Origin of the sequence: Nocardioides sp. zg-1308, assembly GCF_013155375.1 — a bacterium.
In the GTDB taxonomy this organism is placed as follows: Bacteria; Actinomycetota; Actinomycetes; order Propionibacteriales; family Nocardioidaceae; genus Nocardioides; species Nocardioides renjunii.
This window is the reverse complement of sequence record NZ_JABJQY010000002.1, coordinates 505424-563094: the sequence shown is the minus strand read 5'-3', so window position 1 is coordinate 563094 and position 57671 is coordinate 505424. Positions and strand designations below refer to the sequence as shown.

53 protein-coding genes (2 of these 53 running past the window's edge) are annotated in these 57671 nt (G+C 72.6%); 24 read left to right on the top strand and 29 right to left on the bottom strand.

The features are described from left to right. A protein-coding gene (locus HN031_RS04470; RefSeq protein WP_172266902.1) for a dihydropteroate synthase crosses the window boundary here: on the bottom strand, nt 1-534 show its 5' portion. It extends 369 nt beyond the left edge of the window; only the first 534 of its 903 coding nucleotides appear in the window; its start codon is at nt 532-534; its stop codon lies beyond the left edge, outside the window. 17 nt (nt 535-551) lie between these two features. Here HN031_RS04470 and HN031_RS04465 point away from each other — a divergent pair, with 17 nt between their 5' ends. After that, the gene (locus HN031_RS04465; RefSeq protein ID WP_172266899.1) at nt 552-1238 is read left to right on the top strand and encodes a dihydrofolate reductase family protein; all 687 of its coding nucleotides are present in this window, start codon (nt 552-554) and stop codon (nt 1236-1238) included. A gap of 7 nt (nt 1239-1245) precedes the next feature. On the opposite strand, the gene HN031_RS04460 is transcribed toward HN031_RS04465, so the two are convergent. After that, entirely contained in the window at nt 1246-1770 is a 525-nt protein-coding gene (locus HN031_RS04460) for a type 1 glutamine amidotransferase domain-containing protein (RefSeq protein WP_172266896.1), read from the bottom strand. A 116-nt stretch (nt 1771-1886) separates the two neighbouring features. Between HN031_RS04460 and npdG the strand changes: the two genes are divergently transcribed. After that, a complete protein-coding gene (gene npdG, locus HN031_RS04455; RefSeq protein WP_172266893.1) occupies nt 1887-2552 on the top strand; it encodes an NADPH-dependent F420 reductase in 666 nt (221 codons plus the stop codon). A 126-nt stretch (nt 2553-2678) separates the two neighbouring features. Here the strand turns inward: npdG and HN031_RS04450 are convergent, their stop codons facing one another. Next, complete coding sequence (locus tag HN031_RS04450) at nt 2679-3854, bottom strand: acyl-CoA dehydrogenase family protein (RefSeq protein WP_172266890.1); 1176 nt, start codon at nt 3852-3854, stop codon at nt 2679-2681. Nucleotides 3855-3873: 19 nt separating this feature from the next. Then, a complete protein-coding gene (locus HN031_RS04445; protein WP_172266887.1) occupies nt 3874-4932 on the bottom strand; it encodes a hypothetical protein in 1059 nt (352 codons plus the stop codon). Nucleotides 4933-4954: 22 nt separating this feature from the next. Between HN031_RS04445 and HN031_RS22175 the strand changes: the two genes are divergently transcribed. Continuing rightward, the gene (locus tag HN031_RS22175) at nt 4955-5404 is read left to right on the top strand and encodes a VanZ family protein (protein WP_172266884.1); all 450 of its coding nucleotides are present in this window, start codon (nt 4955-4957) and stop codon (nt 5402-5404) included. Here HN031_RS22175 and HN031_RS04435 read toward each other — a convergent pair. After that, the gene (locus HN031_RS04435; RefSeq protein WP_172266881.1) at nt 5340-5627 is read right to left on the bottom strand and encodes a PqqD family peptide modification chaperone; all 288 of its coding nucleotides are present in this window, start codon (nt 5625-5627) and stop codon (nt 5340-5342) included. The genes HN031_RS22175 and HN031_RS04435 overlap by 65 nt on opposite strands. After that, entirely contained in the window at nt 5624-6481 is an 858-nt protein-coding gene (locus HN031_RS04430; protein ID WP_172266878.1) for a nucleotidyltransferase family protein, read from the bottom strand. The genes HN031_RS04435 and HN031_RS04430 overlap by 4 nt, the downstream gene beginning before the upstream one ends. An 82-nt stretch (nt 6482-6563) precedes the next feature. Here HN031_RS04430 and HN031_RS04425 point away from each other — a divergent pair, with 82 nt between their 5' ends. After that, nucleotides 6564-8015, top strand: a complete 1452-nt coding sequence (locus tag HN031_RS04425) for a polysaccharide biosynthesis tyrosine autokinase (protein WP_172266875.1) — start codon at nt 6564-6566, stop codon at nt 8013-8015. A gap of 24 nt (nt 8016-8039) precedes the next feature. Here the strand turns inward: HN031_RS04425 and HN031_RS04420 are convergent, their stop codons facing one another. From HN031_RS04420 to HN031_RS21850, 12 genes are all read right to left on the bottom strand, one after another. Continuing rightward, nucleotides 8040-9452 (bottom strand): sugar transferase, encoded by a 1413-nt coding sequence (locus HN031_RS04420; protein ID WP_216652048.1) that lies wholly within the window; start codon nt 9450-9452, stop codon nt 8040-8042. A 1-nt stretch (nt 9453) separates the two neighbouring features. Continuing rightward, nucleotides 9454-10566 (bottom strand): glycosyltransferase, encoded by a 1113-nt coding sequence (locus tag HN031_RS04415; RefSeq protein WP_172266872.1) that lies wholly within the window; start codon nt 10564-10566, stop codon nt 9454-9456. Next, nucleotides 10563-11588: a glycosyltransferase family 4 protein gene (locus tag HN031_RS04410; RefSeq protein ID WP_172266869.1), complete on the bottom strand. Its 1026-nt coding sequence runs from the start codon at nt 11586-11588 to the stop codon at nt 10563-10565. The genes HN031_RS04415 and HN031_RS04410 overlap by 4 nt, the downstream gene beginning before the upstream one ends. After that, nucleotides 11581-12732, bottom strand: a complete 1152-nt coding sequence (locus tag HN031_RS04405; protein ID WP_172266866.1) for a hypothetical protein — start codon at nt 12730-12732, stop codon at nt 11581-11583. The genes HN031_RS04410 and HN031_RS04405 overlap by 8 nt, the downstream gene beginning before the upstream one ends. Then, the gene (locus HN031_RS04400; protein ID WP_322423221.1) at nt 12732-13754 is read right to left on the bottom strand and encodes a glycosyltransferase family 4 protein; all 1023 of its coding nucleotides are present in this window, start codon (nt 13752-13754) and stop codon (nt 12732-12734) included. Before HN031_RS04400 ends, HN031_RS04405 begins: the two co-directional genes overlap by 1 nt. Before the next feature lie 29 nt (nt 13755-13783). Continuing rightward, nucleotides 13784-16057, bottom strand: coding sequence for an N-acetylneuraminate synthase family protein (locus tag HN031_RS04395; protein WP_172266863.1), 2274 nt, complete (start codon nt 16055-16057; stop codon nt 13784-13786). A 72-nt stretch (nt 16058-16129) separates the two neighbouring features. Further along, nucleotides 16130-16801: an acylneuraminate cytidylyltransferase family protein gene (locus HN031_RS04390; protein WP_322423220.1), complete on the bottom strand. Its 672-nt coding sequence runs from the start codon at nt 16799-16801 to the stop codon at nt 16130-16132. Continuing rightward, nucleotides 16798-17841: an RNA-binding protein gene (locus tag HN031_RS04385; RefSeq protein WP_172266860.1), complete on the bottom strand. Its 1044-nt coding sequence runs from the start codon at nt 17839-17841 to the stop codon at nt 16798-16800. Before HN031_RS04385 ends, HN031_RS04390 begins: the two co-directional genes overlap by 4 nt. Then, on the bottom strand, nt 17826-18830 hold the full coding sequence (locus HN031_RS04380; RefSeq protein ID WP_172266857.1) for a glycosyltransferase: 1005 nt from the start codon (nt 18828-18830) through the stop codon (nt 17826-17828). The genes HN031_RS04385 and HN031_RS04380 overlap by 16 nt, the downstream gene beginning before the upstream one ends. Further along, entirely contained in the window at nt 18831-19376 is a 546-nt protein-coding gene (locus tag HN031_RS04375; RefSeq protein WP_172266854.1) for an acyltransferase, read from the bottom strand. A 28-nt stretch (nt 19377-19404) separates the two neighbouring features. Further along, nucleotides 19405-20268, bottom strand: coding sequence for a glycosyltransferase (locus HN031_RS04370; protein ID WP_172266851.1), 864 nt, complete (start codon nt 20266-20268; stop codon nt 19405-19407). A gap of 2 nt (nt 20269-20270) precedes the next feature. Beyond that, nucleotides 20271-21062 (bottom strand): class I SAM-dependent methyltransferase, encoded by a 792-nt coding sequence (locus tag HN031_RS21850; RefSeq protein ID WP_172266848.1) that lies wholly within the window; start codon nt 21060-21062, stop codon nt 20271-20273. A 51-nt stretch (nt 21063-21113) separates the two neighbouring features. Here HN031_RS21850 and HN031_RS04360 point away from each other — a divergent pair, with 51 nt between their 5' ends. Next, nucleotides 21114-22121: a glycosyltransferase family 2 protein gene (locus tag HN031_RS04360; RefSeq protein ID WP_172266845.1), complete on the top strand. Its 1008-nt coding sequence runs from the start codon at nt 21114-21116 to the stop codon at nt 22119-22121. Between the two features lie 53 nt (nt 22122-22174). Further along, the gene (locus HN031_RS04355; RefSeq protein ID WP_172266842.1) at nt 22175-22975 is read left to right on the top strand and encodes a hypothetical protein; all 801 of its coding nucleotides are present in this window, start codon (nt 22175-22177) and stop codon (nt 22973-22975) included. Here HN031_RS04355 and HN031_RS04350 read toward each other — a convergent pair. Further along, the gene (locus HN031_RS04350; RefSeq protein WP_172266839.1) at nt 22953-24830 is read right to left on the bottom strand and encodes an ABC transporter ATP-binding protein; all 1878 of its coding nucleotides are present in this window, start codon (nt 24828-24830) and stop codon (nt 22953-22955) included. The two genes, HN031_RS04355 and HN031_RS04350, sit on opposite strands and share 23 nt — an antisense overlap. Nucleotides 24831-24885: 55 nt before the next feature. On the opposite strand from HN031_RS04350, the gene HN031_RS04345 reads away from it, so the two are divergent. From HN031_RS04345 to HN031_RS04335, 3 genes are read left to right on the top strand one after another with little or no spacing between them, the layout of a single operon-like run. Next, nucleotides 24886-25971: a glycosyltransferase gene (locus HN031_RS04345; RefSeq protein ID WP_172266836.1), complete on the top strand. Its 1086-nt coding sequence runs from the start codon at nt 24886-24888 to the stop codon at nt 25969-25971. Beyond that, nucleotides 25968-26891 carry an alpha-1,2-fucosyltransferase gene (locus HN031_RS04340; protein ID WP_172266833.1) on the top strand — a complete coding sequence of 308 codons (924 nt, stop codon included), beginning with the start codon at nt 25968-25970 and terminating at the stop codon, nt 26889-26891. The genes HN031_RS04345 and HN031_RS04340 overlap by 4 nt, the downstream gene beginning before the upstream one ends. 5 nt (nt 26892-26896) lie before the next feature. Beyond that, the gene (locus tag HN031_RS04335; protein ID WP_172266830.1) at nt 26897-27757 is read left to right on the top strand and encodes an alpha-1,2-fucosyltransferase; all 861 of its coding nucleotides are present in this window, start codon (nt 26897-26899) and stop codon (nt 27755-27757) included. Nucleotides 27758-27760: 3 nt separating this feature from the next. Here HN031_RS04335 and HN031_RS04330 read toward each other — a convergent pair whose 3' ends face one another. Together HN031_RS04330 and HN031_RS04325 are read right to left on the bottom strand one after the other, a co-directional pair. Further along, the gene (locus HN031_RS04330) at nt 27761-28408 is read right to left on the bottom strand and encodes a WbqC family protein (protein ID WP_172266827.1); all 648 of its coding nucleotides are present in this window, start codon (nt 28406-28408) and stop codon (nt 27761-27763) included. Continuing rightward, nucleotides 28405-29025, bottom strand: coding sequence for a PIG-L deacetylase family protein (locus tag HN031_RS04325; protein WP_172266824.1), 621 nt, complete (start codon nt 29023-29025; stop codon nt 28405-28407). Before HN031_RS04325 ends, HN031_RS04330 begins: the two co-directional genes overlap by 4 nt. Before the next feature lie 63 nt (nt 29026-29088). Here HN031_RS04325 and HN031_RS22170 point away from each other — a divergent pair, with 63 nt between their 5' ends. Then, nucleotides 29089-30315, top strand: coding sequence for a glycosyltransferase (locus HN031_RS22170; protein WP_172266821.1), 1227 nt, complete (start codon nt 29089-29091; stop codon nt 30313-30315). Here HN031_RS22170 and HN031_RS04315 read toward each other — a convergent pair. From HN031_RS04315 to HN031_RS04305, 3 genes are read right to left on the bottom strand one after another with little or no spacing between them, the layout of a single operon-like run. After that, nucleotides 30290-31354, bottom strand: coding sequence for a glycosyltransferase (locus HN031_RS04315; RefSeq protein ID WP_172266818.1), 1065 nt, complete (start codon nt 31352-31354; stop codon nt 30290-30292). The genes HN031_RS22170 and HN031_RS04315 overlap by 26 nt on opposite strands. After that, the gene (locus HN031_RS22165) at nt 31351-33195 is read right to left on the bottom strand and encodes a glycosyltransferase (protein WP_216652047.1); all 1845 of its coding nucleotides are present in this window, start codon (nt 33193-33195) and stop codon (nt 31351-31353) included. Before HN031_RS22165 ends, HN031_RS04315 begins: the two co-directional genes overlap by 4 nt. Before the next feature lie 26 nt (nt 33196-33221). Next, nucleotides 33222-34208: a DoxX family protein gene (locus HN031_RS04305; protein ID WP_172266815.1), complete on the bottom strand. Its 987-nt coding sequence runs from the start codon at nt 34206-34208 to the stop codon at nt 33222-33224. A gap of 39 nt (nt 34209-34247) precedes the next feature. Between HN031_RS04305 and HN031_RS04300 the strand changes: the two genes are divergently transcribed. Continuing rightward, nucleotides 34248-35294, top strand: coding sequence for an acyltransferase (locus HN031_RS04300; protein WP_172266812.1), 1047 nt, complete (start codon nt 34248-34250; stop codon nt 35292-35294). Nucleotides 35295-35297: 3 nt separating this feature from the next. On the opposite strand, the gene HN031_RS04295 is transcribed toward HN031_RS04300, so the two are convergent. Beyond that, the gene (locus HN031_RS04295) at nt 35298-35777 is read right to left on the bottom strand and encodes a DUF1707 domain-containing protein (RefSeq protein WP_172266809.1); all 480 of its coding nucleotides are present in this window, start codon (nt 35775-35777) and stop codon (nt 35298-35300) included. A gap of 236 nt (nt 35778-36013) precedes the next feature. Here HN031_RS04295 and HN031_RS04290 point away from each other — a divergent pair, with 236 nt between their 5' ends. From HN031_RS04290 to HN031_RS04270, 5 genes are all read left to right on the top strand, one after another. Continuing rightward, nucleotides 36014-36841 (top strand): hypothetical protein, encoded by an 828-nt coding sequence (locus HN031_RS04290; protein ID WP_172266806.1) that lies wholly within the window; start codon nt 36014-36016, stop codon nt 36839-36841. A gap of 394 nt (nt 36842-37235) precedes the next feature. Next, a complete protein-coding gene (locus HN031_RS04285) occupies nt 37236-37784 on the top strand; it encodes a hypothetical protein (protein WP_172266803.1) in 549 nt (182 codons plus the stop codon). Between the two features lie 57 nt (nt 37785-37841). Then, entirely contained in the window at nt 37842-39200 is a 1359-nt protein-coding gene (locus HN031_RS04280; protein WP_172266800.1) for an MFS transporter, read from the top strand. A 131-nt stretch (nt 39201-39331) separates the two neighbouring features. After that, nucleotides 39332-42847 carry a M12 family metallo-peptidase gene (locus HN031_RS21835; protein WP_216652046.1) on the top strand — a complete coding sequence of 1172 codons (3516 nt, stop codon included), beginning with the start codon at nt 39332-39334 and terminating at the stop codon, nt 42845-42847. 130 nt (nt 42848-42977) lie between these two features. Continuing rightward, nucleotides 42978-46172 carry a reprolysin-like metallopeptidase gene (locus tag HN031_RS04270; RefSeq protein WP_172266797.1) on the top strand — a complete coding sequence of 1065 codons (3195 nt, stop codon included), beginning with the start codon at nt 42978-42980 and terminating at the stop codon, nt 46170-46172. A gap of 54 nt (nt 46173-46226) precedes the next feature. Here HN031_RS04270 and HN031_RS04265 read toward each other — a convergent pair whose 3' ends face one another. Beyond that, nucleotides 46227-46895: a hypothetical protein gene (locus HN031_RS04265; RefSeq protein WP_172266794.1), complete on the bottom strand. Its 669-nt coding sequence runs from the start codon at nt 46893-46895 to the stop codon at nt 46227-46229. Between the two features lie 10 nt (nt 46896-46905). Continuing rightward, nucleotides 46906-48798: a translational GTPase TypA gene (typA, locus tag HN031_RS04260; RefSeq protein ID WP_172266791.1), complete on the bottom strand. Its 1893-nt coding sequence runs from the start codon at nt 48796-48798 to the stop codon at nt 46906-46908. Nucleotides 48799-48990: 192 nt separating this feature from the next. Between typA and HN031_RS04255 the strand changes: the two genes are divergently transcribed. The 3 genes from HN031_RS04255 to HN031_RS04245 all read left to right on the top strand — a co-directional run bounded on the left by HN031_RS04255 (nt 48991) and on the right by HN031_RS04245 (nt 52780). Further along, nucleotides 48991-50346, top strand: coding sequence for a protealysin inhibitor emfourin (locus HN031_RS04255; protein ID WP_172266788.1), 1356 nt, complete (start codon nt 48991-48993; stop codon nt 50344-50346). 218 nt (nt 50347-50564) lie between these two features. Beyond that, nucleotides 50565-51614 (top strand): hypothetical protein, encoded by a 1050-nt coding sequence (locus HN031_RS21000; protein ID WP_216652045.1) that lies wholly within the window; start codon nt 50565-50567, stop codon nt 51612-51614. Between the two features lie 170 nt (nt 51615-51784). Beyond that, complete coding sequence (locus tag HN031_RS04245; RefSeq protein ID WP_172266785.1) at nt 51785-52780, top strand: DNA topoisomerase IB; 996 nt, start codon at nt 51785-51787, stop codon at nt 52778-52780. 17 nt (nt 52781-52797) lie between these two features. Here HN031_RS04245 and serC read toward each other — a convergent pair whose 3' ends face one another. Then, complete coding sequence (serC, locus tag HN031_RS04240) at nt 52798-53919, bottom strand: phosphoserine transaminase (RefSeq protein ID WP_172266782.1); 1122 nt, start codon at nt 53917-53919, stop codon at nt 52798-52800. 100 nt (nt 53920-54019) lie between these two features. Between serC and HN031_RS04235 the strand changes: the two genes are divergently transcribed. The 3 genes from HN031_RS04235 (at nt 54020) to HN031_RS04225 (ending at nt 55651) form a co-directional block, all read left to right on the top strand. After that, nucleotides 54020-54532: a GNAT family N-acetyltransferase gene (locus HN031_RS04235; protein ID WP_172266779.1), complete on the top strand. Its 513-nt coding sequence runs from the start codon at nt 54020-54022 to the stop codon at nt 54530-54532. Nucleotides 54533-54599: 67 nt separating this feature from the next. Next, nucleotides 54600-55235 (top strand): hypothetical protein, encoded by a 636-nt coding sequence (locus tag HN031_RS04230; protein ID WP_172266776.1) that lies wholly within the window; start codon nt 54600-54602, stop codon nt 55233-55235. 35 nt (nt 55236-55270) lie between these two features. Continuing rightward, a complete protein-coding gene (locus tag HN031_RS04225; protein WP_172266773.1) occupies nt 55271-55651 on the top strand; it encodes a thiol-disulfide oxidoreductase DCC family protein in 381 nt (126 codons plus the stop codon). A 37-nt stretch (nt 55652-55688) separates the two neighbouring features. Here HN031_RS04225 and HN031_RS04220 read toward each other — a convergent pair whose 3' ends face one another. Beyond that, the gene (locus HN031_RS04220) at nt 55689-56795 is read right to left on the bottom strand and encodes a citrate synthase 2 (RefSeq protein WP_172266770.1); all 1107 of its coding nucleotides are present in this window, start codon (nt 56793-56795) and stop codon (nt 55689-55691) included. Nucleotides 56796-56893: 98 nt separating this feature from the next. On the opposite strand from HN031_RS04220, the gene pdxH reads away from it, so the two are divergent. After that, a complete protein-coding gene (pdxH, locus tag HN031_RS04215) occupies nt 56894-57541 on the top strand; it encodes a pyridoxamine 5'-phosphate oxidase (RefSeq protein ID WP_172266767.1) in 648 nt (215 codons plus the stop codon). A gap of 61 nt (nt 57542-57602) precedes the next feature. Then, nucleotides 57603-57671, top strand: partial view of a TetR/AcrR family transcriptional regulator gene (locus HN031_RS04210; protein WP_172266764.1) — the beginning only. It continues 507 nt past the right edge of the window; 69 of the gene's 576 nt are visible here — the first part of the coding sequence; it begins with the start codon at nt 57603-57605; its stop codon lies off the right edge, out of view.

Sequence of the window (57671 nt, the reverse complement as noted above, 5' to 3'; positions counted from 1 at the left end):
GGGAGGGACGTCGGCGATCTCGCGCACGTTGGCCGTCTCGCCGAAGCACATCACGACCGCGGCGTCGTACTCCGCGGCCAGGGCGAGCATCGCCTCCTCGTGCTGGCGGCCGGTCATGTTGAGCACCCGGGCCCCCGCGTCGAGGCAGGCCCGGACCACGTCGGGCTCGTAGGTCTCCACCGAGACGACGACCTCCTGCGCGAGCTCCTTCACCGCAGGCACGAGGGTGGCGACCTGGTCGGCCGCGGACACGCGAGCGGCGCGCGCGTTGCTCGACTCGGCCCCGAGGTCGATCACCTCGGCGCCCTGGGCGGCCTGGACGCGGCCCATCCGCACGGCGTCGGCGGGGCTCGTGGCGACGCTCTCGCGGTAGGTCGAGTCGCGGGAGAGGTTGACGCAACCCATCAGCGTCACCGCCCCGTCGCCGATCGTGACGGGGCCGCGCGGGCCGTCCAGGATCACCGGTGCCACCGCGGCGTCCCACGCGTCGCCGTGCGCGTGGTGCAGGTCGGCGAGGTCGGCCAGTGTGATCACGGTGCAACAGTAGGCACGTGACCGAACACCTCGAGCTCGAGCGCCTCTCCGACCTGTCCGACGACCAGCTGGCGGAGGCGTACGCCCCGCCGGGCGGACCGTGGCTGCGGGTGAACTTCGTCAGCACGGTCGACGGCGCCGCCCAGGGGTCGGACGGGGTCAGCAAGAGCATCAACGACGACGCCGACAAGCGGGTCTTCGACGCCCTCCGCAGCCGAGCCGACTGCCTGGTCGTGGGCGCCGGCACGCTGCGCGCCGAGGGGTACGACGTCCCGCGGATCCCGCTGGTCGTCGTGAGCCGCTCCGCGGACGTGCCGCCGACGCTCGCCGACGCACCGCCCGGCCGGGTGCTGATGGCGACCGTGGCGAGCTCCGACGGCCTGGCGGCGGCGCGCGAGGCGCTGGGGGAGGACAACGTCATGGTGCTCGGCGAGGACCAGATCGACCTCGCCGCGCTCAAGGCCGGACTGGCGGCGCGGGGCTGGTCCGAGCAGCTGTGCGAGGGCGGGCCGTCGCTGTTCGCCGACCTGCTGGCCGCCGACGTCGTCGACGAGCTGTGCTGGACCGTCGTGCCGCGGCTCACCGGCGGCGACGCCGTACGGATGGCCACGGGTGCCGAGGTGGACACAGCGCTGCGTCCCGTCCTGCTGCTCGAGCAGGACGGGACGCTGCTGGGACGCTGGCTGGTGGAGCGGGACGCCTAGGCGGACCTCAGCCCAGGGCGTCGAGGAGCGTCTTGGAGAACGCGGGGATGTCGTCGGGGTTGCGGCTGGTGATGAGGTTGCCGTCGACGACGACCTCCTCGTCGACCCACTCGCCGCCGCTGTTGCGGATGTCGGTCTGCAGGCTCGGCCAGCTCGCGAGCCGCTTGCCCTGCACGCGGTCGGCCTCGATGAGGGTCCACGGTGCGTGGCAGATCGCGGCGACGGTCTTGCCGGAGTCGACGAAGTCGCGGATGAAGGCGACGGCCTCCTCGTCCATCCGCAGGGCGTCGGGGTTGGCGACGCCGCCGGGCAGGACGAGGGCGTCGTAGTCGGCCACCGCGACGTCGCTGACGCGGCGGTCGACGCGCTGCGTGCTCGACTTGTCGAGGTGCTGGAAGAGCTGCACCTCGCCCTCGTCGAGCGAGAGCAGCTCGGCGGTGTGGCCGGCGTCGACGACGGCCTGCCACGGCTTGGTGAGCTCGACCTCCTCGACACCCTCGGGAGCGGTCAGGAATGCGATGCGCTTGGACATGTCCTCCACCGTCGCTCGCCCACAGGGTCGGGGCAACACACAGAAGGGTGAGCCGGGCGCCGTCCGCCCGACGGGCGGCTGCGGGACGCGGTGCGGCGTTCGCTAGCGTCCGGGGGATGAGCGACCACGACGTCACCTCGCTGACCATCGCCGTGCTCGGCGGCACGGGACCGCAGGGTCGCGGGCTCGCGCGGCGCTTCGCCGCGGCCGGCCTCGAGGTCGTGCTCGGCTCGCGGGACGCGTCGCGGGCCGCAGACGCCGCCACGGCGCTGGCCGAGGTGGGTCGCGTCCGCGGGGCCAGCAACGCCGAGGCCGCCGCGGCCGGGGACGTCGTGCTGGTCGTGGTGCCCTGGGACGGTCACGAGGAGCTGCTGCGGTCACTCACCGAGGAGCTCGCGGGCAAGATCGTCGTCGACTGCGTCAACCCGCTCGGCTTCGACAAGCAGGGCGCGTACGCGCTCCCGGTCGAGGAGGGCTCGGCGACCCAGCAGGCCGCGGCGATCCTCACCGGCTCGACCGTCGTGGGTGCCTTCCACAACGTCAGCGCCGTGCTGCTCGAGGACCCGACGGTCGAGCGGGTCGACACCGACGTGCTCGTGCTCGGCGACGACCGCGAGGCCACCGACCTGGTGCAGGCGCTGGCGGACGTCGTACCCGGCATGCGGGGGATGTACGGCGGCCGGTTGCGCAACGCGCACCAGGTCGAGGCGCTGACCGCCAACCTGATCTCGATCAACCGGCGCTACAAGGCGCACGCCGGGGTGCGGGTCACCGACGTCTGACGCCGGACTGTGCACCCGAGTTGCGTGCTTGTCGGTCGAGATCTCCACCTGTAAGCACGGTGGTCACCGGATATCCGGGGACTCCAGACCCGGCGACGCAGCCAGGACCGGCGACCGCCCCGAGCCTCAGCCGATCCCGCCCGCGTTGTCCTTCGCGAGCGAGCGGGAGATCACCATCCGCTGGATCTGGTTGGTGCCCTCGAAGATCTGCATCACCTTGGCCTCGCGCATGTAGCGCTCGACCGGGAAGTCGCGGGTGTAGCCGTAGCCGCCGAGGACCTGGACGGCGTCCGTGGTGACCTTCATGGCGTTGTCGGTGGCGACCAGCTTGGCGATCGACGCTTCGCGGGAGAACGGCAGGCCGGCGTCCTTGAGGCGGGCGGCGTGCAGCATCGTCGCGCGGGCCGACACGACGGCCGCCTCCATGTCGGCGAGGACGAAGGCGAGGCCCTGGTGGTCGATGATCCGGGTGCCGAAGGTCTCCCGCTCACGTGCGTAGGCCACGGCCGCGTCGAGGGCGCCCTGGGCGAGACCGGTCGCGACCGCCGCGATGCCGAGCCGGCCTGAGTCGAGGCCCGCGAGGGCGATGCGCAGCCCCTCGCCCTCCGCGCCGAGCCGGCGCGAGGCGTCGACCCGGACGTCGTCGAACCGCATCGTCGCCGTGGCGGAGCCGGTCAGTCCCATCTTGCGCTCCGGCGGGTCGGCGGTGAGGCCCTCGGCCGAGGCCGGCACCAGGAAGCAGGAGATGCCTGCCCCCCGAGAAGCACCAGCGTCGTCGGAGGTGCGTGCCATCACCTTGTAGAAGTCGGCGTGCCCGCCGTGGGTGGTCCACGCCTTCGCGCCGTTGATGATGTAGGTGTCGCCGTCGCGGCGCGCGGTCGTCCGCATCGCGGCGGGGTCGGAGCCCGCGTGCGGCTCGGAGAGGCAGTACGCCCCCAGCAGCTCGCCGCCGAGCATGTCGGGGAGCCACTCGGCGCGCTGCTCGTCGGTGCCGAAGGACTCCAGGCCGAAGCAGGACAGCGCGTGGACCGACACGCCGACGCCGACGGACGCCCAGACCGCGCTGATCTCCTCCAGCACCTGCAGGTAGACCTCGTAGGGCTGGTCACCGCCGCCGTGCTCCTCGGGGTAGGGCAGCGAGAGCAGCCCGGCCCGGCCGAGCATCCGGAAGACGTCGCGGGGGAAGGTCTCGGTCGCCTCGGCCTCCGTCGAGCGCGACGCCAGCTCCTTGGTCGCGATCTCGCGGGTCAGGGCGAGCAGGTCGCGGGCCTCGTCGGTGGGCAGCTGGCGGCGAGCGGTCATGGCTCGCACGTTACTGCGATCACCCAGGCGGCCGGAGCAGGCCCTCGCCCGCCAGCACCTCGAGCGCGCCGGCAACCAGCCCGGCGGCCTCGGGGTGGGGGCCCCACAGCGCCTCCGCCTCCTGCACGAGCTCGTCGAGCGTGCGCGGCGTCTCGAGCGAGAGCCACGCCACGACGCCGAGGCCGGCCAGCACGTGGACCCGGTCCTCGACCATCAGCACCAGCTCGTCGTCGTACTCCACGGCGTCACGCCACGGGACGCGCGACCAGGCGCCGTCGGCGGGACCTGCGTCCGGGGTCCCCGGGTGGTGCAGGCGCGGCGGCGGCGGCTGGCCCTCGGCGTCGAGGAGGTCGACGAGGTCGTCGAGCCAGTCGGCGAGCTCGCGGTAGTGCAGCCCCCACACCCCGCCGCACGCGTCGATGGTGTCGGCGAGCCGCAGGACGGGGTGGTCGAGGAGGGTCAGCGAGGAGGTCTGCGCGACGATCTCGGCGATCGCGTGGGCGGGCGAGAGCGGCACGAGCCCGGCGTCGTCGTCGCCGCGGTGCAGCAGCACGATGCGGTGGAGGTACGACGCGACCGGTGGGCGCAGCAGGTCGAGGTCGTCGGGCGAGAGGGAGTGCTTGGCCAGCGGCACGTCGCGGTCGGTGATGACGGACAGCGGCTTGGGGTGGGGGTGGACGGTGAGCGTCTCGTCGACGGAGGTGGTCTCGTCGGAGAGGTAGCCCAGGCGCTGGGCGAGCAGCCGGACGGCGGTGGTCTTCCCGGCTCCGGACGGCCCGATCACGGCGAGCGTTCGGCCCTCCTCGTCGGCCACTGCTCCCGCGTGCAGGTTGATCCGGCGTCCCGCGGTGGCGTCGAGCGCGGCCAGCGTGACGCGCGAGGTGACCGCGTAGTCGTGGGCGACGTCGTCGTCGGTGTCGAGGTCCTCGAGGCCGACGACCGTCGCAGGCTCACGGGCGCTGAGGGCGCGGCTCCACTGGTGGCGCAGCCGGTCGACCGCCGCCCCGGTGACGGGGATGCCGACGGGCACGCCCATCGCCTCGACGACCACGTCGGGCACACGCGGCTCGGAGGTCACCGGTCCACTCTAGGGTGGGCGCGTGGGTGGGTGGCGCGACCGGCGCGTGCTGGTGGCACTCGGGTCGGCCTACCTCCTCGCCCTGGTCGTGCTCGTGGGCGGCCCGTGGGGGTGGCAGCTCAACCGGCTGACCGTCCGGCTCTACGCCTTCTTCCGCTACGAGTGGCCGGTCGCGCCGGACTGGGCGCAACCACACCACTACGGCGTGCTGCTCAACGTCGTCCTGTTCGTGCCGCTCGGCGTCGTCGCCGTGCTCGTGGCCCGCTGGCCGTGGTGGTGGGTGACGCTGGGGGCGGCGCTCGGGTCGGCGGCGATCGAGGTCGTGCAGTGGCTGTTCCTCGCCCGCGTCGGCGAGGTCGTCGACGTCGTCGCCAACACGGCCGGCGCGTTCGTGGGCGCGGTGGCGGTCACTCTTCTCGGACGACACCGATCACGACGAGCTGGTCGACGAGGTCCGCCACGTCCGCGCTGATGTCCTCCGCCCCGGCGCCCGACATCGCCGCCGCCGCGGCGGTCACCTCCTCCAGCGTGCCGCCCTCGGCGAGTGCCAGCCACACGACGCAGCCCGAGCCCTCGAGCAGGATCGGCATGCCCTTCGGCACGCGGGCGAGATAGGCCGTGGGGGCGTCGCCGCCGTCGAGGTCCTCCTGGCTGACCCACGCGACGTCGTCGGCGATCCGGTAGCGGTAGGTCACGCGCGCCTCACCCGCCTCGACACCTCGTCGACGGCCTTGCGGACGCGCACGCGCTGCCGGGCCCGGACCTCCTCGCGGGTCGGCGGCCGGCCGAGCTCCATGCGCAGGTGGTCGCGGTTGACCCGCATCGCGGCGGTCACGAGCGCCGCCTTGGCGCGGACGGTGGGAGCGGCGGCGAGCCGGGCGCGCCACTCGTCGAGCCTGCTGCCGCCGTGGAGGAAGTGGTGCCAGAGCGCGTACGTCGGGGCGCCGCGGTGCAGCTCGAGCTCGCCGATCCCGGCCGCGAGGGCGACCTCCGCGCCCAGTCGCGCGGCCAGGCGCCGTACGTCGTCCTGCTCACCGGGCGTCGCGGCCCCCCATGCGTGGTCGACGTCGCTGGTCCCACCCGATCGCGCGGAGTGCAGCACCAGCACCAGCCGCTGGGCCGTCGGGTCGGGGACCGCACAGGGCCAGTGGGCGATCGCGTGCGGCTGCGAGTCGCGGGCCAGCACGTCGAAGGCCTCCTCCGCGTCGAGCGTCACCCCCGGCCAGCTGACGTGCACGTCGACCCAGCCCCAGTCGTCGTGCCACCAGTTGGCCGCGTGGGCGAACACCGAGCCGGTGGAGAAGTCGGTGCGCTGCTCGAACCCGACGGACTCCAGCGCGGTCACCAGCCGGTCCAGGTGGCTGGGCCGGACCAGCACGTCCACGTCGCTGGACTTGCGGCCCTCGGCGCGCAGGCCGGGGAGGACGGCCGGGCCCTTGAGGTGGAGCAGGTCGACCCGGTGGTCGTCAGCGAGCTTCTGGACGACGGCGTGGGCGAGGTGGACGCGGGCCGCGATGGGCGCGTGGCGGCCCTCTGCGTCCTCGCTCATGGACCCCATGGTGCCAGCCGACCCCGGCGCCGTCTCGGCGAATCGGGTCGGCCCGGGCGGCACACGGCCTAGACTCGCGGCCATGACGTTCGGGGACTTCGTACGGCTGAGCCGCGCCTACGTGTGGGTGCTGATCGGCTGCACGATCCTCGGAGCGCTCCTGATGATCGCCAAGACGACCCGCGAGCCGGTGCTCTACTCGGCCACCTCGTCGGGCCTGGTCCGCGTCGGCGAGGCGACCACCGCCGGCGAGGAGCAGGGCAACTCGCAGCTCGCCGAGGACAAGGCCACCCTCTACGCGTTCCTCGTCTCCACGATGCCCGTGGCGGAGCAGGTCGTCGAGGACCTGGGCCTCGACGTGCCCCCGGAGGCGATCGCGGGTCGCTTCTCCGCCTCGGTCGACGCCACCGTGAACGCCCTGACGGTGAGCGCCATCGGCAGCACGCCGGAGGAGGCGCGCGACCTGGCCAACGCGGTCGTCGACGCCGTGGTCGTCGTCGCGCAGGAGATCGAGACCGGGGAGGCCAACCCGAAGGAGGCGCCCCTCACGCGGATCGTGCCGCTCCAGCCCGCGCAGCTGCCCGGCGCGCCGTTCACCCCCGACTACCGCAACGCGGCGATGAAGGGCGCGATCGGCGGCCTCGGGCTGGCCTACGCGGTGCTCATCGGGCGGCGCCTGATCGACCGTCGGATCCGCTCGGCCAAGCACGTGGAGGAGGCCACCGGCGCCGCCGTGCTCGGGATCATCCCCCAGGAGGAGTCGCTCGGTCGCGCCCACCGCGGCGTCCGTGGCGACCTGGGGCGTGCGGCCGAGTCGTTCCGCCAGCTGCGCACCAACCTGCGCTTCGTCGACGTCGACAACGAGCCGCGCCGCATCGTGGTGACCTCCGCGCTCGCCGGTGAGGGCAAGTCCACCGTCGCGGCCAACGTGGCCCGGCTCGTGGCGCAGGCGGGCACTCCCGTCCTGCTCGTCGACGCCGACCTGCGCCGGCCCACGCTGGCGACGACGTTCGAGATCGACGGGGCCGTGGGCCTCACCCAGGCGCTGGCCGGCGACGTCGATGTGCGGGACGTGATCGTCGACTCGGGCATGGCCAACCTCAGCCTGCTCGCCGCCGGCCGGATCCCGCCCAACCCCAGCGAGCTGCTCGGCTCGCTGCGGATGAAGCAGTTCATCGACGACCTGTCCCACGACTACCTCGTCATCCTCGACGCGCCGCCGCTCCTGCCCGTCACGGACGCCGGCCTGCTGTCGGCGTTCTGCGACGGTGCCCTTCTCGTGCAGGCGGCCGGCAAGACCCAGATCGAGCAGAGCCAGCAGTGCCGCCGCATCCTCGACCAGGTCGGCAGCCGCCTCCTCGGCGTGGTGCTCAACAAGGCGCCGGTCAAGGGTGCGGCCGCGATCGCCTACGGCGGCGGCTACGGCAGCTACGGGGGCTACGGCGGCTACAAGGCCGAGCAGGCCTCGCGCGAGGCGTACTCGACCGCGGGCAAGGGCCGGCGCCGCAAGCCGCTCAAGGTCGGCAGGTCCTGAGCGCTCGCGGTCGTCGGTGTCGGCTCAGTACGCGCCGCGGCTGGCCAGCACGGCGGTGACCGTGCGGGCGAGGATCAGCAGGTCCTGCACCATCGACCAGTTGTCGACGTAGTAGAGGTCCAGCCGCACCGTGTCCTCCCACGAGAGGTCGGAACGGCCGGAGACCTGCCAGAGCCCGGTCATCCCCGGGAGCACGTTGAGCCGGCGCAGCATGTCGTCCTCGTACTGCTCGACCTCGGACGGCAGCGGCGGTCGTGGGCCGACGAGGCTCATCTCGCCGCGGACGACGTTCCACAGCTGGGGGAGCTCGTCGAGCGAGAACCGGCGGATGAACCGGCCCGGCCGGGTCACGCGCGGGTCCTCGGCACTCTTGAACAGGACGTGGTCGCGGGCCTCGAGCTCGGCGAGGCGCTCCTCGGCGTCGACGGACATCGAGCGCAGCTTGAGGCAGGTGAACTCCGCCCCGTCGCGGCCGACGCGGGTCTGGCGGAAGAGGGCCGGGCCGCCGTCGTGCCGCTTCACCCAGATCATGAGGAACGCCAGGACCGGCCAGGTCAGGGCGAGGATCGAGAGTGCTCCCACCACGTCGAAGGCCCGCTTGGCGTCGTTGGTGGCCAGCTGCGAGCGCGAGCGGCCCAGGTGCATGAGCGGCAGGCCGGCGACCGGTCGGATGCGGACCCGCTCGCTGGAGACGTCGGTGACGTTGGGCGCGACGATGATCTGCACGTGGGCGTGGTCCTCGAGGTCCCACGCCAGCCGCCGCAGCTGGGTCGAGGAGCTCACCGCCCCCGCGGTGAAGAAGACGATGTCGGGGGAGACCTCGTCGACGACCGCGCGGACCTCCTCGCTCAGCCCGAGCACGGGGATGCCGGCGGAGGTCATCTGCAGCCCGGCGTAGTCGCTCGGGACGAGGCAGCCCATCACCTGGTAGCCCAACCAGGACTCGCGCTCGAGCACGGTCGAGATCTCGCCGATGTAGCCGGGGGTGCCCACCAGCAGCACCCGCTCGTTGAAGTGGCCGGCCCGGCGCAGGCGCTGGATGGTGCGCCGGGAGAACAGCCGTCCGACGAGCAGGAGGAGCACGCCGATCGGGAAGTAGAGGACGAAGAAGCCGCGGGACAGCGGGTACTGCATGAGGAACGCCATCGTGGCGACGAGGGCCGCGGTGAAGAAGGACGCGTTGACGACGAGCTTGAACTCCTCGGTGCCGGCGCCGAAGACGTGCCGCTCGTAGGTGCCGAAGAAGGCGAGCATCACCAGCCACGTGGCGATGAAGAAGACGCTGGCGAGCGCCGTGTTCTGCAGGACGTCTCCCGCGGTGTCGAAGACGGACAGAGTCAGCCGGAAGCGGATGGCGAGGATCGTCGCCGCGGTGATCATCAGCAGGTCCACCGCGCCGATCAGCCAGGGGAGCAGGCGGATGCCGTCGGGACGCACGTCAGGTCGTTCCTTCCCCGAGAGCGATCGATCGGATCCTGTCGATGAACCGGGCCTCGCCGAACTCCTCGGCCCGCGCCCGCAGTCTGTCAGCGTCCCAGCCGTGCGCGTCGGACGTCGTGAGGGCAGCGGCGATCTCCTCGGGCTCGGGCCGGTCGAAGAACAGCCCGGTCTCACCCTCGAGGACGGTCTCGAGGAACCCGCCGCCGCGCAGCGCGACCGCCGGCACCCCGAAGGCGGCGGCCTCGAGCGGGGCGAGGCCGAAGTCCTCGTGGCTCGCCGCGACCAGCACGCCGGCGCCGCCGTACACCGCGCGCAGCTGCGCATCGCTGAGCCCGCCGAACAGCCGCACGTTGTCGGGCATGGTCGCCCGCAGCCGGGCCTCCTCGGGTCCGCGGCCGACGACGACGAGGCGTCGTCCGGTGCCGCGCACCGCCTCGATCACCGCGTCGACGTTCTTGTAGGGCAGGAGCCGCGAGACCACCAGTGCGTAGCCGGGGTCCCAGTCGGCGAGGTCGGGCACCGGTTCACGGGGGGCGGAGGCGTCCATGCCGTGCGGGGGCGGCAGCAGCTCGGCCTCGCGGCCGTACGTCGTCCGGATGCGCCGTTGCACGACGCGGCTGTTGGCGAGGTAGACGTCGACCTGGCCGGCCTGGTGCCGGTCCCACCGCTTGAGGATGGGGCGCATCGCCAGCAGCGGCGGTCCGAGCGGCGAGCGCCACGCGGCCCCGCCGAGGTACTCGTCGGTCTGGTAGAGCCAGCGCGCCGGGTTGTGGCAGTAGACGACCGTGCGTGTCCTGCCTCCTGTGTCGAAGCCGTGCGCCCAGCCGCTGCTCGAGGCGACCACCACGTCGGCGTCGATGCGCATCCGGGACGCCGCCGGCGCCAGCAGGGGCAGCGCGAGCCGGTGGTCGCGGCGCAGCGCCCCGATGCGGTTGAGCGCCGAGGTGCGCACCTCGGCCTGGCGGAACTCCGGGTAGGTCCCCTCGGGGTCGTAGAGCGTGGTGTGCACGGCGGCCTCGGGGAAGGCCTTCATCAACGTGAGGACGACGCGCTCGGCGCCGCCGCGCTGGGTGAGGTAGTCGTGGGCGATCGCCACTCTCGGCCGACTCATCCCACCCCCAGCTCCGCCAACAGTCGCGCCACCCGCAGGCGGCCCGCCTCCGGTGAGTAGTGCACTTCCCAACGTCGGCGCGCCGCATGCGTCACGGCGTCGACCTCCTCCGGGCCGGCGGCGAGCGCGAGGCCGACCACCCGCGACAGGTCCGCTTCGTCGCCCGCGCGGGCCACCCACGGGTGGTCCGGACCCGCGACCTCGGGGAGCGCGCCTGCGTCGGAGATCACGAAGGGGACCCCGGCCGCCATCGCCTCGGCAACGACGAGGCCGAAGGACTCCGCGACGCGGCTCGGGAAGACAGCCACGTCGACCTCGGCGAAGAACGTCCCCGGTGCGACGCGGCCCAGTCGGCGTACGCGCTCGTGGCCCAGCGCGGTCAGCGCAGCGGCCACCGGGGTCCGCTGCTCCGCCGGCACCCAGCGGTCGTCGCCGGCCACGACCAGCTCGGTGCCGGCGAGGGCCGGTGCGGCGAGTGCCCGGGCGACCAGGTCGGCGCCCTTGTCGGTCGCGAGCCGTCCCATGAAGCCCACCCGGCGCCGTGCGGACGGACGCTCCAGGAGGTCGACGTCGTCCGTCCAGTTGGCGCACACCTCGGCGCCACGGACGGCCGCGGCGAGGAACGCCGACGGGACGAGGAGCCGCTCACTGCCGCGCCTCGCCACGGACAGCGCCGCCCACTGGGGGCGCGAGCGCGGCAGCTGGTGGAGGTGGACGACGCGACGACCATGGCCCGCGGTGGCGAGGGCGGGCACGAGCCCGTGGCACCACAGCAGCCCGTCCCGCTCGTCGCGGTCCCAGGCACGCAGTCGCCGGAGGTGGTCGCGGCGCCCGTCCGCCCGGATGGCCACCACGTCGGCACCCACCCGGGAGGCGGCGTCGAGGACGTCCGTGGGTGCGTCCGGAGCCACCACGGTGACGGCTCGGCCCAGGTCGACGAGGGCGGCGGCGGTCCGGACGAGCACCTGCTCCCCGCCGCCGAGGTCGGGATTGTTGGCGGCGAGGTGGATCCGCTCAACCATCGGCGGAGACCTCGGGCGCGGCCCGGAGCGCCTGGCCCAGGGCAAAGCCGACGGCGATGGCCATCGGGGTGTCGAGCAGGACCTCGCCGAGCGTCACGGCCATGACGGCGACGGCGATGATCGCCGCCTGCGCGCCGGCGGCTGCGAGGTCCCCGGCGCGGGCCTGCCGGGAGAGTCGGAGGAAGGCGAGCACCATGAGGGCGAGCACGAGCACCAGCGCGCCCCAGCCGCCCTCCTGGCGGGTGGCGAGGTAGCTGTTGTGGAAGAAGAACTCGAGGTCGCGGATGTTGACCGTCGCGGTGCCCGGGCCGTTGCCGTACCACGGGGCCGCGGCGAGCTCGACGCGCTCCTGGGCGACGATCCGGTCGCGGAGGGCGTCGCTGCCCGACCGGTCGGAGAACGGGCCGAAGGTCGTCAGGCCCTGGGGGATGTTGTCGACGAGCCACACCAGCCCGAAGGCCATCGCGGCACCGCCGGCGGCGCCCAACCGCCGCCCGAGCAGCACCCAGACGATGGCGAAGGCGCCGGCCAGGAGCCCGGTGCGCGAGTAGCTCAGCACCAGCCCGGCGACGACGGGCACCGCCACGGCGAGACGCACCTTCCAGCGGTCGTCGCAGAAGAAGACGGCGAGGACGCCGAGCACGGCGATGAAGTAGGCCCCGGCGTTGGGGTCGCCGAGGTAGCCCGTGAGGCGCCCTGGGTAGTAGTCGCCGCCGATCCCGACGACCGCCAGGGCCATGACCGCCACCAGGCCGGTCGCCAGCCCGGCCCCCGCCGAGCGCAGCGACACCCGGCCGGTGCTGAAGGCCCAGACCAGCCCGGCGAGGATCGCGACGTGGCCCATCCGCCGCGTCCAGTCGACCTGGTTGACCACGCCGGAGTAGAGCAGCAGCCCGAACAGCGCTGCGAGGACGAGCACGACCGCCGCCGGGATCCGCGCCCCGCCGCGCGCCGGACGCAGCAGGCACAGGCCGATCAGGGCGGCCATGGTGAGCTCGTTGAGCGGGAAGCCGGCGACCTCGACGGTGCGCAGCGGCAGGGACGCCATCAGCGCGAAGTCGGTGATCCGGATCTCCCGGTCCGCCTCGTCGGCGCGCTCGACCGTCTTGTCCGGAAGGTTCCACGGCGAGTCGATGCGGGCCATCAGCGGGCTCCCGTCGAGGCGTACGCCTCCGCGATCCGCTCGCACATGTCGGCCACCGTGGGCCAGCCGGTCAGCCGCGGACGTGCGTCGAGGTCCTGGCCCTGCACGGCCAGCGACGTGGCGACCGCACGGGCGTCATCGGCCTCGACCAGCGAGGTGCGCGGCAGGATCTCCGGGTTGCCGCCGACGTCGCTCGCGACGACGCCCATGCCGCGGACCGCGGCGTCGAGCAGGGCGTAGGAGCAGTTCTCCCAGACCGACAGCATCGCCAGCACGTCGTGGTCGGCCATCGCCGCGTCGGGGTCGACGAAGCCCGGCATGTCGACCGCGTCCGCGAGGCCGAGCGCCTCGACGCGGGCCCGGAGCGCGGGCTCCTCCGGCCCCGTCCCGGCCAGCGTCAACGTGGCCTCCTGGTGCGAGGCGCGCAGCTCGGCGAACCCGTCGAGCAGGGCCGCCAGTCGCTTCTCCGGCGCCAGCCGCGCCAGCGAGAGGACGCGGAGCCCGGGCCTCGGTGCCGCCAGCGCAGCGTCCACCCGGTCGACGCCGTTGGGCACCACGGTCACGGGCACCCGGGGCCGCCACTTCTCGCGCATGGCGTCGGCGGTCGCCGCGCTCACGGCGATCGCAGCGTCGAAGCGGCGGAGGCGGGCGGCGTGCGCCGTCGCCATCACGCGGGCCTTGGCGGTGGAGTGGTGGTAGACGACGTCGTCGCGCGCGATGCCGTGCTCGGTGGTCACCAGCCGTGGACGCCGGCCCGCGGCCAGCGCCACGACGATGTCGGCGTAGGAGAGGTGGCTGTGCACCACGGCCGGACGCTCACGGCGTACGACGTCACGCAGCGCGGCGACGGACGACCGCAGTCCGTGATCGGGTCCGAAGGGCGCCTCGACGACGGACGCGCCGACCTCGCGCAGCCTCGCCGGGAGGGCGCCCGGCGGTGCCACGACGGTGAGCCGCCACCCGGGGATGCCGATCCGGGCGACGTCCAGCACGTGACGCGCCACCCCGGCCAGGTCGCTCACCGGAACCACCCACAGGGCGGTGGGTGGGGTCAGAACCATTGCTCCAGCCGCTCGAGGGCGATCCAGAAGCCCTCACCGTCGTTGACGTGCCCCTGCCAGATCTCGGGGATGAAGCTCACCCCGGGTGACAGCGCGTCGAGCTGCTGCGCGAGCACGGCCCAGTCGATCTCGCCGTCGCCGACCTGCACGCCCTCGCCGTCGACGCCGGTGGCGTCGACGAGGTGGAGGTGCTCGGTGTGCGGCGCGAGGAGGTCGGTCGCCTCGGCGAAGGACATGCCGAGGTAGTTGGCCGACAGCTTGGAGTGGGAGACGTCGAAGCAGAGCCGGCGGTCGTGGCGGGCGGCGAAGTCGGCGGTGTCGCGGGGGTCGACGAAGAGGTTGCAGTAGAGCTGGCCGCCCATGTACCAGGGGTAGGGCGGCAGCGTCTGGGCGCAGAGGCGCACGCCGGAGTCGTCGACCCGCGCCAGGCCGGCCGCGACCCGGTCGTACATCGCCTCGCGCTGCTCGGGACGCACGAAGGCGTCGGTGGTGAAGCCGCCGAGGCTGGCCACGACGACCGGACCCTCCGTCCCGGCCTTCGCGTCGGCGCCCCGGGTGAAGAACGCCTGCATCTCGCGGGTGGTGTCGACGACCCGCTGGAGCTCGCGGATGGAGCGCTCCCAGTGTGCGTCGTCCTCGGAGGCGAGGTTGAGCAGGAAGTCGCCGGCGAACAGGTCGGGGGAGTGCGTGGTGAAGCCCATCGGCAGGCCGCCGTCGTAGCGCGCGAAGACGTCCGCGACGGGCAGGTCGAGGTCCTTGTAGGAGAAGTGGAACTCGAGGAAGTCGGGAGTGGTGTCCTTCGTCATCGCGTCGATGTCGTGGTAGCGGACGGCGAGGCCCCACGGCCGGCGGAACTCGTAGGCCCGCCCGCGCGGCGCCGCGTCACCGAGGTCGGTGGCGTAGAAGAAGTCGCCGGGCTCCAGCGCACGGGTCGTCGTGCGTCCGACGAGCCGGTCGTAGGCGTTGGGCTGGAGCCCGCGACCGGGGCTCTTGATGTCGATGTCGTCGTCACCGAGCACGGCGCCGACCTCGATCCGGCGGGCGGCGACGAGCGACTTGGCGAGGTTGACGCGGTTCATCATCTCGCCGGTGGAGACGGCGCGCGGCGCCGCGGTGCCGAGCGCCTCCTCCACCTCGCGCACGCGCTGCACCATCTCGGCGAACTCGCCCGGGAGCAGACTGACCTTGTGGTCGTTGCCCTCGAGGTCGCGGTCGACGGTGAAGTGCTTCTCGACGATCCGCGCGCCGAGGGCGACGGCGGCGAGGGCGACGTGGAAGCCGCGCTCGTGCCCGGAGTAGCCGACGGGCGCCTGGGTGAGCTCGGCGAGCCGGGTCAGGTAGGCCAGGTTGACGTCCTTGAACGGTGCCGGGTAGGTCGACTGGCAGTGCAGGAAGGCGTGCGCGATGCCGGTGCTGCGGACGAGGTCGACGGTCTCGCGGATCTCGCCCTCGGTCGACATGCCGGTCGAGATGACCATCGGCGTGCCGCTGGCCGCCATGTGCCGCAGCAGCGCGTGGTTGGTCATGTCGGCCGAGGCGACCTTGAGGGAGGTGATGCCGTAGTCGACGAGCCGGTCGACGCTGACCGGGTCCCACGCGGTGCACATGACGTCGATGCCGACGTCGCGGCAGTGGTCGAAGACCTCGAAGAGGCCGTCGGCGCCGAGGTCGTACTTCGCGAGCAGGTCGAGGGTGTACTGCGGGCCGAGGTCCTCACCGCCGGAGCCGGCCGTCCCCTGCCGGTAGAGCGACTCCATGTCGCGCATCTGGAACTTCACGACGTCGGCGCCCGCCTCGACCGAGAGGTCGACGAGCTTCCTGGCCAGCGACACGTCGCCCTGGTGGTTGATGCCGATCTCGCTGATCATCAGCGCCGGCGCGTCCGGGGCGACGACGTGACGGCCGATGCGCAGCTCGTCGGCGCGGTTGATCGCGATGGCGACGAGGTGGCCGCGGTCGTCGACGAGCGCGACGTGGTCGATGCCCGAGCCGAAGGCGTGGCTGATCTCGGCCGGGCTGCTGCCGATCGGCAGGCTGCGCGGCGAGGTGTTGGCGGCCTCCAGGGCGGGGACGTCGACGGTGAGGCTGCTGGCGGTGCTCACCCAGCGCCGGAAGTCGCCGTCGGACAGCACGCCGTCGAGGTGGCCGTGCGAGTCGACGAGGAAGATGACCCGGGCCTTGTTGGCGGTGATCTTCTCCAGGGCGCGCAGGACCGGGTCGCCCGAGTAGACGACGTACGGCGTGAGGTCACGCTCGATGATCAACGCAGGGGCCTTCCGTCCGAGTACGTGTGCGACCACCGTAGCCAGAGGATCGGTGTCGCGCGGGCACTCCGCTCAACGAGGGGCGAGCAGGCGGGTCACGAGCGCCACGTCGAGCTCGGTGTCGATGTCGACTCCCTCGTCCTCGGCCATCACGAACAGGCCGATGCGTCCGCCGAGGCGGTTGTCGTGCTGCTCGTAGACCTCGGTGCGGGTGAGGTAGAGCGACCCGGTCTCGCGGTAGCGGCGCATGTCGTCGGTGAGGTCCTGGCGTCGCGGTCGCGCCGCGACGTCGTACGCCGCGGTGGGCGGGTCGCCGGCCCGCCAGATGAACGGCGGCTGCTCGACGACGCCGACCATCGAGTCGACACCGGTGTCGGCGAACTCCGCCAGCGCCCGCGCGAGCGTGCCCTCGTGCCGCACCGGTGACGTGGCCTGCAGCAGCATCACCGCGTCGGGCCGGCCGCGCTCGGCCGTCACCCGGTCGATGGCGTGGCGCACCACCGGCTCGGTGGGCGTGGTGTCCTGGGCGAGCTCGTCGGGGCGCAGCCACGGCACGCGCGCCCCGGCCGCGCGGGCGACGTCGGCGATCTCCTCGTCGTCGGTGGAGACCAGGACGTCGAGGCCGGGGACGGCGAGCGCCTGCTCGATCGTCCACACGATCAGCGGCTTGCCGCCCACGTCGAGCAGGTTCTTGCGCGGCACGCCCTTGGAGCCACCGCGGGCCGGGACCACGCACAACGTCACGACGCGGCCTCCGTCACCAGGTGGGCGATCCGGCGGGCGGGCTCCTGCGCGGGACGGTCGGGTGCGGGGGTGGGAGCGGTGCCGAGACGGTGCATGGCATAACGCTCCCAGAACTCGCCGAGCCACGCGGGCGGTCGGGGGAAGTCGACCCAGGCGTCGCGCCCGCGGGCGGCCGCCTCCAGGACGCCGGTGGAGAAGACGCTGACGATGGGCGCCTCGAGGTCGACGAGCGGGACACCACTGGTGTCGACGCGGATCCCGGCGCGGGCGTAGGCGGCGAGCACCGTGCGGGAGGTGACGTCCTTCTCGGACGGGTGCGGACGGTAGACCGCGTGGTGCTCGCGGCACGTGGCCAGCGCCGCGTGGGCGAGGCGGGCGCGCGAGACCTCCGCGGCGTGCCCCTGACCGAGGTAGGTGAGGCTCCCGCCGCCGGCTGGGCCTCCCTGCGCACCGCTGCTGCCCGCGTCCCAGAGCAGCTGGCTGCCGGTCGCGGTCACCGTGACGTCCTGGCGACCCGACGTCCAGAAGGCGCCGTCGCGGTCGGTCCACGCCAGCAGGTGCGCGGAGCGGGGAAGGGGAGGGGCGAACGGCGTCAGGGCACCGTGCTGGGCGACGAGGAACGACGCGTCGCGCTCCTCGGCGACGGCGAAGGCGGCGGCGCCGATCCCCGTGTAGTGGCCCGCCGCCAGCACGGCGCGGGGCGCCACCAGGCCGGACAGCTCGGGGAGCGTCGCGGTGCGGCGCCGGTGCGCGGCGTACGCCGGCGGCGGCTGCCAGCCGACCGGGACGACGACCGCCGTCCGCTCCGGCGCGAGGTGGGCCAGCGGGGCCACCACGGCCCGGTCGACGCTGGTGTGCGTCGCCTCGACGGCGACCAGGACGTCGGCGTCGGGTCCCGGCGTGAGGAGGTCCACCAGGTCCTCGGGTGCCGGACGGACGCGTGCGCGTGCGCCGCGGACCGCGCGGCGCACGGGGTGCCGCGACTCGTGCCAGCGCCGCCAGGCGACGAGGTCGCCGGGGTGCCTCAGACCGTGTCCCACGAGGCCTCCAGGACCGCGACGCGGTGGTCGAAGGTGTGCTCGGCGAGCGTGCGGGCGCGTGCGGCGGCGCGCAGGGGGTCGCTCCAGGACGGGTCGCCGACCACCCGGTCGCAGAGCTCGACCAGCTCCTCGGCGGTGGTGAAGGCGAGGACCTCGGCGCCGGGCTCGTAGAGCGTCGCGACGTCGGTGCGGTCGACCAGCTCCACCGCACCCACCCCTGCTGCCTCGAAGGTGCGCATCGTGAACCCGTCCTGGTCGCCGTGGAGGTTGAGCGTGGCGCTCGACGAGGCCATGACGTCGTAGGCCTCGGCGCGGGTCAGGTCGCGCCCGGCCGGGACGGCCGGAGTGCCGACCCGCCACGTGCGCAACCGGTCGACCGGGTGCGAGGACCAGTCCCGTCCGTAGGCGCGGACCGGGACACCGTGGTCGTGCAGCAGCGTGAGGACGTCCTCCCGCGTGGGGTAGCGGGCGCCGACGAAGCTGACCTGCTGCCGACGCACGGGCGTCGGCGAGGCCACGAGCCGGTGGTCGAAGGCCAGCGGCAGGTGCCGCGAGTCCAGTCCGGCGGCCTCGAGGTCGACGTCGTCGAGCGCGGAGTACGTCGCCAGGGGACCGACGCCGGCCAGCCGGTCGGCGGTCCAGCGGGTGCGCCGCACCTCGTCGTAGAGCCACGTGATCCGGGGCAGCCCGCCGACGGCGTCCCAGAACTGCCGGCCGAGGGTGTCGCCCTTGACCACGACGACCGCCTGCGGCCGGGCGCGCGCCACGGCTGCGGCTGCCCGGCCGGTCTCCTCGCGCGCGAGCCGGCGCAACGAGCCGGCGCCGATCCGGCGCGGGAGCTGGTGCCGCACCTGGTGCCACGTGCGGCCGACCACGCCGCCGTGGTCGTCGTAGACGTGGGTCGCGACCTCGTGGCCGCGCGCGGCCAGCGCCGCGGCGATGGAGGAGTGGTAGCCGTGGAAGCCCGGGCTGACCAGCAGCACCCGCACTCAGCCACCACCGACCGGGCGTGCCGGGATGCCGACCACGGTCTGGCCGGGCGCGACGTCGCGGGTGACGACCGCATGGGCACCGACGGTGGCGCCGTCGCCGATCGTCACGCCGCCGAGGACGACGCAGCGCTGCCCGAGGAACACGTCGTCGCCGATGTGGATCGGGCCGGTGCTGTGGACCGCGTGCCGGTCCTCGCCGTCGTGGTCGGAGGACGCCACGAGGACCCCGTCGGCGACGACGCAGCGGGAGCCGATCGTCACCGGGTCGAGCGCGTGGAGGTGGACGTCGTGACCCAGGTAGGTGTGGTCGCCGATCCGCAGCTCGCCACCGCCCGGCTCGCTCGCCAGCCAGGCGCCCTCGAAGACCGAGCAGCCGGCACCGAGGTGGATGCGCTCGACACCCTGGAGCTTGTGCGGCCGCACCACGACCGTTCCCTCTCCGATGCTGCCGAACGACCGGGAGTAGAGCAGTCGCGTGAGCGCCTGTCCGGACCGCCAGCGGAGGCTGGGCCGGGCCTCGGTCAGTCGCCGCGCGAGGGTCACACCGGTCACTGTAGTGAGCCGGAACCGGTCAGGGAGCAGGACAGCCCAACCGCCGAGCCTCGGTGAGCTTCCCCGCCTCGAACGCCATCAAGGTCAACCACATCCGGCGAGCGTCGCCGCTCCCACGCCACGGGAACCGCCTGAGCAGCAGCAGCTCGTGGTGCGCCCGCCGCAGGGCGGACTTCGGCACGACCTCGGGCGGGCGGAACTTGGCGTAGAGCGTCGCCGTCCCCCGACCCGAGTTGTACTGCTGGCGCAGCACGCCGCGCAGGTCGGTGCGGATCCGGTAGTGCAGGAGCGCGTCGGGCACGTACGCGAACCGGTAGCCGAGGTCCCACGCTCGCCAGGCGAAGTCGATCTCCTCCGCGCCGGCGGGGAAGCCCTCGTCGTAGCCGCCGACGCGCTCCCACACCTCGCGGCGCATCGCCGTGTTGCCGCCCAGTCCGTACGTCCGGCCGCCCCAGGTCTCGTAGAGCCCGGTGCTCAGCTGGTCGATCGGGACCCACCCTGCCGACGGGCCGGAGAGGGAGACCGTCTCGGCGGGGCCGCTGGCGAGGTGGTGGACGTCCAGGGCGTCGGCGAACGCTCGCACCCAGGTGGGGGCCACGACGTCGTCGGCGTCACAGATCAGGATGCGGTCGGTCTGCGCGCGCTCGATGCCGACGTTGCGTGCCACGGACACGCCCCGGCCGCGGGAGGCGTCGACGACCCGCACGTCGAGGCGGTCGGTCCACTGGTCGACGGCACCCGCCAGGTCGTCCGTCGACCCGTTGTCCGCGACCACCACGTCGAACGCAGGTGTGCCGACCTGGTCCGCCAGTGCCCCCAGCTGGTGCCCGATGACGTGGGCGGCGTTGAAGGTCGGGATGACCACGGAGCAGGTGGCGGGCACGGCTACCGCTTGGTCAGCGTGGCCAGCCCGGCCCGGGCCCGCTTCGCGAGCGGGACGGCCGCCGGCGGGAGGTACTTGATCCAGCGGTACGACTCGTGGTGCACCGGTGACAGCACCAGGAGCTCCCCGCCAGCGACGGACTGCGTCTCGGACGTCCACCACGGGGTCTCCCGAGCGATCCCGCTCAGGTAGGGCGTCGGATCTCCCCACGTTGCGTAGAGCTTGTTGGGGCTCAGGACGATCGGGCGGAGCCCCTGGTTGGCAACCGCTTCCCAGACGGCCGCGGCGACGCCGGGGGTGTGGCCGGCTCGGTAGTCGTCGAACGTCACGACTCCGGCGGTCCCCAGGAGCTGCTCGGCAGCCACGACGTCATGGCGCACGTGCTCGAACAGGTGCGACGCGTCGACGTGGACGAACCGGCAGCTCCCCGGGGCGACGTGGTCGACGATCCGTTCGCTGAAGTCCTGCAGGACGTGGGGAAGGTCCGGGTGCACGCGCGTGTAGTTCGCCTCGAACGCCTCTCGGCTCAAGCCCGGGTAGGACTCGGCGTTCTCCCGCACGTTGGCCGTGTCGCCGGCTTCCGACTCGAACAGGTCGACGACCGTGAGCTCCTCACCGTTCTCGAGGAAGCCTCCGAGGAGCACGGCCGACTGACCCATGTAGACGCCGAGCTCGGCCAGGTTGCCCGGCCCGGAGATGGCCCTGCCCGGCCCGAGGAACCATCGGAACAGCTCGCGGTCGATGGCATCGAACCACCCCGGGATGGCGTCCAGGTCCTCGTCGGTCACTCGCACGCCGGGCAGTGTGGCACACGAGGAGCCGCCCGGGGCGGTTAACCTGTGGCGGTGTCCACGGCGCTGGTGCGAGTCGCGCAGCAGGCCAAGCACCGGTCGATGCTGCTGCTGAAGGACGCCCGCGCCACCCGCGACGCGGCCAGCCGACTTTGGAGCCCGGCCGGTCGCGACGTGCGTCGGAGGGTGGCCCGCGGCATGGTGCTGCCGACCGCCCCACCACGCCGCAAGGTGCCCGGTTCGGTGTGGGCCGTCGCCATGGTCAAGAACGAGGCCGACGTCATCCTCGGAACGCTCGACCACCTCCGCCGGCAAGGGGTGGACGGCGTCCTGGTCGTCGACAACGGGTCGACCGACGGCACGCGCGAGCTGCTGCGTGCTCAGGAGGACGGCGCGTTCCTCTTCGTGGGCGACGACCGCGAGCCGGCCTACTTCCAGGCCCCGAAGATGCAGCTGCTCGCTCGCTGGGCCGCCCGACGTGGGGCGGACTGGATCGTGCCGTTCGACGCCGACGAGTGGTGGTTCGGCGCCGACGCAACGCTCGCAGACACCCTCAGGACCTCGCGCGCCCCGATCGCGTCCGCTGTGATCCACAACGTCTTCCCGTCCCCCGACGCGCCTCCTGCGTCCGCGCGCGAGTCGACCCGCTGGCGCGTGGACACAGCGCCCGCACGCCTCGAGAAGGTGGCCTACCGGACGCGCGCTCTCGCCGCGCTGCACCACGGCAACCACGGCGTCTCCCGGTCGGGCCGTGTCGTCCAGTCGCTCCGCATCCTGCACATGCCGTGGCGGAGCGAGGAGCAGTTCCGGCGCAAGATCGCCAACGGGGCCGCAGCCCTGCAGCTGGTGGGACCGCGCGGCGGCGGAGCCGGGGGCGACCACTGGCGAGACCTGGGCGCGTCGTCGTCGGACCGGCTCGGCGCGATCTGGAGGGACATGCTCGAGGGGCACGGCCACCCCGAGCTGGAGTGGTCCCCGGCCGGCGAGCTGCGCCCGGTCGCGCTGGACGCGTGGAGCCGCGAGTGGGACCCCGACGCGATCCTGGAGCCCGGGTGGGACTGACAGCACTGGCTCGTGAGGCCAAGCACGGCGCATTCGTCGTCCGGAAGAGAGGGGTGCGACGCGCCAAGCAGCTCAAGTTCGACGCGTCCACCGTCGCCTTCAGGCACGTGGAGCGGGTGAGGCCGTACGCGTACCGACCGGCCCGCTACTCCGGGACGTTCCTGTCGCGAGACGTCACGCCGGAGGCACCGAGCCAGTTTCCCGCGCGTGCCTTCGTCGTGTGGACGGGGGACAACGACATGTCGCCCAACAGGCAGGCCAACGTCGATCGGATACGGACCCGCATCGGCCTGCCAGTCGAGCTGGTCACGCCTGCGACGCTGCCGCGGTGGATCGTCAGCGGGCACCCGCTCCCGGAGGCCTACGAGCACCTGTCGCTCATCCATCGCTCCGACTACCTCCGCGGCTACCTCATGCACCACCACGGCGGCGCGTACGTCGACGTCAAGGAGCCCCTGGGGTCGTGGAGGCCGAGCTGGGAACGGATGAGCGCCGACCCCGAGGCATGGGTGACGAGCTACCGAGCCAGCCACGCCAACTGGATCGGGAAGCTGCGCGGCCGCCTGGGCCTCGACATCCTCGTTCACTACCGGCTGATGTTCGGCAAGGGCGGCTTCATGATGCGATCGCACACGCCGCTGACCGCGGCCTGGCTGGCGCAGATGGATGCCGTGCTCACGAGCAAGCAGGAGGCGCTCGCCCGCCACCCGGGTGGTGTCTTCGGCGACGACGCCGACTACCCGGTCTCGTGGACCGACCTGCTGGGCCGGATCCTCGACCCGTTGACGCTGAAGCACCTCGAGCACGTCCGTCACGACGACCGGATGCTGCTCAGGTTCGAGGACTACCGCTGACCGGTTCGGCGGGAGCATCCACGCCGGGGACGTCGAGGGACCCCAGCTGCACGAGCCGCGCGAACGTCGCGTTCGTGGCGCGCACCTGCTCGAAGGTCCCCGAGGTGGCCACGCGTCCGCTCTCCATGAACACGAGGCGGTCACAGTGGCGGACGGTCGACAGGCGGTGCGCGACGACCACGACCGTGACCGACCCGTGCAGCCCCTCGATCGTCTCGGTGATGCGGCGCTCCGTCTCGTTGTCGAGCGCCGACGTCGCCTCGTCGAGCACGAGCAAGGACGGGTTGCGGTAGAGCGCCCGCGCGATGCCGATCCGCTGCCGCTGCCCTCCTGAGAGCCGCATGCCCCGCTCGCCGGCGGTGGTGTCGAGGCCATCGGGCAGGTCGGCGATCAGGTCGTCGAGCTGGGCTCGCTTGATCGCCTCCTGCAGACGGCCTGCGTCCAGCTCCTCGTCGAAGGCGATGTTCTCGCTGATGCTCGTGTCGAGCAGGGTGACCTCCTGCGGCACGACGGCGAGCTGCCGCTGCCACGCGGGCAGGTTGTCGAACACCGAGACGCCCCCGGCCGTGATGTCGCCTGCTGTGGGGAGGTGCAGTCCGAGCAGCAGGTCGACGAGGGTGCTCTTCCCCGCTCCGCTCATCCCGATCACCGCCAGCGAGGTGCCGTGCGGGATGTCGAGGTCGACGCCGGCGAGGACCTCGACGTCGGGGCGGTCCGGGTAGGCGTACCTGAGGTCGGTCATGGAGACGTCGCCCGACGGGACCTCTCGCGTGACGACCCGTGCCGTCTCCTCCGTGGTGTGGGTGCGCATGGCGCGGCTGACGCGGACCAGGTGCTCGAGCGGGGCGTGCGCGTAGCGCACACCGGCGAGCGCGCTGATGAGACGGACGGAGCTCGGCAGCACCCGCGTCCCCGCGGCGACGAAGAGACCCAGCAGGACAAGGCCTTCCTCCGCGGACCCGCCCGTCGTGGCGACTGCGGCGAGGACGCCGATGCCGAGGACGAAGACGATCTCGAGGAAGTAGGACGGGATCGAGGTGAGGATCGACGCCCGTACGTCTGCGTCGGCGCCCTCCGCGCTCTTCTCCCGGAACTCGTCGACGAAGGCTTGGTGGGCGCGACGCAGGCGGATCTCCTTGACGGCACTCAACGACTGCAGGCTCGACTTCGACACGGCCTGCGAGGCCGTCCGGGTCGCCTCGCCCGCCGCTTGGATCCTGGGACGGATGACGCGCTGCACGATGAAGGCTGCCACGCCGAAGTAGGCGGCTGCCGCCATGGCGATCACCGGGGAGATCAGGAGAAGGGAGCCGAAGACGAACAGGATCGTCATGAGCTCGGTGAGGACCGACAGCGCAGAGGTCAGACCACCCGAGTAACCCATCGACACCGCTCCCTGCACGGTCCAGAGCTTGTCGCCGGTGTTCTGACGCAGGTGCCACGAGTACGGCGCGGTGAGATAGCCCTCGAGCAGGGCGGTCGAGATCTTGACGTTCTGCGTGGCCATGAAGCGCAGCTGCCACCGGCGGACGACCAGGGCGGCGATGTCCTTGACCACGAACGTCCCGAAGATGATGAGGGCGATCGAGAGGACGAGGGTCCGTGGCGACGGGTCCCCGAGCAGGTCGCTGACGCGGCCGAGGGCTCCGGAGTCGAGGGGCTGGCCGGTGACGTACTGCATCATCGGCAGCATCGCGACCACCCCGAGCATGTCGAGGAGGGCGAGCACGACCGAGAGCACGACCGAGAGCACGAGCCGGCGTCGGGTCGGCTGGTCGATCAGCTCGCCCGTCCCGGGCGGGAACCCGAGAAGGCCGGCCAACCTCTGGAGCGGTCTTCCCGTCAGGCTGAGCACGAGGACAGTTTGCACGGTGGGTCCGCGCCCCGTGGGTTCCTGCTTGAATCGTCGCGTGATCCGCTTCATGGCGCCCGACCTGCCGACTCCCAGCGGCGGCATCAAGGTGATCTACCGCTACGTCGAGCACCTGAGGGCGCTGGGCCACGACGCGCGGGTGTGGCACGGAACCCCCGGGTTCGCCTACGAGTCGTGGGGGTCGACGGCCCCGGTCGACACCGGCGTCGAGCTCGACTTCGCAGCCGGTGACGTCCTGGTCATGCCGGAGACCGGCGGGTCGAAGTGGGGCTTCCTGTCCGAGGGGCAGCCCGTCGTCATGCTCTGCCAGGGGATGGACTTCGTGTTCGCCAGCTCGGACTTCCTCACCGACGAGCCCGGCGCCTACCCCGGCTGGCCGCAGGCCACCGCGGCGATCGCGGTGTCGGACGCCATCCAGACGTTCCTCGAACGGGCGTGCCACCCCGGCTTCCCGATCCACAACGTCCCGGTGCAGATCGAGGACTGGTTCACGCCGTCACCGAAGGAGAAACGCATCGCCCTGATGCCACGACGGCGCCGGGAGGACCTCCTGGGAGCGGTGCAGCTCGTCCGGCGTTCGGGCCGGCTCGCCGACTGGGAGATCGTGCTCATCGACGGCATGACGCAGCAGCAGGTGGCCGAGGAGCTCGGTCGAGCCGCGATCTTCCTGTTCGGGGCCGAGCGCGAGGGCGTCGGCCTGCCGGGCGCAGAGGCCATGGCGTCGGGGTGCTACGTCGTCGGCTTCACCGGCGACGGTGCGAAGGAGTACATGCGTCCCGAGCACGCGTCGGTGATCGCGGACTCCGACGTCGTCGACATGTGTGACCGCACGCTCGAGGCGATGGAGTGGTTCGAGCACGACCGGTCGCTCTTCGACGAACGCGCCGCCCGCGGGCGCGACTGGGTCAGGTCGCGGCACAGCGCAGGGCTGGTGAGGGAACGCCTGGGCGTCGCGTTCGAGGCCATCACCGCGCCCGGCTCCACCTCGCTGCTGCCCGATCCAGTGACGCTCCGGCACTACCAGGCGCACGCGCCCGCCACCGACGTGCTCAACCGTGCGCGGGTGATGGCTCGCCGCACGGGCCGACGGGTGCTGGACCGGCTCGAGGCTCGGCGCCGATGAACCCCGCCGGGACCGTCAAGGCGCTCGCGCGCCGTACGGCCGAGCCGGCCCTGGACGTCGCGAGACGCCGCCTCGGCAGACGGATCGTCAACTGGACGCCTGAGTTCATGGGGTTCGGCAACCAGCTCTACCTCTGGGCGTGGGCGCACGCGCACCGCGACGAGCAGCCCTCGCCGCGCGTGCTCGTGATCGACAAGATGCGCTACTGGGTCCCGCACTTCCCGGCGGTCCGCCCGTGGCTGGTGGAGCCGACTGACGTCGGTGTGCTCGACCAGCGAGCGCACCTCTGGGCGGACCCTGTGGCGCACGCGGGGGACCGCCGCGGCTACACCGACGCGAGCCGTGCCGCGTTCATCGCGGACTGGCTGCTGTCGGCGCCCGCCCTGTCGTCCGTACGCGACTCCGAGCTCGCGACGGGCGACGTGCTCACCGTGAACGTCCGCCGCGGCGACTACTACAGCAACCCGCACCACCGTCCCGAGTTCGCCATCGACCTCGCCGCCTACCTGCGACTCGCCGTCGAGGGAGCACTGGAGTCCGACGGCGCTGTGCGCCGGATCCACGTCGTCTCCGATGACGTCGCGTGGTGTCGCCGACGGCTGCCGTGGCTGCGCGACATGGCGCCCGACGTCACCTTCCCGGCAGCGGAGGACGGCCCGATCGACAACTTCCGCGACGTCTGCTCGTCCCGACGCCTCGTCATCTCCAACTCGACGTTCTCGATCTGGGGAGCGGCCGTGGCCGCCACTGCGCTGGGGAGCACGAGCGTGTGGGCGCCGGCGTTCTTCCAGCAGCGCTACGGGCCGGGGCGGTGCTACGAGTACGACCAGCAGTGGAGCTTCGTCGACGACCTCCCCGGCGGCTGGCAGCCGGACTGGGTCCTCGCCGGCGAGGACCATCCCGCGGCGGACGTGGGCTGACCGGCATGCACTGGCGCGCACGCAAGGCCTTCGACCGCTGCCAGGACCGGTGGGTCCGCCGCGGTCCCCGCACGGTGCTGTGGACCCAGCCGACCGCCCACCTCGGCAACTTCCTCTACGACTGGATGCACGCCTGGGACATGCGCCGACGCGGCGCGGACGTCGTCTGCCTGCGGACGCCGGCCATGGACAGGTGGCTGCCCGTCTTCGGAGCGGCCGCGGCCGAGCTGGTCGTGGACGCGCGCGACGTACGCCTGACGGACCGGCGTGAGAAGGGGCTGCACAACGAGTTCGGTCCCCACTTCGACGAGCAGGACCTGGCCCGGTTCATCGAGGGGTTCCTCGAGCCCAGCGGCATGCTCGACCTCGAGCGGGTCCCGACGGCGCTCCGTGCCGGTGAGCAGGACGTCGTGGTCAACGTCCGTCGCGGCGACTACGTGAGCAACGAGGCCAACTGGCGCAACTACGGCTTCGACGTGGACGACTACCTCCGCGTCGCCCTCGCCCGCAGCGTCGAGGTGGGCGGTCCCGTCGGGCGCATCATCGTCGTGTCTGACGGCATCGAGTGGTGCCGGCAGCACCTGTCGTGGCTCGCCGGGCACTGCGAGTCGCTCCAGTTCGAGGACACCGGGCAGCCGCCCGAGGTGCACCTCGCCGTCCTGGCCCACGCGTCCCGGTTGGTGCTGGCGAACTCGACCTTCTCCTACTGGGGCGGGTACCTGAGCGCGTGGCGGTCCCGTCGACCGGAGCAGGTGGTCGCGCCGTGGTTCCACATCCGTACGGACCTCGGCGGAGCCGCGTGGCAGCTGGACCCGCGGTGGAGCATCGTGCGGGACATCCCGACGGGTTGGGCGCTCCCCGACTGAGGATCAGTGCGGCGCGGCAGCCTTCGCCACGATCTCCATGGGGTCGTCGACGTCCATGAGGACTGTGACGATCGAGTCGCCGGTGGTCTTGTGGTGGTCGGAGAACTCCAGGCCGATGCCGAGCTCGCGGAACTTGGCCTGCGCCTCGTCGCCGAGGTAGTCGCGCGCCCCGGTGCCGGACAGGTACGACGTCGCGCCGACCGTCTGCAGCTGCTCGAGCACCCGGTCGGCGGCCTTCTCCTGCGGCGGGTCGGTGACCACCACCTCGGTGGTGATGCCGAGGTGGTCGCGCATGGCGAGGATCAGCTGGTGGTTGATGTCGGCGAGGTTGTGCGAGTCGACCGCGTGGATCATCGCGAGCACGTCGTCACTGCGGTCCTTCCAGTGCCGCGCCCCGCGGTAGCGGCCGGTGATCGAGCTCTCGAGGTGGTCCTGCCAACCGGGCTTGACGATCGTCTCGTTGATGGGGATGAGGTGCGGCTTGGTCTCCAGCGGCAGCGTCACCCACGACCCGCGCATCATCACCCGGCGCTGCACCCAGTGCTTCTGCAGCTGGTCGTGCACGGCGAGGACGAAGCGGTCGCTGTTGAGCATCTTGAACCAGAAGCCCGGCCACGGCAGCAGGTCCGGCTGGTGGATCGCGACCTTCACCGGCGCACCGTCCGCACCAGCGCGTACTGCTCGGCGTAGGGGACGAGCCGCACCTGGCCGAGCGCGCCGGCGATCTGGCGCACGCTGTTGATGGGGTGGACGTCGGTGGGGATCTCCGACTGGTAGGCCTGGCACGCGGCTTCCTTGGCGGTGATCTGCTCCTCCGTGAGGGCCTCGAAGACGTTCCAGCGCAGGTCGGTCGGGTAGAGGTTCACGTCGTAGACCGCGATGTCGTAGACGTAGACGCTCGGCGGGAACCAGTGGTCGAGCGACATCGAGACCCGGCACGAGCGCATGCCGGCCTCGTAGACCGCGATGTGGTCCTGGTGCAGCGAGGGGTAGGGCAGGTAGAGCTCCTCCGGCTTGAGCTCGGCCATGATCTCGTCGATGGCGCCGACCATCTCCGTCATGTGCTGCGGCGTCTGGCCGTCGGGAAAGTCCAGCTGGCGCGACTCGGCGACGCCGAGGATCTTCATCGCCTCGACGTGCTCGCGGGCGCGGACCTCGCCGCTGTCGGTCATCACCACCACGACGCACTCGTCGGGGTGCTTGGCCATCAGGCCGCCGCACCCCATGGCCTCGTCGTCCATGTGGGGGGCCAGGATCAGCCGCAGCATCAGTGCTCCTTCGTCGGGACGGACGGAAGTCTAGGTGGCGGAGGGTCTGGGAAGATGCGGTTCGTGACTCGTCCCCGCGTGGTGCTCATCAGCATGTACGTCGGTCACGAGGGCGTCCCGCACGCAGGTGGTCGCTACCTGCTCGAGCTGCAGCGCCTGCTCGACGACGAGACCGAGCTGACGATGCTGACCGTCGGCAACCGGCTCAACCACGAGGCAGCGACGAGGCCCGGCGTGCCGCGCACCCTGCTGCTCCTCGGCCACGAGAGCGGCCGCGGCCTGCTGGGCAAGGTCCTCAACCGGGCGGTGCTGACCGCCGACACGAGGTGGCGTCGGCGCGACCCCGGGGCGCCGTCCCTGCCGTTCGTTCTGGGCCTGATGAGGTCGCGGCAGGCCCGGCGGGCGATCAGGGACGCCGACGTGATCGACCTGCAGTACTCGGAGTCGATCCGGCTCGTACGCCTGCTGCGCCGCCTGAACCCCCGGACTCGCATCACCGGCACGTTCCACGACGTGATGAGCCAGTCGTTCTCCCGGGAGCCGCAGCACACCCCGGAGGACCGGCGCTACTGGGGCGGGGTCGCCGCCCGGTCACGCGCCCACGAGCGGGACATGATCCGGCGCCTCGACGAGGTGCTCGTCTTCAGCCGCAAGGACGCCGAGCTCCTCGGCGATCCGCCTCACACCGTCGTCCACCCGCCGCTGTCGGTTGGGGACGAGCCGCCGCACCAGCCGGCCGCAGAGCCGGTCGTCGTCGTGGTGTCCTACCTCGCGCGCGACGAGAACAACAAGGCCGCGCTGTGGACGATCGACACGGTCTGGCCGCACGTGCGGTCGGCGCGGCCGGACGCCGTGCTCCGGTTCGTCGGGGGTGGGGCGACCGACGAGCTCCGCAGCCGGGTGGCGGGCCTGCCTCCCGGCAGCGGTGTCGAGCTGGCGGGCTTCGTCGACGACCTCAGCGCGGAGTACGCCGGCGCCGCCGTCGCGCTCGTGCCCGTGCTGCAGGGCGCCGGGGTGAAGTTCAAGACGGTCGAGGCGCTGTGCCACGGCGTACCGGTGGTGACGACGACCGTGGGCGCGGAAGGGATCGAGGGCGACGACCTGTACGCCGGGACGAGTGACGACCCGGCCGTGTTGGCGGAGCACGTGGCGCGGGTGCTCGACGACGGGCGGCCCGCGCAGTCACGGTCCGACACGGCGCAGAAGTGGGCCCAGCAGACCTACGGCCGCGACCGGTTCGCCGAGACGATCCGGCGGACCTGGGTCAGACGAGGCCGCGCTCCCGCATGACGTCCGCGAGCTCGGTCCACATGTGTCGCGCGTTGAACGTCGTGGCGACGCTGGCCCGGGCCGCTGCCCCCAGCCGTCGGCGCTGCTCGGCGTCGCTCCGCAGCTCGGTCAGCACCTCGCGCCATCCGTCGGCGTCACCCTCGTCCACCAGCCGCGAGTCGACACCGTCGGTGAAGAAGTCGCGCATGGCCCGGGTGCCGGTGACGGCGACACAGGCACCCGACGACGCCGACTCCAGGGCGACGCTCGAGCCGGTCGGATAGGCCAGGTCGCGAGTCGGTACGACGACGACCTGGGCACGCTGCAGGAGGGCGCGGTAGGCCGTGAGCGGCACGACGCCGTGCACTCGCACGTTGTCAGGCACGGCGAGGTCGGCCAGGTTCTCCGGCTTGCAGACCACGTCGAGCACCAGGTCCGTGCCGCGCACGGCGTCGAAGAGGGTCCCGTAGTCCCGACCACGGTCCTGCCCGACGGCCAGCAGCTCGACGTCACGCGGGCCGTCGCCGGGAACGTAGAACTCATGGCTGACGCCGTAGGTCACCGGGAAGAGCCGGTCCTCGCTGATTCCGAGGTCCGTGAAGATCTCGGTCTCGTGCCGTGACAGGTGGGTGATGAGGTCCGCCCCGTCGAAGCGTCGCTTCAGCCGCTGCCGCTGCGCGGGGTCAGCCGAGCGGATGTCATCGGCGAGCCAGCAGGACCACACCACCAGCGGCGTCGACCCGTAGGGCGGCACCTTCGCGCGGCGCAGCCCCGCTGCTGCTGCGCCCTGCTGCTCGAGCAGCGCGAGCACCACGTCGCTGCGGCGGGCCTCGCCGATGCCGCGAACGGCTCGCTCGACCGGGAAGCCGGCGCGGTGCTCGACGGCGTCGCGCCACCGCTTCCAACGGGATGCGGCGGATCGCCGGGAACCGGTGAGCGTCCACCCGAGGTCGGCGAGTGCGTCGACGCCGTAGGGCAGTGGTGCCGGCACCTCACCTGCCCGGAACCGCTCCTCCCAGGCGTCGAGGTCGTGCTCGGACAGGATCAGTGCCTTCGTCATCGTCGGCCCCTGATCAGCGACAGCTCGGTCCGGGCGACCTCGAGCGGCCGCAGGTCCCGCCCGGTCGCCCGCCGGGCGGCGTTGACGAGGAGGTTGGCGCCGGTCGCCGCGGTGAGGGCGGCCTGCAGGGCCCGGCGCGAGCCCCACGTGTCGGCGTACGTCAGCATGCCCTCGACGAGCCACCTGCGCCGAGACTCCGACGGGGACGAGCCGCCGCCGGCGTGCACGACCGTCGGGAAGCACAGCGCGACGACGGCGACGCCGCGCTCGCGCAGGCGTCGTTGCAGGTCGATCTCCTCGGAGTTCATGAAGTAGCGCTCGTCGAAGCCGCCGACCGCCCGGAAGTCCTCCATCGGGATCCACATGGCGGCGCCCACGACCCAGTCCACCTCGACCTCGGCGCGACGGGCCCGCACGTCGTGGCCGACCGCGCGGTGCCACGCGTCGGTGCCGCGGAAGCGCGCGAGCGGTGTCAGCCAGGCGGCGACGTGGTGCCGGATGCGCGGGAAGTCGCGTCCCACCCACGCCTCCTCGCCGTGCTCGTCGACCATCCGCGGCGCCAGCACCGCCCTCGGGTGCTGCCGGGCAGCGGCGACCATGTCCGCGACGAACGTCGGCTCGAGCGTGAGGTCGCTGTTGAGGACCAGCAGCGCCTCGCCCGTCGCCGCAGCGGCGCCGGAGTTGACGTTGGCGCCGAAGCCGCCGTTGGCGGCGCGGCGGACGATCCGGACGCCGGCCGTCTCGGGGAACGGCGTGGGGGAGGCGTCGTCGGCGACGATCACCTGGACCGGGTGCGTCTGGGCGGCCAGCTGGTCGACGAGCGCGAGCGTCGGGGCCGGGTCGCCGTGGTGCGGGACGACGACGCTGACCGTGCCGACCGTCGCCGCCGGGGCGTCGCGCACCCAGGCCGCGTCGCCGACGCGTCGCCCGGCCACGGCGGCGGCCTCCACCGCCCACGCCACGGCCTTGGGGCGGGCACGGTCGGGGAGGCGGGGCAGGAGCCGGTCGACCTTCCGGCCGAGCGCCGCTGCGTCCTCGCGCGAGCCGATCCGAGCCGCTGCGGCGTGGACCACACGGCTCCACGGGTCCCCGCCGGGTGCCGGGGCAGTGGTGTGCGTGCCGGGGTGCCGCTCCTCGAACGCGACGGTCGAGGCGCCCGACGTGAACGCCCGCGCCGCCCGGCTGGCCGTGTCGGGAGCGGGGCCGCGGTGCTCGACCTCGAGGTCCGGGTCGATGACGATCTCCACGCCCGACTCCGCCAGCCGGAGGCCGAGCTCGGAGTCCTCGCGGTAGCCCATCGCCACGTCGAAGCCGCCGACCGCCTCGTAGGCGGCCCTCGGCACGGAGTTGCACGCGGCCCAGTGCCGCCACCGCTCCGAGGCCGGTCGCGCGTAGGCCTCCGCGAGCAGGCGCTCGTTGGCGGGACGGCCGTACGCGGTGGCGTACGGGGTGTCGGCGAAGACGTCGCGCGTCATCGACACCAGTCCCAGCGGAGGCGCCCCAGCGGGTCGGGACCGGTGGTGGGCCAGGTGGCCCGCCAGGAACCTGGGCGAGGGCGTCAGGTCGTCGTCGCAGCGGACGACGATCTCGCCGCGCGCCTCGGCGTAGCCGGCGGCCAGCGCGGCCGCGACCCCGCCGCCGTCCCCCAGGACGATCCGGAGCGGCACCCGGTCGGCGTACGCCTCGAGGACGGCACGGCTGCCGTCGACGTCACCATCGAGGACGACGACCACTTCCCACGGCTCGGCGAGGTCCTGGGTCGCCAGCGCGTCGAGCAGCACCGGGAGCCGGTGCGCCCCACCGCGGGTGGGCACGACGACGGAGAGCGTGGGGTCGGGCACGCGACGATCCTAGGAGCCGGTGCCGGTCACTCGGCCGGACTCGGCTGCTCGGCGACCGCGTCGAGCACCTCGGCGACGAAGGCGGTGACGGACGTCTCGCCGGCCACCGGCCCACCGGCGAGGAGGCCGTCTGCGCCTAGGAGGACGGCCGAGGGGGTGCCGACCGAGAAGACGCGGCGGATGTTGAGCTCGGGCTCCCAGGCTGCGAGCTGGGGAGAGTGCAGCGACTGGGCACGTGCGGAGGACTCGTCAGGGTGGACGGCCACGACGCCCACAACCGGGTGCAGCGCGGCCGCCCACCCGTCCAGCCGCTCCGCGACCCGCACGCAGGGGCCGCAGCCGGGGTTGAGCACGACGAGCAGCCGGGCCTGCGTCGCCGTGAGCTCGGCGAGGCTCGCCGTCGTGCCGTCGTGGAGCGTGAGGGCGCCGTAGGGGGTGGCCTGTCGCTCGTAGTCGAGGAGGTCCTCGTCCGCCACCGGCGTGGAGGCTCCTCCGCCGGTCACCAGCACGGCGACCGCCGCCGCAGCCGCGGTGGCGAGCAGTGCCCACCAGCCGCCGGGGTCGAGCTCACGGACAGCGGACGGCGCGGACGCGCCGTCCAGCGCGAGCCACAGGGCGGTCGCGGCCAGCACGCACAGGAGCACGTTGCGGACGAGCGTGAGGCGGTCGACGGCATGGCGGCCGAGGCTGCCGAAGCACGAGCAGGTGACCGGCTCGTCGAACCCGAGGGCGCGAGCGACGACCCAGGTGTAGGCCAGCATGAGTGCCACCGTGGCGGCCGCGACAGGCACGAGCCAGCCGCCCGGCGCGACGAGGAGCAGGACGCCGAGCGCGATCTCGCACCACGGCAGCGCCGGGGCCAGAGCATCAGCGGGCACGACTCGCGGCACCCGGAGCGCGTCGAACGCGTCGCGGGTCGCCCGGCGGTCGCGGACCTTGGCGACCCCGCTCGTGACGAGCACGGCGGCCAGCGTCAGCAGGACCACGAGCGCTGCCACGGGAGCCGACGACATGGCCCGCATCGTACGGTCCGTGCTCCATAGTGGTGCCCCGTGGAATCCGTGGCCCCGACGAGCGCCCGCGACCAGTCCGTCGACGTGGCCCGCGGTGTCGCCATCGTCGCGATCGTGCTCGGCCACGTCGAGAGGGGCCTGGCCTCGGCCTCGCTGCTGCCGCTCGAGACCGCGCTCGGGATCGACCGACTGCTCTACCTGTTCCACCTCGCCACGTTCGCCTACCTCTCCGGCCTGTTCGTGAAGCGTGCGGTCGAGCGGGACGGAACGCGGCAGATGCTCACCCGGCGGGTGACGCTGTTCGTCTGGCTGTACCTCCTGTGGACCGTCATCCAGGGGACGGTCCGGGTCGCCGCGTCATCCGTCGCCAACACGCCGGTCACCGTGGGCGACGTCGCGCGTGCGTGGATACCGGAGGGACAGCTCTGGTTCCTGCCCTGGCTCATCGGCGTCACCGTCGTCGCGGCGACCACGCAGCCCTGGCGGAGCCGGGCGAGGGCCGCCGTCGTGCTCGGCCTCGCCGGGTTGCTGGCGGTGGCCGTGTGGGGCTTCGACCCGTTGTACGCCTTCACCCGCGGTTGGGCGCTGCTGTTCCCGTTCCTCATCGGCTGCATCGTCACGCAGTCAGGGCATGCCGCGCTCGCGCGTCGGCGCGGCGTCGTCGTGGCTGGGGCGGTGGTCGGCACCACCGTCTGGCTGTGGGTCGGACTGGCGTCCCTTCCCACCACTCCGACGACCGGCGGCGGCTCGCGCACGGTCGACTCGGTCCTGCTCGGCGTGCTGGGGTGCGGCGCCGGGACGGTCGCGACCCTGGCCGTCGCGGCCCTGCTCGCCCGCACGCCGGTCGCCGGACCCGTCGCCCTCATCGGGCGCAGGTCGCTGGAGATCTTCCTCGCGCACATCGTCGTCGCGTCGGGCACCCGCATCGTGCTGGTGCAGCTCGGGGTCACCGACCCGTGGGTGCACCTCGTGGCCGGGACGACGCTGGGTGTGGTCGTGCCGGTCGTCCTCGCCGTCGGCGCTGAACGCCTCGGGTGGACGTGGCTCTTCGGCCTGCCCCGGCGCCTCGACCGCGCCGTGGCGTGAGCGTCAGCGCTGCGGGTGTGCCCACCGGTAGAGGGCGACGAGCCCGGGCAGGAAGAGCGCCATCAGCACGATGCCGAAGATGCGGTCGCCCCCGTCGGAGCCGAACAGCAGGAACATCGAGCCGACGAACACGAAGGGTGACGTGAGGATCCCGACCACCCAGAACATCAGGCGGGGAAGGATGCCGCGCTCGGGCCGGGTCGCCCACGGCATCGCCGCGCCCGGTCCGGCCAGGCCGACCAGCACGTCGTCGAGGTCACCGTGCGTGCGCGCGGCCAACGCACGGGAGGTCCGGTCGTCCAGCTCGGCCGCGGTGAGCCGGCCCTCGCCGAAGGCCCCGTTGAGCACCTCGCACACCAGCTCGCGCTCGGCGTCCGAGGCGAGGCGCGCGTCGCGCACGGCCTCGACCCGAGCCGCGTCCGCGCTCTGGAGGTCCTCGTCGCCGGGACTGGCGCCCGGTGCCGCGCCGTGGGACGTCGTCATGGCGCAAGGCTAGGTCGTCGTCACGGTCGCCCGCAGGCGCTTGGGGAGGGCCCGGGAAGTTTCTCGCTCGGGACCAATCCGTTCCGCTTCCTGCACCGAAGTGAGGGGCGGAACACAGGGCGACCCGCAGTTTCGTCACCATCGCCGCCCACGATCGTTACCGTCGCGTTCATGACGACCGCTTAACGTTCCCTACGAACGACCTTCGACGAACCTTGGAATTGAGGACGACTCCCGTGGCCGATACCGGAACCACGCCCACCCTGAGCACGTCGCGGCGCGCCCTCGTCCGCGGCGCTGCATGGAGCGTGCCCGTGGTCACGATGGCGGCGACCGCTCCCGCCTTCGCCGCGTCGCCCTGCTCCGACCGGTACACGTACCAGCTCAACTGGGGTACGACGCCGTACTCGCGCACGAGCTTCCGTGCCTCGTCCGCGACTGTGTCGTCGCTGGACTCCTCGGCTGTGACGGTCTCGTTCGCCAGCGTCAGCTACAGCAACGACGTCGTCAACAACACGACCACGAGCAACAACCGCCCCGACCAGACGCGCAACCTCACGGTGCCGGCGAACACTGGCACGGGGACCACCCAGGACCCGGTGGTCACCAGCCTCGGCGGCCGTCAAGGCGAGCGCGGCGTGATGCTCTACCACGCGGCGAGCACGCCCGGTCGTGGGAATCGGCAAGAGGTCACCATCACGTTCTCCCGACCGGTGCGGGGCCTCAGCTTCTACGTCACCGACATCGACACGATCACCAACCCGGCCTACTCGGATCGGGTCGAGGTGCTTGCTCGCACGGGCACCGGAGCGATCGTCGGCTTCGCCAACGTCAAGGACGGGGTCACGGGCAACGGTGTCAATGGCGATCCGTGGCTGCGGGCCGGAGACAGCAACGTGGGTGAGAACGCCGGAGGAGCGCAGGTGCAGGTCAACTTCCCGACGACGACGACTGGCGCAGCAGACGTGAAGACCGTCACGATCACCTACTGGAACAATGCTGGCGGGACGCAGTACCACCGCGTCTTCCTCGGGGACCTGAACTTCACGGCGATCGGCTGCTGATCAGGCGCACGTGCCGACGCGGCACGGTGGAATCCGTGGTCCAGCCGGGTCGGTGACGGGTATTTCTCGTTACTGTCCCGTAACTGGCCGCGACCTACCGTCGTGACATCGAGCGACCGTGGGGGTCGCAGGAGTCACCGGGGGATCGCGTCACATGTCGAACGACAACAGCTTGCTCGAAGGGGTTCGCCCCTCTCGCCGCACCATCGTGCGCAGTGCGGCCTGGACGGTTCCCGTGGTCGCTGTTGCGACGACCGCGCCCGCCTTCGCCGCGTCGCCGTGCGACCCTCGGACGAACCAGGTCCTGGACTGGGACAGCGCCAACACGACATGGACACGGGCGACGGACCGTCGCAGCGGGTCCGCGACCTTCGACCCCGACCTCACTGGCCCGGTGCCCACTCTGACCCTCAGCCTGTCGACGTCGTACGCCGGCAACATGAAGCCCGGCAACGAGACCGCCTTCGGCAACGCGCTGCAGGTTGTCTCCGCAGCTGGTGGGCTGGGTACCTCGGCCCTGACGTTGGTCCAGTCGACGACGTCCGCGAGCCCCCAGGGCCGCAACGACCGTGGTTCCTACACGTTCTCGTTCTCTCGGGCTGTCAGCAACCTGACCTTCACCGTCACGGACGTCGACTCCAACTCGGGCGACTTCGACGACGTCCTGGAGCTGACGCCCGGCTACGTCGAGCAGTCGCGTGGGTCGGCCATCACGTCCGACAACAACGGTCCGAACGGTACGCAGCGCTACTACAACACGTCGCCCAACAACGCGCTCAACGACGTCTCGAGCACTGCCGGCAACATCCGCGTCCGCTACGCCGGCCCGATCTCGTCGTTCACGATCACCTACTGGAACTGGGCCAACCAGTTCTCCAGCGGCGTCGACACGAACCAGGGCATCTTCCTCAGTGACCTGACGTTCGACTACAAGCCCTGCTGATCCCCGCCTGAGGCCCCCGGGGAACAACCCGGCCCCACCGGCGGTTGTCGCTCCTTGATGACCTCCGCCACCGAGACCGACCCTGCGACCGACCAGGCTGACGACTCCCGCCGCGTCTCGATGCTGCTCGGGCTGCTGTTCGGGCTCGCCGGCATGGGCTCCTCGAGCGCCGCGGTCGCCCTCGCCCTGATCGGCGAGGACCTCGGCGTCAGCGCCGGCCTGGCCGCCTGGGCGATCAGCCTCTATGTGCTGATGCTCGCGGTGACGACGGCGCTCTACGGCCGGATCTCCGACCTCGTCGGCGTCCGCGGCCCCCTCCTCGCCGGGCTCGTGCTGATGTCGGTCGGCGCGCTCGTCGCCTCGCTCGCGCCCACCTTCGAGGTGCTGCTCGGCGCGCGGATGCTGCAGGGGGCAGGCGCCGCCGCCGTACCGACGCTCGGCGTGACGATCCTCTCCGCGCGCTACAGCGGTGAGGTGCGTGGCCTCGCCTTCGGCCGGCTCGCCGGCGTGGCGGCCGCCGTCAGCTGCCTCGGTCCGCTCATCGGCGGTGTCGTCGAGGCGGCCTTCGGCTGGCGCGCCGTGATGGCGCTGCCCATCCTCGGCGCCCTCGTGGTGCCGCTGCTGTGGCGCGCGCTGCCGACCGGCGGCAGCGGTGCCCGCCTCGACGTGGTGGGCGCCGTGCTCGTCGCGCTGACCTCCGCCGGCATGGTCCTGCTCGTGCAGTCCCCGTCGGGCGGCCTGGTCGTCGCGGCCCTCGGCGCCGTCCTGCTGGTGCTCGGCGTGCCCGCGGTGCGCGCGAGCGTACGACGACGCCCCGACGGCTTCCTGCCGGTCGAGGTGATCCGCAACACGACCGTCGTGCGCAGCGCGATCGCGGCCTCCGCCGTGCCCGCCTCGTGGTTCGCCATGCTCATCGCGCTGCCCGCCGTGCTGCTCGCCGAGGGCTGGGAGGCGTGGCAGGTCGGCCTGGCCATGGTGCCGAGCGCCGCCGTCGCGCTGCTGGTGCCGCAGGTGACGGGGCCGATGCTCACCAGGATCGGGCCGAGCCGCTCGCTCGCGATCGCCGGTCTCGTCGCCTCGGGCGCGCTGCTCGTGGCGACCGCCGGCGCGTTCTGGGCCAGCGCGACCGTGCTCGTCGTCGGCATCGTGCTGGTCACCTTCGCCTTCGGCCTCGGCCAGCCCGCGCTGAGCGCCGTCGTGGGCGACGCCGTGCACGAGGACGTACGAGGCGTCGCGCTCGGCGTCTCGACGCTGCTCTTCCTCATCGGTGGCAGCATCGGCTCCGCCGTGGTCGCCGGGCTGAGCGGTCCGCTCGGCATGCCCGGCGCGCTCCTCGTGCTCGCGGTCCTCCCGCTCCTGGGCCTGGTCGTGCTCGCACCGACCCTGCGCCGCACGGCTGCCTCACCGGCTGCCTGACGGGGCCCCACCCGATGGGACGTGGACGTCTTCCCAATCCGGGCGAGCGGATCTAGGTTGACGCTTCCATCCCACTGTCACCAGCGGTCACAGGGGCTGGAGCCACCCTTCGACCCTCTCGGGAGCAGTCCTTGTCCTACCCTCGCGCCCTCCGGCGGGCGCAGCGCAGAGCCGCCGCCATCGCCGCCACCTCTCTCGCCGTCGTCCTGACGGCCACCGGCCTCCAGGCGTTCACCGCCCCGGCCACCTCGTCGCCAGCCGCGCCGTCGGCAGCCGGAGACGACTACTGGACCTCCACCAACGAGCAGCAGCGCGGCGCGAAGGGCGGCAACGACGCCCGCGTCCAGCCGCGTGCCTACGAGGCCTACACCCTCGACCGCCCCGCGATCGCGCAGCGGCTCGAGCAGGCGCCCGCCGATGACGCCTCCGCCGACCCGGTCGTGGTGCGTGTCCCGGCGCCGACCGGCGAGCTCGTGGAGTTCGCCGTCACCGAGTCGCCCGTCATGCAGGACGGCCTCGCCGCCGCGCACCCCGAGCTCCGGACGTACGCCGGTCGCGGGGTCGAGGACCCCACCGCGTCCATCCGCCTCGACCTGACCCGCACGGGCTTCCACGCCTCGGTGCGCGGAGCCGGTGAGAAGGCCGCCTGGTACGTCGACCCGGCCTACAACGGCGACCAGAGCCTCTACGTCTCCTACCGCGGCAGCGACGTGCCGGCGCCGCAGCGCGGCCTCGTCGAGCCCGAGCTCGACCACGACCTCCACCAGGACCTCGCCCAGGAGCAGGCCGCCGGCGAGGCGCCCGGCACCGCGGTGAGCCTGCGGACCTACCGCCTCGCCCTCCTCAACGACCCGTCGTACGCGACGTACTTCGGCACCGCCAACGTGCTGAGCGAGAAGGTGACCCTGATGAACCGGGTCAACCACATCTACAACGACGACCTGGCGATCCGGATGCTGCTGATCGACGAGTCCGACGCCCTCAACCTGGACACGGCCGCCGAGGCGACCGAGCCCAACGGGCCGTGCGGCGCGGCCGCGTGCTTCACCCCCGCCCAGCTCACCAGCTGCGGCAGCTCCACCCTGAGCCGCAACCGCATCGTGCTCGGCCAGCTCGTCGGGGCGTCCAGCTTCGACGTCGGCCACGTCGCCCTCGGCGTCAACGGCGGCGGCATCGCCGGCCTGGGCGTCGTCGGTGGCGACCGCAAGGCGGCCGGCTGCACCGGGTTGCCGACGCCCGAGGGCGACTTCTTCGCCATCGACTACGTCGCGCACGAGCTCGGGCACCAGTTCGGTGGTCCGCACACCTTCAACGGGACCGAGTACAACTGCGGCGGCAACCGCAACGGCTCGCCGTGGGAGCCCGGCTCGGGCACCTCGGTGATGGCCTACGCCGGCATCTGCCAGCAGGACAACCTCCAGCCGCACACCGACCCGTACTTCTCGCAGCGCAGCATCACCGACCTCACCACCTACGTCCTCACCCCGCGCCCCGCCATCAACGAGGTGCAGACCGTGTCGCTGCGCGGCTTCGACACGGACGGCGAGTCGATCACCCTCACCTTCAACGGCCAGACCACCGCGCCCATCGTCCGGGGCACGACCTGGACCACGGCCGCCATCGACGCGGCCATCGAGGCCGTCACCGGTGCCGGCACCGTCACCGTGGCCGCGTTCGGCGGGTCCGGCGACCTCACCGACGCCGGCTTCCAGGTGACCTTCAACGGCCCCGGCCTCGCCGGCGGCAACCAGCCGCAGCTCTCGGTGGCCGTCGCCAGCGGCGACGCCTCGGGCTTCGTCGGCGAGACCGCCAAGGGCGGCCCCATCGACAACGCCGGCTGGCAGGTCACGACCACGGCCAACCGGGCACCCGTCGCCACGGCGCCGGCGGACAGGACCATCCCGATCCGGACGCCGTTCACGCTGACCGGCTCGGCCACCGACCCCGACGGCGACGCCCTGGTCCACATCTGGGAGCAGAACGACAGGGGCGGCGCGACCGGCGTACGCCTCGGCAGCCAGGCCAAGGCGGACGGCCCGCTGTTCCGCATCTTCGGTGCGTACGCCCCGGTGACGCCGGCCGGCACGCTCGAGATCGAGTCGCCCGGGGAGAACATCGCGGACGGCAACCCCAGCCGCACCTTCCCGGACATGGCGCAGATCGCGGCCAACAACACGAACGTCAGCGGTGAGTGCCCGCCGATGCCGGCGCCGCCGGCGACCGGCGGTGCGAGCAACGTGCCGGTGCCCGTGGTGGAGTGCTTCGCCGAGTGGCTGCCCACGGCGGCGTACGTCGGGTCGGCAGCGGCCGGCAACACCGAGCCGTCGCTCAACTTCCGTTTCACCGCTCGCGACCTCGACCCCGAGGCGGGCGGATACGCCTACGACGACGTCAAGCTCACCCTCGACAAGGCCGCCGGCCCGTTCCTGGTGAACTCCAAGAACACGCCCGGAGCCGCGGTCGCCGGTCGCACCGAGACCGTGACCTGGACGGTGGCGGGCACGAACGCGCCGACGATGGCACCCGACGTCCGGATCAGCCTGTCGACCGACGGCGGGCTGACCTTCCCGACGGTGCTGGTGGAGAGCACGCCCAACGACGGCAGCGCGCCGGTCACCTGGCCCAACAACGGGACGACGCAGGCCCGGATCAAGATCGAGGCGGTCGGCAACTACTTCTTCGACATCAACAACGCCGACTTCTCGATCCGGCCCTCGCTGTCGGTCGACGGCCCCGGCGCCACCACCACGACCGCGGCCTACGGCCAGGGCGTGAGCCCGGCCGTGGAGCTGTCGGCCACCACGGGCGCCGTGGACGCCGACAGCATCAGCGCCACCGCGTCGGGACTGCCGACCGGGCTGACCCTGGACCGGGTCGAGGCCACCGCCGACGGGGTCCGTCCCGCCACGGCACGCTGGGCGGTGCGGGGCAAGGTCACCGCTGCTGCCGAGACCTATCCCGTCACGGTGACGATCTCCGACGGGTCGAACGACCCGGTGGAGCGCACGTTCACGGTGGTCGTGACCGGTGGCCCGGGCGACACCACGGCGCCGAGCACGTCGATCGGCTCAGGTCCGGCCGACGGGTCGGTGCTGCTGAAGCGCACGGCGCGGTTCGGCCTGGTCTCCTCCGAGTCGCCGGCCACCTTCAGGTGCACGCTGGACGGTGCGCCGATCGCCTGCGGTGACACGCTCAAGGTCAAGAAGCCGTCCGCGGGCACGCACGTCGTGTCCGTCGCCGCCGTCGACGCCGCGGGCAACGTGGACGCCACCCCGGTCACGCGCACCTTCACCGTCCCGCTCGACGACGGTGCCCTGAAGAGCCGGGGGGCCTGGAAGCGCGTGGCTTCGGCGAAGGCCTTCGGCGGCGACTACGCGCGCTCCCGGCAGCAGGGCGCGACCCTGTCGCACCGGCTGCGCCGGGCCACGAGCGTGAGCCTCGTCGTGAGCACCGGCAGGACGTCCGGCCCGGTCGAGGTCTTCGTCGGCCGTGACCTGGTCAAGACGTTCGCGCTGCGCGGCAAGGGCAGGACCAAGCAGGTGCGCACGGTCGACCTCGACGGAGCGACCTCCGGGAACCTCCGGATCGTGGTGGCCGAGGACAAGCAGGTCCGCATCGAGGGCGTGGCGATCACCACCACCCGCTGACCGCGTACGACGACCGCCCACGACCGCCCTGCTCCCGATCCTGTCGGGGGCAGGGCGGTCCGCGTCGGGAGGTATGGCGCCCTGTCGGTGAGCGGCCCTAGGCTGCGTCCACCGCCACTGAGGAGCACGCATGTCGCACCGGATCCGCAGCATCGCCGCCAGTCTCGTCGTCGTCCTGGGAGCGGGGGTGCTCGTCGCGACCGTCCCGGTCGCCACGGCGGCGCCCGACGACCGCACCTTCGCCCCGCTGCGAGGCTTCGACCTCAGCGGGTCCAAGATCCGTGTCGAGCCCAAGGCCTACGCCGCCACGCGGGTCGACCTCGCGGGGCTGCGCGACGAGCTCCCGGCCGGCGAGGGTTCCGCCGTGGTGCGGATCCCTGCCCCGGACGGCTCCCTGCAGGCCTTCCGCGTCGAGCAGACCCAGCGCATGGAGTCGGGGCTCGCGGGCGCGCACCCCGAGATCCGCACCTGGTCGGGACGCGGCGTGGACGACCCGCGCGCCACCGTCGCGCTCGACATCACGCCGATGGGCTTCCACGCCTTCGTCCGCACGCCCGGTGGCCGCAGCGACTGGTACGTCGACCCGGCCTACAACCGCCGCGGCTCCACCGCGCACCTGAGCTACTTCTCCGCCGACCTGCCGGCTCCGCAGCGCGAGCGCACGGAGGGCGAGATCACCGCGCTGCGTGACACCGTCCGTGCGGCGCAGGCCAAGGACGCGGACGCCGGCAGGCGCGTCGACCGCCACTTCTACCGCCTCGCCCTCACCAGCGACCCGTCCTACGCGGCCTACTTCGGCACCGACAACGTGCTGGCCGAGAAGGTCACGCTGATCAATCGCGTCAACCAGATCTACAACGACGACCTGGCCACCGAGCTGCGCCTCGTCAACGAGACCGACAAGCTCAACTTCGACACCGAGGCCGAGGCCACCGGCCCCGACGGACCGTGCGGCTCCGCCCCGTGCTTCGACGTCGCCGACCCGGGCGACCCCACCACCGAGGACGACGACCTCCCCGGTGACCTCGACGGCTGCACGATCCTCACGCTCGGCCAGAACCGCACCGTCCTGGGCCAGCTCATCGGCGCCTCCAGCTACGACGTCGGCCACATCGCGCTCGGCAAGGACGGCGGCGGCGTCGCCTACCTCGGCGTCGTCGGCGGCGACTACAAGGGCGGCGGCTGCACCGGGCTGGCGGAGCCCAAGGGCGACTTCTTCGCGATCGACTACGTCGCGCACGAGATCGGGCACCAGTTCGGCGGCAACCACACCTTCAACGGAGCGGCCGGCAACTGCGCCGACAACATCTCCGAGGCCTCGGTCGAGCCGGGGTCGGGCTCGTCGGTCATGGCCTACGCCGGCATCTGCGGACGCGACGACCTGCAGCCGCACACCGACCCCTACTTCTCCTTCCTCACCGTCGACGAGGTCGAGGCCGTCCAGTCGACGCCCTACAACGTCATCGAGGTGCAGACGGTGTCGCTGCGCGGCTTCGACGCCGACGGCGAGTCGATCACCCTCGACTTCCCGGGGGCCACCGGTCCGATCACCCTCACCCGCGGCACCGACTACACCAACGCGGGCGTCGAGGCGGCCGTCGAGACCCTCACCGGCCAGGACGTGTCGATCGCCCAGTGGGGCTACGACGAGGTGTTCAACTCCGACGAGGACGGCAACCCCCTGGTCGAGCCGATCGACGACCGCGGCTTCCAGGTGATCTTCAACGAGGAGCCGCGGATGTTCTTCGAGGGCGGGCCCTCCGACCTCGACCAGCCGCCGCTGACGGTGGCCAGCGGCAGCGCCGGCGTCAGCGGGTTCGTCGGTGAGACCGAGAAGGGCGGGCCGGCCGACAACAACGGCATCGACCTGCCGCAGACCGACGAGCTCGCCGACAACACGGCGCCGGTGGTGACGGCGCCCGCTGCGAGGACGATCCCGATCCGCACGCCGTTCGCGTTGACCGGGTCCGGCACCGACGCCGACGGCGACCCGCTCGTCTACCTCTGGGAGCAGGCCGACTTCGGCTCGGGCACCAGCCTGCCCGACAACCGCAAGGTCTACGGTCCGCTGTTCCGCGTCTTCGGCGACGACGCGGTGGTCAGCGACGAGGACAGCCTGAAGTCCCCGTCGCCGGGCATCAATCTCGCCGACGGCAGCCCGACGCGGGTGTTCCCCGACATGGCGCAGATCCTCGCCGGCAACACCAACGCCGCCACGGGCAGCTGCCCGCCGGCCACGGGCCTGCCCAACCGGCAGCTGCCCGACACGCTCCTCGACTGCTACTCCGAGTTCCTCCCCGGGGCCGAGTACCTCGGCAGCCTCGGCAACACGACACCGGCGATCAGGTTCCGGCTGACGGCGCGCGACCTGTTCCCCAACGGCGGGGGGCTGGCGCACGACGACGTCACGCTCGGGATCGACCCCGGCGCGGGTCCGTTCCTCGTCACCTCCCAGGCCGGGGCCGGGACCACGGTCCCGGGCGGCGCCACGGTGCCGGTGACCTGGGCGGTCAACAACACCCAGCGGCTCGCGGCCAGCGTGAAGGTCTCGCTGTCGACCGACGGCGGGGCGACGTTCGGCACCGTGCTCGCGGCCAGCACGCCCAACGACGGGTCCGAGCGGCTGACGATGCCCAACGTCACCAGCGGCGACGTACGCATCAAGATCGAGGCGGTCGACAACTACTTCTTCGACGTCAACGACGCCTCGTTCAAGCTCGCCGCCGTCCCGAGCCCGGAGACGACCGTCGAGAGGGGCCCGAAGGACGGAGCCATCGTGCTGGAGCGCAAGCAGCGCTTCCGCTTCGGCAGCTCCACCGCACCGGCCACCTTCGAGTGCACGCTCGACGGCAAGGAGGTCGACTGCGCGGACGGGTCCCTGACGGTGAAGGCCAAGCCCGGCACCCACGAGCTCGTCGTCGCCGCGGTCAACGCGGCCGGTGTCGCCGACGCGACCCCGGAGCGCCGGACGTTCACGCGTCCCCACGACGACGGCGCCTTCCGGCAGTCCGGTCGCTGGACGCGGGTGAAGGACCGCAACGCCTACGGCAACGACTACGTCGCCTCGCAGGACCGCGGAGCGGAGCTGTCGAAGAAGGTGCGGCGCGCGACGCGGGTCGTGCTCGTGGTGACGACGACGAAGCAGCCGGCGCTGCTCAACGTCTACGTCGGCCAAAAGCGGATCAAGACGGTCAACCTGCGGGGCAAGAACCGCTCCCAGGCGCTGCGCAAGGTCGACCTCCGCAAGACCCGCACCGGCGAGCTGCGCCTCGTCGTGGTTCGCGGCCCCGTCCGGGTCGAGGGCGTCGCGGTCGTCACCGACTGACCGCGTGGGGCGACGCGCCTGCGGGCCACCTCCGTCACCGGAGGGGGCCGCAGGTCAGCGCGTCGTGCGAGCCCGCTCGGCCAGCGCGACGGCGGCGCGCTGCACCACCGACAGCTCCTCGGGGTCGCGGGCCACCTCGTGCGGCACGTCACCGCCGAGCAGCGCCGCCGGAGTGGTGAGCCAGGCCCACACCCGCCACGGGTCGATGCCCGCGGCCAGCAGCGGCTCGAGGACGGGCAGCAGCTCGCTGCGGACCTCCCCGGTGTCGTCGAGCTGGAACCTCGGCACCAGGGTCTCGCCCTGGTGCTGCACCAGCAGGACCGTACGGCGCCCCGCGGCCTTGTGCAGCGCGAACCTGGCCGCGTTCTCCGAGACGCCTCGCATCCGGCCCACCTCGGCGTAGGACGACCAGCCGCCGTCGAGCAGCGCCGCCCGGACGCGGCCCTCGCGCCGCAGCCGCACCAGCTCCACCGGCACCCCGTGCGTCGGGTCGTCACCCACCGAGCGCAGCTGCCGGTCGAGGTCCTCGAGGCGCTCGGCGTCGAGGGGCTCGCCGGTCGCCGGCTCGTGCCAGCGCACGACCCCCGCCTCGTCGCGCTCGTAGGTCGGCAGCCCGGCAGCGCCGAGCTGCTCGGCGAGGCCGAGACCCTCCAGCCACGCAGCCAGCCGCCCGGCGAGCGCGTCGTCGTGCGGACGGGCTGGCTGGTCGGGGCGGGAGGTCACGACGCCTCGGCTACTTGTTGGCCTTGCGGGCGCGGCTCGCGGTCTTGGCCCGTGCGTTCGCGTCGAGCACGACCTTGCGGATGCGCACCTGCTCGGGGGTGACCTCGACGCACTCGTCCTCGCGGCAGAACTCCAGGCACTGCTCGAGGGAGAGCCGCTTCGGCGGGATCAGCTTCTCGAAGTTGTCCGAGGTGGCGGACCGGATGTTGGTCTGCTGCTTCTCCTTGGTGATGTTGACGTCCATGTCGTCGGCGCGGGAGTTCTCGCCGACGATCATGCCCTCGTAGACCTCGGTGGTCGGCTCGACGAACAGCACGCCGCGCTCCTGCAGCGACGTCATGGCGTACGCCGTCGCCGCACCGGCGCGGTCGGCCACCAGCGAGCCGTTGTTGCGCGAGCGGATCTCGCCGGCCCACGGGTGGTAGCCCTCGGAGATGTGGTGCGCGATGCCGGTGCCGCGGGTCTCGGTGAGGAAGTCGGTGCGGAACCCGATGAGGCCACGGGACGGGACGACGAAGTCCATGCGGACCCAGCCGGTGCCGTGGTTGGTCATGCCCTCCATGCGGCCCTTGCGGGCGGCGAGGAGCTCGGTGATGGTGCCGAGGTACTCCTCCGGCGCGTCGATGGTGAGGCGCTCGTAGGGCTCGTGGACCTTGCCGTCGACCTCGCGGGTGACGACCTGCGGCTTGCCGACGGTGAGCTCGAAGCCCTCGCGGCGCATCTGCTCGACGAGGATCGCCAGCGCCAGCTCGCCGCGGCCCTGGACCTCCCAGGCGTCGGGACGCTCGGTCGGCAGGACGCGCAGCGACACGTTGCCGACGAGCTCGGCGTCGAGGCGGTCCTTGACGAGGCGGGCGGTGACCTTGGCGCCCTTCACCTTGCCGACCAGCGGCGAGGTGTTGGTGCCGATGGTCATCGAGATCGCGGGCTCGTCGACGTGGATGAGCGGCAGCGCGATCGGGTTCTCGGCGTCGGCCAGGGTCTCGCCGATGGTGATGTCGGGGATGCCCGCGATGGCGACGATGTCGCCGGGACCGGCGGACTCGCCGGGCTTGCGCTCGAGGCCCTCGGTGACGAGGAGCTCGGTGATCCGGACGTTCTTGACCTCGCCGTCACGACGCATCCAGGCCACGGTCTGGCCCTTCTTGAGCGTCCCCTGGTGGACGCGGAGCAGCGCGAGCCGGCCGAGGAACGGCGAGGAGTCGAGGTTGGTGACGTGCGCCTGCAACGGCGCCTCGTCGTCGTACTGCGGGGCCGGGATGGTCTCCAGGATCGTCTTGAACAGCGGCTCGAGGTCGGAGCCCTCCGGCATCGAGCCGTTCTCGGGCTGCTCGAGGGAGGCGATGCCGGCCTTGCCGGAGGCGTAGACGACGGGGAAGTCCAGCGCGTCCTGGCTGTGCGAGTCGTCGAGCAGGTCCATGAAGAGCTCGTAGGACTCGTCGACGACCTCGGTGATGCGGGCGTCGCTGCGGTCGGTCTTGTTGACGACGAGGATCACCGGCATGTCGGCGTTGAGCGCCTTGCGCAGCACGAACCGGGTCTGGGGGAGCGGACCCTCGGAGGCGTCGACGAGCAGCACGATGCCGTCGACCATGGACAGCCCGCGCTCGACCTCGCCGCCGAAGTCGGCGTGGCCGGGGGTGTCGATGATGTTGATGACCATCGGCTGGCCGCCACCGGCCGGACCGGCGTAGTGGACCGCGGTGTTCTTGGCGAGGATGGTGATGCCCTTCTCGCGCTCGAGGTCGCCGGAGTCCATGACGCGGTCCGCGACGCTCTCGGCCTGGTGCGCGGTGAAGGCGCCGGCCTGGCGCAGCATCGCGTCGACCAGCGTGGTCTTGCCGTGGTCGACGTGCGCGACGATCGCGACGTTGCGCAGGTCGGAGCGGGACTGGGTGGGCATGCAGGGGCCTTCCGGGGCGGAGACGAGGCGGCCACAGGGGCCGGGCGCGGCCAGCAGGGCCGCAGCGCCAAGAAGTCTAGTGGCCGCAGCGTCAGATCGAGACTTCGTGAGCGAGGGGCCGACGCCGGAGGACGGCCTGTCCGGCGGGTGGCGGGCCTACCGGGTGTCGGAGCGAGGCGGTAGACCTGTCCCATGACTCCTCGGGACACCTCCGCCGACCTGGTTGGCGCGGCACCTCGGTGCACCTTCATCCCGCCCTGGCTCGTCGAGCGCGTCGACGGACCCGAGGCTGCGGCGCACGACGAGGCCCTCCGGGCGCGGCGGGCCCTCGAGGCGCGTTCGACACCGACGGCCGGCGCGGAGGTGGCGACGGGACCGGACTGGATCGTCCACGACGCGGGATCGACGACGACCCTGCCCGGCACGCCGGCGCGAGAGGCGGACCAGCCGGCGACCGGCGACACGGCGGTCGACGAGGCCGCCACGGGGATCGAGCAGACGCTCCGGATGTTCGCCGAGGCCCTCCAGCGCGACTCCCACGACGACGCGGGCGCCACGGTGAGCATCACCGTCCACTACGGCGAGGCCTACAACAACGCCTTCTGGGACGGCACGCAGCTGGTTTTCGGCGACGGGGACGGCCGGGTCTTCGAGCGCTTCACCAGGCCGGTCGACGTGCTGGCCCACGAGTTCTCCCACGCCGTCATCGAGCACACCGCCGGCCTGGCCTACCAGGACCAGTCGGGCGCGCTCAACGAGTCCGTCGCCGACGCCTTCGCCTCCTGCCTCAAGCAGTGGCTGCTCGAGCAGACGGCCGACGCGGGGGACTGGCTCATCGGCGAGGGCCTCTTCCTGCCGTCGGTGCAGGCCCGGGCGCTGCGCGACATGGCCGCTCCCGGCACGGCCTACGACGACCCCGATCTCGGCACCGACCCGCAGGTCGGCCACATGGACGACTACGTCGAGACCTCCAACGACAACGGCGGCGTCCACCTCAACTCCGGGATCCCCAACAAGACCTTCCAGCTCGCCGCGGTGGCGATCGGGGGCCGCACGATCGAGGGCGCCGGCCGCATCTGGTACGACGCCCTCGTCAGCGGCGACGTCCCGACGGACTCCGACTTCGCCACCTTCGCCGCGGCGACCGTCGCGGTCGCCGGGCAGCACGCCGACGCGGTGCGGCAGGCGTGGGCGCAGGTCGGCGTGGAGCCGGCGGCGCCGACGGGTGCGTCGACCCCGGCGGAGCAGCCGGTGCCCGCGGGGGCGCCGGCGGGCCGGCTCCGTGTCGAGCGCAGCGGCGGCTTCGCCGGGCGTACGGAGTCGGTCGAGGTCGACCTCGACGACACCGTCGAGCCGGGCCTGCGCGCGCTGGTCGACGAGGCCGTGGTGACGGCCCCGACGACGGGCACGCCGCCGATGCCCGACATGTTCACCTACACGTTCGTCGTGGAGGGCCGCGCCCCGGTCATCGTCCCCGAGCAGCTGTTGTCCGCCAGCCAGGCCGAGCTCGCCCGGCGGGTGCTGCGAGGCGGCCCGGCCGCGCGCTGAGGCAGACCGCGCGCTGAGGGTGGCCGATCCCCACGGGAGGCACACGTCCACTGTGGTCGAACGGTGGACGGGCAGTGGCCGAACGCGCCTCTGGTGTGGCAGACGACAGGGTGTCCTTGACGCCGCACCACCTGGCCGGTGGACCTCGGCGTCGAGGCCCCGCAGTGGTGCGAGCGCAGCGGCACGGTGCCGCTCGCCCTCGAAGGGGTCAACCACTCATGTCATCCCGCACGCGCCGTCTCGCGGCCCTCGTCACCACTGCCACCGCCGCGGCCATCGCCGTCGCCGGGACGACCGTCCCGGCCCACGCCGCCTCGGCCACCATCCGTCCCGGCGACCTCAACACCGCCGACACGCGTGCCACCGGACACGTGGAGTTCCTGCGCGACGGCCTGCACGTCTGGACCGAGGGCTCGACGTCCACCGACAAGGCCGCGGGCTACTTCGCCCTCACCGGCGGCATCCCCTCGTCGGCCTCGATGACCTGGGCCGGCAGCCAGCCCGAGCCCGGCAAGCAGCTGGTCTTCGACGCTGATGGCATCGCCGGCAACGGCAACGACTACAACATCCTCGTGGGCGAGTCCGTCTACGGGAACGTGTGGTGGCTGACGTCGTCGTCGTCCACCACCGCGAAGGCAGCCGACCCCTCGGGCGTCGCCGCCGGCGGTCAGGGCTCGGAGTGGTACGGCACCCTGGCCGAGTGGCAGGCCGCGCTGCCGCAGGCGCGTGTCGCGTTCGGCGGGTTCTCGCTGGGCTCGGGGGTCAAGGGTGAGGGCGTCATCGAGCGGATGCAGTACGGCTCGACCGTCTACGAGTTCACCAGCCTCGCGCAGGCGCAGGACGGGGTGGACGGCACGGACGGTCAGGACGGTACGGACGGCCAGGACGGCGCCACCGGGCCTGCCGGTGCTGCCGGTCCTGCCGGTCCCGCTGGCGCGGTCGGTCCCGCGGGCCCGGCCGGCGCGACCGGGCCGGCCGGCGCCAACGGTGTCGTCACCGTCGTGGACGCCGAGGGCCGCTTCTCGTTCGCGAAGGTGAACCGCGGCGTCAAGGTCACGCTCACCACCAACGACGGCGCAGCCGGTGACGTCGTGGGCAAGAAGGTCCGGTGGGTCGTCAAGCTCGACGGCGAGAAGCTGGCCGAGCTGACCCAGGGCCTCGGTGACGAGGACGTCGTGTCCGCCCGCGCCGCCAAGGCCTCCGGCGCGCACGTCGTGACCATCAAGAAGAACGGCACGGTCGTCCGCACCATCATGATCCGCGCCTGATCCGGTCCGCTCCCGAGCGGAGCGGACCCACCGGCGAGGCAGCGCCCCGGGCGTCCCGGACGGGACACCCGGGGCGCTGCTGCTCCGCGTCGGCGGACCGACGGTGGGCCCCACCGATGCCCTCCCTCCGGGTGGCACGTCGCCGACCGTGCGCCCAGTAGGTTCGCCGCATGCCTCGACTGCGGCGGACGGCTCCCCACCAGCCCGGTTGGACGCGTCGCCGCTCGGGCAAGGGCTTCACCTACCTCGACCAGCACGGCGACAAGCTGGGACCCGAGGAGGTCGCGCGCTGCAAGGCGCTCGTCATCCCCCCGGCCTGGCGCGACGTGTGGATCACGCCCTATCCCCACGGCCACCTGCAGGCCGTCGGCACCGACGACGCCGGCCGGCGCCAGTACCTCTACCACCCGCAGTGGCGCGCCAGCCGCGACGCCGCCAAGTTCGACCGGATCCTCGACTTCGGCAAGGCGCTGTCCAAGGCGCGCGAGCGGGTGCTCACCGACATCGGCGCCGAGGGGATGTCGCTCGAGCGGGCGTGCGCCGTGGCGGTGCGGCTGCTCGACCTCGGCTACTTCCGCATCGGCAACGATGTCTACACCGACACCAACGGCTCCTTCGGCCTGACGACGCTGCTCAAGGAGCACGTGTCGCGGCACGGCGACCGCATGCGGTTCGCCTTCGTCGGCAAGTCGGGCGTGGAGCACAACATCGAGATCGACGACCCGTCGGCGATCGAGGCGCTCGAGGTGATGCGACGCCGGCGCGGCGGGGGTGACGAGCTGCTGGCCTGGAAGGACGGCAAGCGCTGGCGCGACCTGTCGTCGAGCGACGTCAACGACTACATCCGCGGCTGCTTCGGCATCGACGCGACGGCCAAGGACTTCCGCACCTGGCACGCCACCGTGATCGCGGCCGCCGCCCTCGCCGACACCTCCGAGCCGGGGCAGAGCAAGGCCTCGCGCAAGCGCGCCGTCTCCAGCGCGATGAAGGAGGTCTCGGAGTTCCTCGGCAACACCCCGACCCTGGCTCGCACGTCCTACGTCGACCCGCGGGTCGTCGAGGCCTACGAGCGCGGTCAGACCATCACGGTCCGTGGCGAGTACGACTCCTCCGACGCCCGGCAGGCGGCGCTCGAGCGAGCGGTGCTCAAGCTCCTCACCGGCTGACGGGCGCCGGACGGGTCTCAGCCGTGGGCGACCACGTGGTCGATCGCCGCGGTGAGCCTCTCGACGTCGGCCGGGTCGATCGCGGGGTACATCGCGATGCGCAGCTGGTTGCGGCCCAGCTTGCGGTAGGGCTCGGTGTCGACGATGCCGTTGGCGCGCAGCGTCGCCGCGATCGCGGCCGCGTCGATGCTGTCGTCGAAGTCGATGGTGCCGATGACGAGCGAGCGGTCGGCCGGCTCGGCGACGTAGGGGGTCGTGTAGTCCGTCCGCTCCGCCCAGCCGTAGAGGGCGTCGGACGAGGCCGTGGTGCGCTCGACCATCCCCTTCAGCCCGCCCTGGGCGTTCATCCAGTCGAGCTGCTCGGCCATCAGGAAGAGGGTGGCCACGGACGGGGTGTTGTAGGTCTGGTTCTTCGAGGAGTTGTCGATGGCGGTCGGCAGGTCGAAGAACGGCGGGACGTAGCGTCCGCTCGACGCGATCTCCTCCGCGCGGGCCAGGGCACGCGGCGACATGAGGGCGATCCAGAGGCCTCCGTCGGACGCGAAGCACTTCTGCGGGGCGAAGTAGTAGGCGTCCACCTCGGTGAGGTCGACCGGCAGGCCGCCGGCGCCGGACGTGGCGTCCACGAGGACGAGCGCGTCGTCGGCGACGCCGGCAGGGCGGCGTACAGGCGCCATCACCGCGGTGGACGTCTCGTTGTGCGCCCACGCGTAGGTGTCGACGCCGTCCTCGGCGACCGCGTCGGGGCGCGAGCCGGGCTCGCTCGTGATGACCGAGGGGTCGGCCAGCCACGGTGCCTTCTTGGCCGAGGTCGCGAACTTGGACGAGAACTCACCGAAGGACAGGTGCTGGCTCTTCTCCCGGACCAGGCCGAAGCAGGCGATGTCCCAGAACGCGGTGGCGCCGCCGTTGCCGAGCACCACCTCGTAGCCCTCGGGCACGTCGAACAGGGCGGTGAGCCCCTCGCGGACCCGCCCGACGGTCTTCTTCACCGGCGCCTGCCGGTGGGAGGTGCCCATGAGCGTCGCGCCGGTCGCGGCGAGCGCGTCGAGGTGGCTGGTCTGGATCTTGGACGGACCCGCGCCGAAGCGGCCATCGGCCGGGAGGAGCTCGGCGGGGATCTGCAGGGCGTCGGTCATGGAGGGCCTCACGGTGAAGGGAACGGGCGGTCCTGACGACGCTGTCAGAGGCCTCTATTGTGTCACCCGCCCACGCTCGTCTCACGATGGGGGATCCCCGATGAACGCCGGCCTCCGCATCGAGCGGGTCGCCATCACCCACCCCGACGCGCAGGCGCTCATCGAGGCCGTCCAGGAGGAGTACGTCGAGCGCTACGGCGGTCGCGACGAGTCCCCGATCGACCCCGCGGACTTCGAGGACCCGCTCGGGCAGTTCTTCGTCGGCTACCTCGACGACGCCCCGGTGGCGACGGGCGCGTGGCGGCGCAGCTCGGTCCTGGCGCTCGGCGCCGAGGTCACCGCGGAGGTCAAGCGGATGTACGTCGTCCCGGCGGCGCAGCGCCGCGGGCTCGCGCGCCGGATGCTCGCGCACCTCGAGACCACGGCTGCGGCGAGCGGGATCGAGGCGCTCGTCCTGGAGACCGGGCTCAAGCAGCCCGAGGCCATCGCGCTCTACCTCTCCTCGGGCTACGAGCCGATCCCGGGCTACGGCTACTACTGCGGCTCGGAGCTCAGCCGGTGCTTCGGACGGGTGCTCGAGAACTACAGTCCTGTGGTTCACGAGAACCCCTGACGCCCGCTGCGGGCGCCCCCTACGGTCGCTGGGTCAGGTGTGATCTCAGTGAAGGGTGGGACGACTCGTGGGAGCGTCACTGCGCGCTGTCGGGCTACTCCGGGGAGCGCTCCTGCTGACCCTCGCGATGGTGCTGGGCGCCGTCCCCGCGGCCTCGGCGGACGACGCCGCCAGCCGGCGCGGGACCGTCACGTCGTCGGCGCCCTACCTCATGCCCGTGGAGCCGTACGCCGGCTACCAGCCGCAGACGGGCTGCAAGCCCACGCCCCGGGCCGGGGTGCTGGCGCTCGCCGCGTGGCTCACCGCGCGCGGCGGCGGCTACGGACCCATCGGGCGGTCCTGCTCCGGGTCGAGCAGGAGCGAGCACAAGGAGGCCCGTGCCTTCGACTGGCTCCTCGACGCCGACGACCCGCTCGACCAAGCCCTCGCCGCGGCGCTCCTCGACGAGGTCCTCGCCCCCGACGACACCGGCCAGCCGCACGCCCTGGCCCGCCGGATGGGCATCATGTACGTCATCTGGGACGACACGATGTACGCCTCCTACGACGCGTTCGTCCCCAAGCGCTACCTCAGCTCGGGCTGCCGCAGCCGCCGCACGTGCTCCCCGACGCTGCGCCACCGCGACCACATGCACATCTCGCTGACCCGCAAGGGCGCGAAGGGCCTGACGTCCTGGTACCTCGCCCAGCCGCCGCCCGTGTGACGAGCGGCTGACGACCGGCGACGTACGCTCGAGGCATGGACCGCGGCCTGATGCTCAACGACGCCGACTGCGGGTTCTGCATGCGCACCGCGGCGCTCGTGCCCCGGCTGGGCGTGGACGTCGACGCCGCGACGGTGCAGTCGGCGGACCTCGACGCCCTCGGCGTCGACCCGGAGCGGGCGCAGGTCGAGATGCCCTACGTCCACCCCGACGGCCGGGTCGACTACGGCCACCGCGCCTTCGCCGCGATCCTGCGGACGGGGCCGCTGCCGTGGCGCGTCGTCTCCCGGATCATGACCACCCCGGTCGTGGACCCCGTCGCCCGTCGCGCCTACCGCTGGGTGGCCGACAACCGCGAGAAGCTCCCCGGCGGCACACCCGCCTGCAAGCTCGAGGACCGGCCGGCCGCCGGCTGACCGGTGCCACCCGGCCGAGCGCTGTCGGGTCCGGCGCTCAGGCGCCCCAGGCCTCGTGCCAGCCGTCGACCTCGCTGGCCGGTCGGGTGCCCGGCCCGGCGTAGACCGCCGACGGGCGGATCAACCGGCCGGTGGTCTTCTGCTCCAGGATGTGGGCCGACCAGCCGCCCGTGCGGGCACAGGTGAACATCGAGGTGAACATGTGCGGGGGGACCTCGGCGAAGTCGAGGACGATGGCCGCCCAGAACTCGACGTTGGTCTCCAGCACCCGGTCGGGGCGTCGCTCGCGGAGCTCCGCGAGGGCCGCCTTCTCCAGGGCCTCCGCCACCTCGTAGCGCGGTGCGTCGAGCTCCTTGGCGGTGCGCCGCAGCACCCGGGCGCGCGGGTCCTCGGCGCGGTAGACGCGGTGGCCGAAGCCCATCAGGCGCTCGCCGTTGTCGAGCAGCTCCTTGACGTACGACGACGCGTCGCCGTCGCGCTTCTCGACCTCCTCGATCATCCCGAGGACGCGCGAGGGCGCCCCGCCGTGCAGCGGGCCTGACATCGCGCCGATCGCGCCGGAGAAGGCGGCGGCCACGTCGGCACCGGTGGAGGTGATCACCCGCGCGGTGAAGGTCGAGGCGTTCATGCCGTGCTCGGCCGCCGAGGACCAGTAGGCGTCGATCGCGTGGGCGTGCTGGGGGTCGGCCTCCCCGCGCCAGCGGATGAGGAACCGCTCGGCGAGGGTGCGGCCCTGGTCGACCTCCGACTGGGTGACGACCGGCCGGCCGAGGCCGCGCGCGGACTGGGCGGCGTACGACAGCACCATGACGGCGACGCGGGACAGGTCCAGGCGCGCCTGTTCGTCGGAGATGTCGTAGGTCTGGCCCATCCCCAGCATCGGCGCGAGCATCGCGACCGCGGCCTGCACGTCGGCGCGCACGTCGCCGGTGTGGATGGAGATGTTGTAGGGCTCGGCGGGCGGCAGCCCGGGGTCGTACGAGCCGTCGACGAGCAGGCCCCAGACGTTCTCGAACGGCACCCGGCCGACGAGGTCCTCGATGTCCACGCCGCGGTAGCGGAGGGCCGAGCCCTCCTTGTCGGGCTCGGCGATCTGCGTCTCGAACGCGACGACGCCTTCAAGGCCGTGCTGGATCTCGCTCATGCCACTCCTCCGGGGATCAGGGAGTCCCGGAGAACAGCACGGGACGGCTCATTGTGCACGACCGCCCGGGCCGGTCCCCGGCGGCTACCCTCGGCGGCATGGACCTCTCCGGACTGCGCGAGGAGTACGGCCGCGGGGGTCTCGACCTCCCCGACCTGGCCGACGACCCGATCGAGATGTTCGAGCGCTGGCTCGAGCAGGCGGTCGCCGCGGGGGTGCACGAGCCCAACGCGATGGTGGTCGCCACCGCGACGCCCGAGGGGCGTCCGTCGAGCCGGATGGTCCTGCTCAAGGGCGTCGGTCCGGACGGGTTCGTGTTCTTCACCAACCACGCCTCGCGCAAGGGCGAGGAGCTCGCGGCCAACGCGCAGTGCGCACTGCTCTTCCCGTGGCACCCGCTCGAGCGCCAGGTGCGGGTGGAGGGGACCGCCGGGCTCCTCGACGCCGCTCGCGTGGAGAGCTACTTCCACTCCCGCCCCCGCGGCGCCCAGCTCGGCGCCTGGGCCTCGGCCCAGTCCCGGCCGGTCGGGTCGCGCGCGGAGCTCGCGGCGACGTACGCGGCGATGGAGGAGCGCTTCGGCGCCGACGACGGCGACGGCGAGGTGCCCGTCCCGCCCGACTGGGGTGGCTACCTGGTGGTGCCCGAGGTCGTGGAGTTCTGGCAGGGCCGACGCAGCCGGATGCACGACCGGCTGGTCTACCGGCGCAGCGGCGCCGGCTGGGACGTCGTACGCCTCGCACCCTGAGCCGAGGACGTGCGGCCGAAAACCGTTTGTGAGTGAGTGCTCACTCATCTACCCTTCCCGGGTGACCCCTCGTGCCCGCCCCATGACTCCCGAGGACCGGCGCGAGGCGCTGGTCGACGCGACGATCCCG

Coding starts and splice junctions, on each gene's coding strand:
- HN031_RS04460 (WP_172266896.1), bottom strand. CDS start 1,770: ATGTCCAAGCGCATCGCATTCCTGACCGCTCCCGAGGGTGTCGAGGAG.
- npdG (WP_172266893.1), top strand. CDS start 1,887: ATGAGCGACCACGACGTCACCTCGCTGACCATCGCCGTGCTCGGCGGC.
- HN031_RS04450 (WP_172266890.1), bottom strand. CDS start 3,854: ATGACCGCTCGCCGCCAGCTGCCCACCGACGAGGCCCGCGACCTGCTC.
- HN031_RS04430 (WP_172266878.1), bottom strand. CDS start 6,481: ATGAGCGAGGACGCAGAGGGCCGCCACGCGCCCATCGCGGCCCGCGTC.
- HN031_RS04425 (WP_172266875.1), top strand. CDS start 6,564: ATGACGTTCGGGGACTTCGTACGGCTGAGCCGCGCCTACGTGTGGGTG.
- HN031_RS04415 (WP_172266872.1), bottom strand. CDS start 10,566: ATGAGTCGGCCGAGAGTGGCGATCGCCCACGACTACCTCACCCAGCGC.
- HN031_RS04410 (WP_172266869.1), bottom strand. CDS start 11,588: ATGGTTGAGCGGATCCACCTCGCCGCCAACAATCCCGACCTCGGCGGC.
- HN031_RS04405 (WP_172266866.1), bottom strand. CDS start 12,732: ATGGCCCGCATCGACTCGCCGTGGAACCTTCCGGACAAGACGGTCGAG.
- HN031_RS04340 (WP_172266833.1), top strand. CDS start 25,968: ATGAACCCCGCCGGGACCGTCAAGGCGCTCGCGCGCCGTACGGCCGAG.
- HN031_RS04335 (WP_172266830.1), top strand. CDS start 26,897: ATGCACTGGCGCGCACGCAAGGCCTTCGACCGCTGCCAGGACCGGTGG.
- HN031_RS04325 (WP_172266824.1), bottom strand. CDS start 29,025: ATGCTGCGGCTGATCCTGGCCCCCCACATGGACGACGAGGCCATGGGG.
- HN031_RS04315 (WP_172266818.1), bottom strand. CDS start 31,354: ATGACGAAGGCACTGATCCTGTCCGAGCACGACCTCGACGCCTGGGAG.
- HN031_RS04305 (WP_172266815.1), bottom strand. CDS start 34,208: ATGTCGTCGGCTCCCGTGGCAGCGCTCGTGGTCCTGCTGACGCTGGCC.
- HN031_RS04295 (WP_172266809.1), bottom strand. CDS start 35,777: ATGACGACGTCCCACGGCGCGGCACCGGGCGCCAGTCCCGGCGACGAG.
- HN031_RS04280 (WP_172266800.1), top strand. CDS start 37,842: ATGACCTCCGCCACCGAGACCGACCCTGCGACCGACCAGGCTGACGAC.
- HN031_RS04270 (WP_172266797.1), top strand. CDS start 42,978: ATGTCGCACCGGATCCGCAGCATCGCCGCCAGTCTCGTCGTCGTCCTG.
- typA (WP_172266791.1), bottom strand. CDS start 48,798: ATGCCCACCCAGTCCCGCTCCGACCTGCGCAACGTCGCGATCGTCGCG.
- HN031_RS04255 (WP_172266788.1), top strand. CDS start 48,991: ATGACTCCTCGGGACACCTCCGCCGACCTGGTTGGCGCGGCACCTCGG.
- HN031_RS21000 (WP_216652045.1), top strand. CDS start 50,565: ATGTCATCCCGCACGCGCCGTCTCGCGGCCCTCGTCACCACTGCCACC.
- HN031_RS04245 (WP_172266785.1), top strand. CDS start 51,785: ATGCCTCGACTGCGGCGGACGGCTCCCCACCAGCCCGGTTGGACGCGT.
- serC (WP_172266782.1), bottom strand. CDS start 53,919: ATGACCGACGCCCTGCAGATCCCCGCCGAGCTCCTCCCGGCCGATGGC.
- HN031_RS04235 (WP_172266779.1), top strand. CDS start 54,020: ATGAACGCCGGCCTCCGCATCGAGCGGGTCGCCATCACCCACCCCGAC.
- HN031_RS04225 (WP_172266773.1), top strand. CDS start 55,271: ATGGACCGCGGCCTGATGCTCAACGACGCCGACTGCGGGTTCTGCATG.
- HN031_RS04220 (WP_172266770.1), bottom strand. CDS start 56,795: ATGAGCGAGATCCAGCACGGCCTTGAAGGCGTCGTCGCGTTCGAGACG.
- pdxH (WP_172266767.1), top strand. CDS start 56,894: ATGGACCTCTCCGGACTGCGCGAGGAGTACGGCCGCGGGGGTCTCGAC.